Consider the following 57,671-nt stretch of genomic DNA (forward strand, 5'->3'; position numbering starts at 1 on the left):
AGAAAGTGTTATCCGGTATTAGCTCCGGTTTCCCGGAGTTATCCCAGTCTTACAGGTAGGTTGCCCACGTGTTACTCACCCGTCCGCCGCTCATTCCACAAGTTCACACCCCGAAGGGTGATCACTTACTTCCTGCGCTCGACTTGCATGTATTAGGCACGCCGCCAGCGTTCGTCCTGAGCCAAGATCAAACTCTCCATAAAGTTTATGAGCTTGATTGCTCGTTCAAAAAACTAGCTTAATTTCTTACTTAACATACTGGTTGTTTCGTTCAGTTTTCAAGGATCAAAATGTTGATGTCTTTTTCGACAGCTTAATTATTATATCAAGTTGTTTTGATAAAGTCAACAACTTTTTAAAAATGTTTTTGTGTTGCCAACAAATCAAAACGGCAACTTAATTAATATACCATGTTGTTCAAATTAAATCAACAACTTTTTTCAAAAAGTGATAATTAACTTTTTCCTGCGCCTCGTTTAGGCAACGATTAATAATTTAACAGATTTTCTCCTTAAAGCAACAGGTTTATACTTTGAAATATATGGTAAATCAATAACCTTGCATAATATTTTTATATAAAGATTGCCCCTCTGCTTTTGTAAGCCGAGGGGCAACTTGAAGTTATCGATTACGCATTTGCGGAAATAATAATACATCTCTAATAGATGGGGCATTAGTTAGTAACATAACAAGTCGATCAATTCCTATACCTAAGCCACCTGTGGGCGGCATGCCGTATTCTAATGCTTCAAGAAAATCTTCATCCATTTCGTGAGCTTCGTCGTTTCCTTGTTCTTTTTCTTTTACCTGCGCTTCAAAACGTTCGCGTTGATCTATCGGGTCGTTTAATTCTGAAAATGCATTAGCGTGTTCACGTCCAACAATGAATAATTCAAAGCGATCCGTAAATCTTCCATCTTCTTTGTTCTTTTTAGCTAGTGGGGATATTTCAACAGGATGACCATAGACAAATGTCGGTTGAATCAATTTATCTTCAACTCTTTGTTCAAAGAACTCATTTACTATGTGACCAAACGTCATCGTATCTTTAATGCCAATCCCGTGTTTTTTCGCTAATGCTTTTGCTTCTTCATCACTCATCTCTTTCCAGAAATCCACATCAGTGTGCTCTTTAATCGCATCAACCATATGGATTCTCTTCCATTCAGGTTCAAGATTCACTTGATGATCTCCATAAGGAACTGTTGTAGATCCAATTACTTTTTTAGCAATATGAGCTACCATGTTCTCAACTAATGACATGATATCATGGAAGTCAGCATAAGCTTCATAGAGCTCCAGCATAGTAAATTCCGGATTGTGTCGGGTAGAAACACCTTCATTACGGAAAACACGTCCTATTTCATATACTTGTTCCATTCCACCGACAACCAATCTTTTTAAATGTAGCTCAATTGCAATTCTCATATAAAGAGGTATATCCAGCGCATTGTGATGTGTGGTAAAAGGTCTAGCAGATGCACCGCCAGCAATTCCATGCATCATCGGTGTCTCCACTTCAAGAAATCCATTATCGTCTAGGTAACGACGCATTGCTTGTATGATTTTACTACGAGTTAAAAATGTTTCTTTACTCTCCTGGTTTGTAATTAAATCCAAATAACGTTGACGATACCGTTGTTCTACATCCTTCAAACCATGAAACTTTTCTGGCAATGGACGAAGTGATTTAGTTAGCATCCGGAAGTTAGTTGCCTTTACCGATAGCTCTCCTACTTTTGTTTTAAAGACAACACCAGTTACACCTACAATATCACCCATATCAGTAGTGTTAAATAACTCATAGTCTTCTTCCCCAACTTTATCAAGTCGAATATATAGTTGGATTTGTCCACTTAAGTCTTGTACATGGGCAAAGCCAGCTTTCCCCTTACCTCGTTTTGTCATGACCCGTCCTGCAATAGTTGTTTCTATATTTTTCTCTTCCAACTCTTCCTTAGTAAAATGATCAAATTCCTGCTTCAATTGCTCAGCTAAATGCGTACGCACATATTTATCACCAAATGGATCGATTCCTTGGTCTTTATAAGCTTGTAATTTTTCTCTGCGAACGCGCATGAGGTCATTTAACTCTTCAGTCATAATTTTTCACTCCATTTATTTATTTATTTATCTTATGTACATTAACATTTTATAACATAATTAATAGTATTAAAAAGCTGCCAGTTAACCACTGGCAGCAACACACTTATGGCTTTAGTATAGAAAATGAACTGCGAAGTGTCAATGTATTACCTTTAATTACGAAACTCCTACTTTTGCCTAAGCTTCTATTTAATCAACAAAACTATAGAGAATATCCCTAGTGATTCACACGCTTCTATAATGTTGAAAGGTTTCTAACTTTCCCATTACCGTTCAGGCCATTTAGGTTCCAAGCGGCATGCTTTCTCATTTATCTTATTTTCAGACGCATTAAACGATCTGCATGTAGCATACACACATCGATTTTCCCTTTGGATTAGGGTCATTGATTAATTCGCCTGTTTCCGCCCATCAAGCACCACTCTATTTTTAATGGTGATACACCTGTATTCTTCTTGTTATGAATAAATCAACTGGCATTAATTATCCGGAGTTAATTCCTCTAACGATATATTTAAAAGATCGGTAATTTGAAGTAATAGACTTGAGGATGGTATTCGATTACCTCTTTCAACCTCACCAATTACTGAAACCGATATACCCAACTTACGTGCAAACTGCACTTGCGTATATCCTTTTAATTTACGATAAGCCTTTATTCTTCTTCCCCAGTCGTTGGTACCCATTTGATGACTCCCTTTTTGTCTTCTACTGTCGCCTCATCAAGAATAACTGAAACATTTTTATTCACGGTCGGAATAATAATCATTGGGTCAATATCTTTTAATGGGATGAGAACAAAAGCCCGCTCATGCATTCTAGGATGAGGAACAATTAGTTGTTCCGTTTTAATATTCTCTTGATTATAGAGCAAAATGTCAAGGTCTATCGTTCTGGGACCCCACCTTATTTCCCTCTTTCTTCCAAGTTCTTTCTCAATTCCCTGGCAGTAACCAAGTAACTGCAATGGTTTTAGACTTGTACTAACCTCCACCACCATGTTTAAAAAATTTTCTTGTTCTTTTAAACCAACCGGTTCCGTTTCATAGATTTGTGACTTGGAGGTAACTTTAATTTCATCATGATTATCTATTTGGCTAATTGCATTTAATAAAAAAGAATGCCTTGGTTGTATATTGGATCCTAACGCTATATATGCAGTAATCATTTGTGACTCTCCCTATAAATTTCAACCGCTACAGATCGGTAGTGACCAGCTATCGGTGGATCAGGCTTATAAAGCTTAACTGTACAAGCTACTAACTTATCAAATGTAGTCAACAAACATGTCGACAAATCTTCAGCCACTGCTTCCACAAGATTCCTTGCACGGCCTTCTACTATTTCTTTAGTTAATTGAAATACGGTTCCATAATTAATTGAATCAACCATATCATCTGATTTACCAGCTTCTTTCAAATCCAGTTCTAGAACTAAATCAACATAAAAACGTTGCCCTAGCTTATTTTCCTCAGGAAAAAGACCATGATAGCCATAGAACTCCATCTCATTTAAATATATTTTATCCATATTAATTTTCACCTCTTCCAATCATAGCATCCATCATCTTAGTCATTCGAACAGTGAACTCAACGTTATGGACTCTTACAATATCAACACCCTTAGTAATTCCGTAACAAACTGTAGCACCTGTTCCTTCATCTCTCTCTGTTACGGGCAAGTCCAATACTTTACCAATGACTGATTTACGCGACGTACCTAAAAGGATTGGATAACCTAAATCTAGAAATTGGTCCATATTTCTCATCGCCATCAAATTATCTTCTATCGTTTTAGCAAATCCAATGCCCGGATCTAAAAATATATGATTTTCATTCACACCAGCATCGAGTGCAATTTCAATACTTTCATTTAAATCGTCCTTCATATCATCAATAATAGAAGTGTAATCCATGTTATCTCTGTTATGCATCAAGATAATTGGAACGTTGTAGTTTGAAGCTACCTTGGCAATTTCCGGATCCTTCTTAGCACCCCAAACATCATTTATTATTGATGCACCTGCTTCAATCGCTTGTTTAGCTGTCTCTGCCTTATAAGTATCAATTGAAATTGGTATATTAACCCGCTTACTCACTGCCTCTATTATTGGTAATACTCGATTTAATTCATCAGTTACATCGACAGATTGATGACTTGGCCTAGTTGACTCACCACCAATATCAATGATGTCCGCTCCTTGTTTTTCCATAGCAATTGCCTGTTCAACCGCTTTATCCACCTCATTATATTTTCCGCCATCCGAGAAAGAATCTGGAGTTGCATTCAAAATGCCCATCACTAATGTTTTTTCATTTAAATTATAGGTTTTCACTCTAGTGGATAACTGTCTATTCATCTTTAGTCCGCCCTTACAAAATAATTTCTCTGTTCATTTTACATGATATTTAAAATTTATTCATTATTATGGCTTATTATTTTAGACATTATATCTATAGATACTAACAATCAATCACACCAAAAAACCCCTGCATTTCTGCAAGGGTTAAGGGAACGCTATTCTTCGTCTTCAAATTGATAAAGAGGAGTAGATAGATATCTTTCGCCGTTACTAGGAATTACAGCTAAAACCTTTTTACCTTTTCCTAGCTGCTTTGCCACCTTTTTTGCCGCAAAAATTGCTGCACCAGATGAAACTCCACCTAATAGACCATCTTTTCGCGCAGCTTCTCTTGCAGTAGCGTAAGCATCATCGTTACTTACAGTGATTACTTCATCGTAAACTTCAGTATCTAAAACAGCTGGTACGAATCCTGCACCGATTCCTTGAATTTTATGGGGACCAGGTTTCCCGCCCGATAAGATTGCAGAATCTTCAGGTTCAACAGCGTATATTTTAATATCCTTATATTTCTCTTTTAGAACTTTTCCAGCACCGGTAATAGTACCTCCTGTACCAATTCCAGAAACAAAACCATCTAACTGATCACCCATTTGCTCAACAATTTCTTTACCCGTTGAACGGGCATGGACTGCTGGGTTTGCTTCGTTATTAAACTGCTGCGGCATGAAGTAACCATGCTCGGCTTGAAGTTCCTCAGCCTTTTTAATAGCGCCTTTCATTCCCTCAGCGCCAGGAGTAAGGACTAAATCAGCGCCGTATGCTCGTAGCAAATTACGTCTTTCCATGCTCATTGTGTCAGGCATAACTAGAACCGCTTTATACCCTTTTACCGCCGCTACAAGAGCTAGACCAATACCAGTGTTTCCACTAGTAGGTTCAACGATTGTATCGCCTTCTTTTAACTTGCCATTCTTTTCACCTGCTTCAATCATCGACAAAGCAATACGGTCTTTCACTGAGCTACCTGGATTCATAAATTCTAATTTCAAATAAATTTCAGCGTCAGCAGCATCAGCTGTCCGGTTCAACTTTACAATTGGAGTATTACCAATTAAATCTGCAATAGATTGAGCTATTTTCATTTTACCACTCCTAATTCCTAGTATTTTTGTTGGATTTAACTTTAGATTACGCTAAAAGCCATAAAGATGTCAACTAAATTAACTGGAATTTTCTACTAATTTTACTCGTAGATCCATTCAATATCCGCTTCAATCCAAAGAGGATTGGCTGATATAATTGTTTCTACTTGCTCTAACGCAACTTCTCTTCTTATATGATTTTTTAATTCACCATAAGTAAACGACACTTCAGGTAATAATCTGTGTAAATAGATAATTGCAACACCTTTAGCCGTTAAAAACGGTTGGCTATACGTATGTTCCTCCATATCCATAGCCTTATTATAATAATCCGAGGGCAAAAAGTTACTGCCTTCAGTATAATAACCTAAGTATCCACCATCACTTTTTGTTTCTTCATCTATTGAATATTCCCTAGCCAATAAATTAAAAGATGCCCCTGATTCAAGCTCGCTAATAATTTTTTCAGCTGTTTTTTGATCATCAACCAAAATATGCGATAATTGAATCGACTCGCTAAATTCATACTGATTTTTATAACTATCATAGTATGCGGCGATTTCATTCTCAGATACATCAACATTCTTAGTTAGTAATTCTTCCATGAAATATCGATACCGAATATCTTCGATCCATTCTTCTCTTTTCTTTTCAATTTGTTCTTTCGTTAATATTCCATCCATTGTGTACAAAAGCGAAAGCTCACGTTCAATTAACTTGTCATTTAGGTTTAAATTCTGCTCCTCTGCCAGTTGGAATACTAGCTTTTTGTCTATCATATCTTTTAACACTTGCTCGCCGAATTTATCTTCTAATTGATTTGCCCACTCTTTATAAGAAATATCTTCACCCGCAATTGTTGCAACAGGCTCTTTTTTATTTACGCTAACGCTAAAATCTTCCGCTGGGTCACCGCTACTGTTAATCCAAACTACAAGTGTTGTCAAATTTGTTACGAAAAGAAGAATAATAATTCCCCACAAAAGCCTCCGCGTCATTTCTATTCCCTCTCCTTATTCCGATTTTAATGCATCTAATTCATCAGCATTAAATCTATACTGCTCATTACAAAAATGACATGTTGCCTCTGCACCATTATCTTCTGTTATCATTGAATTAATTTCATCATTTCCAAGACTTTTTATTGCCTGCTCAATTCTTTCTCTAGAACAAGGACATGAAAATTGAATCGGTAGCTTTTCATGTATCTTGATATTGTCAGCTCCTAATAATTGATTTAATATATCTTCTGGAGTATTACCTGACTGGATTAAACTAGAGATAGCAGGTATTTCACTAATGCGCTTTTCAATTTCTCCAATAGTATCATCGTCTGCTCCAGGCATCACCTGGATAATAAAACCGCCCGCAGCCAGGATAGAGTGATCCGGATTTACTAATACGCCCGCACCAACCGCAGACGGAACTTGTTCTGAATTGGCAAAATAATAGGTGAAATCTTCACTCACTTCACCAGAAACTATTGGAACTTGTCCCGTAAAGTTTTCTTTTAGTCCTAAATCCTTAACAACACTTACAGTTCCCTCTGTACCAACAGCTCTGGCAACATCTAGTTTTCCTTGGTCGTTTAATTCAAAATCAACATGCGGATTAGAAATATACCCCCGCACCTCACCTTTTGCATTTCCATCTGCGACAATTGGCCCAACCGGTCCATCTCCTTCTATCTTGACCGTTAGTTTATCCTTGCCTTTCATCATCGCACTCATCATTGCTGTGATGGTAATAGTTCTTCCTAATGCAGCAGAGGCTGTTGCCCATGTATCCTGTCTTTTTCTAGTTTCTTCAATTGTATCTGTAGTTTGGACTGCATAAGCTCTAACAGTTCCGTTAAATGCTGTAGCTTTTATTAAATAATCACTCATGTTGTATCAAACTCCTTCGTTGATTGTCTATTTTCATTATTTTTATATATTAAATAAAGCCCTTTTAGTGTTAAAGCAGGATCTACGATATCGATTACTCTGGAATCACTAGAAATTAAAGGGGCCAGTCCTCCAGTTGCTATTACTTTTGTTTGTTCGACTGCTTGGTCTTGTATCCTTCTTACCACTTCATCTACTTGTCCAATATATCCAAAGTACACACCTGACTGCATTGCTTCTACAGTCGAAGATCCAATCACATTACCGGGATTTTTAATTTCAATCTTTGGTAATTTAGCTGCCTTCGAATAAAGAGCTTCCAATGAAATATTTATTCCAGGAGCAATAACTCCACCGACATACTCCTCTTTTTCATTAACATAACAAAAAGTAGTAGCGGTACCGAAATCAATTATCACAAGTGGTCCCCCGTACTCCTCAATTGCCCCGACAGCATTCACAATGCGGTCAGCACCTATTTCTTTTGGATTAGGGTATTTCATTTTAAGAAATGGATCAATTGCCTTTTCTCCTATGATCATCGGTTTTTTATGAAAGTATTTTCTTGACATATTTTCAAGCGAGTACATTATAGGTGGGACCACAGAAGATATAATAATGCCGTCAATATCGGAAAAAGCCAAATTCTCATGAGCCAACAATGATTTGATAAGCATTGCATATTCATCTTCAGTCTTATGACGATCCGTCTTTATTCGCCATTGGTATTCTAATCGGTCACTTTTAAATACTCCTAATACTGTGTTCGTATTACCTACATCCAGAACAAAAATCATTTCTTCTCCACCATTTCTATATAGAGTGATGATCATCCCTATCAATAGGGGGTATTACCTCAGATGGTTAGTTAAATAAATTGGTAAATGCTTCTTCATTTTATAGTGGAAACCACCTGACAAACTTCGCTACTAATTAACCCTGTCCATCATATCATAACCTTAATTTATAGTCATAACAGCCGGTTAATACATAAAAACTATCCTCTTCCAAGTTTCTTCAGGCAATGCATCCTTATACTATCTTTTATTTTAATTATAAATTTTACTATATGCTATCTGAAATTACATCATTTATGCTTTTGGCGCAATAGTTAGGAACTAACTTTTTATACTCATAAAAAACAGCCCATAATAACATGATTATGGGCTGTTTTTGAAATTATTGTTTATTATCTTTGTCTTCTTCACTCTTAGTTTCACTATCTTCACTAGCAGTTTCATCTTCTGCCTTAGACTGAATATTCACTTTAACATCTGAACTATCAGTAGCATCCTCTTTAGGTTCAGCTTGTATTTTTTCATCGTTTTTCTCAAAAACAACCGGTTCTGGTAATTCACCAGTATCAAACAATGACTTAATCTGTTTAGCATCCAGCGTCTCCACTTTAAGAAGAGATTGTGCAACTAATTCTAATTTATCTTTGTTCTCAGTTAAGATTTCTTTAGCGCGAACATAACACTGGTTGATAAAGTTCTGCATTTCTTGGTCAATCTCATAAGCAATTGCATCACTATAATTAGATTCGTTCTGCATATCTCTACCTAAGAACACTTGACCACCAGAACTAGCAAATTGTAATGGACCAATTTTATCACTCATACCATATTCAGTAATCATTTTTCTAACGATACTAGTAGCTCGTTGAAAATCGTTATGCGCCCCAGTGCTTGCTTCACCGAAGATTATTTCTTCAGCGACACGTCCACCAAGTAAACCTGTGATTTTATCAAGTAGTTCTGGTTTGGTCATGAAGTAACGGTCTTCTTTTGGAAGCATTACAGCATATCCACCAGCTTGACCCCTTGGTACAATTGTTACCTTATGTACCATATCAGCATCATCTAGTACCATTCCAATTATTGTGTGTCCACTTTCATGGTAAGCAACAATATTTCTTTCCTTCTTGGAAATCACCCTGCTTTTCTTAGCTGGACCTGCAATAACACGGTCAATTGCTTCATCTACATCTACCATTTCAATTTTCGTCTTGTCAGTTCTTGCTGCCACAAGTGCGGCTTCATTTAATAAGTTCTCAAGGTCCGCTCCAGAGAATCCCGGAGTTCTAGAAGCAATTGTTTTAAGTTCTACATCGTCCGCTAATGGCTTATCTCTTGCGTGTACTTTTAGTACATCTTCACGTCCTCTTAAGTCAGGACGATCTACAGTGATCTGACGGTCGAAACGTCCAGGACGTAACAATGCTGGGTCTAGGATATCTGGACGGTTAGTTGCAGCGATAATAATAATACCTTCATTCTCACCAAAACCATCCATCTCAACTAGCAATTGGTTTAACGTCTGCTCACGTTCGTCATGTCCACCACCAACACCAGCTCCACGTTGTCTACCAACAGCATCGATCTCATCGATAAAGATAATACACGGTGCATTCTTTTTCGCATTTTCAAATAAATCACGTACACGAGAAGCACCAACACCAACGAACATCTCTACGAAGTCAGAACCACTAATAGAGAAGAATGGTGTACCAGCTTCCCCAGCCACAGCACGAGCAAGTAATGTTTTACCTGTTCCCGGAGGACCTACTAATAGGACACCTTTAGGAATTTTCGCACCAATAGCAGTGAATTTACGAGGATCTTTTAGGAAGTCTACTACCTCCACAAGCTCTTGCTTCTCCTCATCTGCTCCTGCAACATCTTTAAATCGTACTTTCTTCTTTTCTTCACTGTACATCTTAGCCTTACTCTTACCAAAGTTCATTACTTTACTACCGCCGCCTTGGGCTTGGTTAAGTAGGAAAAAGAATAAGATGAATATGATAACAAACGGTATCATGGTAGTCAAAAACGTTACCCATCCGCTTGGTTGTTCTTCTGGTTCAACAGTTACAATATCTTGTTCTCTTGCAGTTTCTGTAATACTCGCAATAATCTCAGTGTTATCTGGGACGTGCGTCACAAATGTACTTCCATCACTAGAAAGAGTTCCGGAAATACGATATACCTGATTTGATGGTTCCATAGTCATTTCTTCAATTTCACCATTACTAAGTGCCTGGTTAAATTGATTTACATTAAATTGTTGTTCTTGATCGTTTTGTCCGTTAAATACTCCGACTACCCCTATTACTACTAGGAATATTAGAAAATAAAATAGTACGTTTCTAAATACACGATTCATTTGCCTACCTCCTCCCAAGCGAGAAAACTATAGTAAATATTATCACACAAAAAAGACCAAATACAACTAATTGCAATTACCATTTTATGATATGTCAATTTACTGTCACTAATTCCTGCAACTTGTAAATGCATTATTCGTCTCCACCATATATTCTAGGTTTTAATACACCTATATATGGAAGGTTCCGATATCGCTCTTGATAATCCAAACCATATCCAACAACGAACTCATTCGGAACTTCAAATCCAACAACATCCGCTTTAATATCGACCGTTCTACCCACTGGCTTGTCTAGTAAGGTTACGATTTTAATCGAGTTAGCCTTTCTATACTTAAACAAGTCTACTAAATAGTTGAGTGTCAAACCACTATCAATGATGTCTTCAATGATTAGCAAATCTCTTCCTTCAACCTTTGTGTTTAAGTCCTTTACAATTTTCACTTCTCCAGATGACTGCATCTCTCCACCATAACTAGAGACATCCATGAAATCCATTTCCAGATAAGTTTCGGTATAGCGTAGAACGTCGGACATAAAAGGCATTGCTCCTTTTAAAACGCCAATTGCTAACGGGAACTTACCATCATATTCCTCTGTTAATTGTCTGCCTATTTCTTTACACTTCTCTTCAATTTCCTGTCTGGAAATCAATACTTTCTCTATATCGTTATGCATCCTGATCCTCCTAGATGTTACCCTTCTTATAATGTACTCGAAGAAATTTTCTTGAATTTTTATCTTGGTCCATATTCCCTTTCCTAAGCCCTATCAACCAGATTACCTTTTCTTTATCATCAACCAACAAGGGCCAATTATCCCTAAGATAAAGAGGTACTTTTTCATCAATGAAGATATCTTTCACCTTTTTGCTGCCATTTAATCCTCTAACTACCATTTTATCTCCTGGCTTCCTTGTCCGAACTGTAAGTGGTAAGGTGACATCGCTGAGATTGCACACTAAATCATTTGCTGTACCTTCAGCTGGGTCGCTAGAAAAAGAAGTAATAATAGTCGAACCGTCCGGCAACGTTACAACCCCTGGCACTTTCAAAGATTGAACGTAAGGATTGCCTTGTAATTCATGAAAGTGAAATTCAATAAGATGATAGCTTTTAGTCAATTTTAAGCCTTTTGGGAATTCAACCGTTACATTCGCCTTTTTGCTATGTATTAAATCAAAAAATTGATCTTCATGAACATAATGCAGTCCTTTTGGAACTGTACTGTATAGATAGTTTAATATTAGATGAAAGGACCGTCTTTGTAAAGCAAATGAATATTGTTTAAATCCACTTATATTAAACGTAGCACTATGTCTATCTTCTGCAAAAGTAACTTCTTTATTGATAAGTTTTTTTGTTTCCTGAGTTAAGTATTCCTCATCATAACTTATCGTTTCGCTGAGCCTTTGCAGGTTTTTATGCAAATTTGGGTTTTGACTCTTAAGTAACGGAAGGATATTAATTCTAAAAAAGTTTCGAGTGTAAACATCCTGATTATTGGAAGGGTCTCTTCTTGGTACTATGCCATTCTCTTCACAATAAGTCTCAATCTTTTCCTTATTGATAGAAAGAAAAGGTCGAACAATTAATCCATTTCCAAAATTACGTCTTACTGGAATACCTTTTAGTAAGGAAGGATTAGTAATCCTGGCAAATCGCATCATCATTGTTTCTGCTTGGTCATCACCATGGTGACCAAGTGCTAAATAATCTGCTTGGTACTTTTTCATTTGCTCTTCGAAAAAACGGTATCTAAGTTCGCGTGCTGCTAACTGCGTTCCTATACTTTCATTTACTTTATACGATTGAACATCTAAAAGGGTTTCAACAAATTCTATTTTCCATAACTCACACATGTTTTTGACATAGTTAACATCCCGACTCGATTGTTCACCCCTTAAACCGTGATCTGCGGATAATGCAATTAATCGAAAACCCCAATTATTTTTTAGTTCATTTAAATAATGAAGCAAAGCCATTGAATCGGGTCCTCCCGAAACACCTACTAATACTGTTGCGTTTTGATGAAATAACTGATGCTTTTGGATGAAATCATTCACTTCTTTAATCATGACAACCTCGCTCTTAGGAAACCGAATCTTTTATACCTATAAATACATTATTCAATCGGTAAATAGCTGCCGACTCCTATTATTATCTGACGACCAATAAATTCCACGCGTTCATTAATGTTACTATTTACATCCTATCATTAATGACCATCTAACCCTATGATTTTGCATAATAGTAGATAAAGCACCCTATAACAGCTTATCAAATTCAAATAAGGATAAGGTAAAAGAAGTAAAACAAGACAACTACAAAACAAATACCAAGGCTTTCAAAGATAGGGTTAATCTTCTCTTTCTTTTTATTCTGTAATTGATGATTTTTTCGTTTTATTGGTACCTGCTTTGTATTATCCTGATAGCTTTGGTGGCTTCTCGTTTGATTGTAGTCTTTCATCATGATGGATGATAGGTCAGACCTCATTTGTTCGCTTGTCATGTACTGACCTAGTAACGCTTTTTTAATGCATGGTTGATATATTTTTAGTTGAGGTATTTGATCTAATTTTGTCAATAGTGTTTTTTTAGGTACTTTTCCTCGTTCAAACTGAACCGGATGATAGAAATGTATCATAATCATTGCTATTGCAAATAAATCATATGAGGGCTCCGCTCGTCTCGAACCCATACCCCAATAACCCCGATCAAAAAACTCCGTGTACTCTTTAATAGAACGGCCTATTTGTGTTGTTCCGCCAACATCTATCCATCTAAGCCTTGCTGGTGGATGTGTGACAATTAGGTTATCTGTCTTAAGATCACCAAATACCCAACCTTCCTTATGCAACTTAATCAGATCCTGCAATAGTTGTACGATTAAAATACCTAGCCACTCTTCTCCGTGTTGTTTAATAAATGTCGACATCTGTTTACCTTTTAAATAATCCATTACATAAAAAGAATAACGGTTACCGAAACTATCAATCCAATCATCAACGTCTAATAAAGAAGGCCCAAGGCGTTTTCCTTGGACCTTTTGGAAGGTTTTAAGTACATTTACTTCCATTGTAACAGAGGAACCCTTATCACTAATCTTTAGTGCTGCTTTTTTTCCGTTACATTCACATAGATAAACTGATCCTATCGCTCCACGACCAAGTTGTTTTTTTATATAATAGCGATTATGATGCCACTTACCGACAACGATGCTTCCCGGCCTAAGGTCAATGCCCTGTTTCTTCGATGTTTGATTCATTTTCTCTCATGAAGCTCCTTCGTAAGCTTTTCTTTCCAAACTGATACATTGCTTGTTTTAACGCAGGACCTGTAGGTGTAATACCCCCACTTGTTAATTTAGGGAAAATGGAGGACATAGATTCAAGTTTTGGTGACCAATCTAATACTTTATTAATATCTTTTCTTTTACCAGGAAAAGAAAAAATCGCAAAACGGTTGCGACCAATTCTTGCATTCATACTTACCGACAAATCAACCAACGCTTCTTGAACAGTCGGAAGCTTATTATGCATACTTGCACTTGTATCAACTAAAACCAGTACCTCTAAATCACATGTTTCTCCTAAGTCTTCGACAACTTCCATTACTTCCCCACGCTGTTCTGGTGGAAGTTCCTCTAAACTCTGATTTGGACCTAATATTTGTTTCAATTCCTGATTAACGACACCCTGTAAAGTTAGGGTCATTGCTTGTTTTGTAACGGTTTGAACGGTCTGTGACAATGCTTTTTGGTAAACAAGTTGACTAACACCTCCACCTGACATGGCCACCTCTTCCACTTCCTTTAAACCTGTTGGGTCTTCGCTTTGGTCATCCTCTAAAATGCCAATAACATTTACTGTAATTCCCTGTTGGGCAGCCAAGGCAGCAACAGCAGATGGATCTTCACCTTTATTTGAACATCCATCCGTAATTAATAGAATTTGCTTTAATGTTCCTGTTCTCATCAGCTATAACTCCTCCTGTTTATCCGTTCGTGTCACGTAATCTAAAGTAAATCTACTAGAACGTTACACTTTTCATCATCAGCATGGTCAATGAAGGAGAAGATTATACCTGATTTAATAAGGTTATAGATATCCTTATTTTGCCTCCTTGTAATCAGTCGGTATTGCTGCCCATTTCGGGTTATTCTTTTCTACCTTCGCCACAAGAACCGTCATATCATCTTCTATTTCACCTGACCTTGTTCTCACTACTTCTTCTAGGATGAGGTCAGCCATATCTTGTGGATCTGTAGTTTCCATATCTTTTATTTTTCTTTTTAACCATATATCTACGTTCTCAATATTTTTTGGTCCTTCAAAAATTCCATCACTCATCATAATTAACATATCACCAGCTTTAAGTTGGTCACTTACTACCTCTACATCAAATTCTTGAATAATTCCAATTGGTAAGTTACTAGCCTCTATCTTAAAAATTTGATTTCCTCGTTTAATAAAACTCGGTGTTGATCCAATTTTGAGGAACCTCACGGCTGCATTGTGCAAATCTATCATCGCCAAATCTAATGTGGAAAATATTTCATCGCTAGTTCTCAAAGATAAAATAGAGTTTATCGATTTAATCGCCACTTGCTCTTGAATACCAGATTGCAATATTTGTTGTAATAGACGTAACGTCTCTGTACTTTCTTCATGCGCTCGTTGCCCGTTACCCATTCCATCACTAATTGCCATTGCATATTTACCCGCACCTAGTTCAATCGTAGAATAACTATCGCCTGATATTAGTCCACCACCCTTAGCAGCATGGGATACGCCTGCTTCAATTACATATTTCTTTGCGGATCCAAAAGAAAAATAACAATATCCGTTAGGAAGTGGGGATATTTCCTCCTCCTTTACGATGACAGATTCTTTTAAGATATCAGACAGCATCGGAGCTATCAGCTTTTGTCCTTCCCCATGGTAATTGTAGAACGACAAATTCATTTCGATATCGATTTTCCCTTTTTCTAAGCTATAAATATCAAGCTTTTCAATTTCAATACCCATATGCTTTAGTGCAGCAACTATTTCAATTTCTTGGTATTCGTGATTTTCTCTTTCCTTGAGAATCTCAATAGCAAAATCACCCATCACCTCGGAAACTCCTAGCAACTGGTCAGCCACAAAACGCCTGCTTTCAGTTACTTGTTTCTTTAACTTACGATTCGCTTCAAAGAAAGAAAGCTCTTGATTCATCGTATCGATTACCTTCTTAGATTTAACACAATGATTCTCAAAGTTACGTAGTAAAATTTTATTCGGCTGATCTTCCTCTGACAAGTCACTCTTTAATTCAGTCATTAAATCATAAGTTTTATCAAATTGTTGGGCCCAGCACCAATCTTTTTTAAAACAAGTTTGACACGTTTTCTCTGTCACGTTACTTAAAAAGTAATCATTTTCACGGTCGTCCTCTTCCTCCAAAGTAACTTTTGGATCAAGTGTAAAGCTCTTAGATAAAGCTTGGAATACATTAGAAAACTGTTCTACACGGTTTGCAGTTACATCGCGAACTTTTTGTAAATATTGCTCCTGCTCTTTTGAGTGCTCAACAGTTCCCGGTATATATCTAGACAACTTCTTTATCCAACTTTCTGGTGTAAATAAAAATAAAAGAACTGCAATAGAAGATTCGAGTAGTGATGGAAGAAGTTCCGCGACCCCTCTTCCATATATACCTATAAGCGCTGTCCCGACAAATAACCCTAAGCTAACCCCTATTTTTTTTCCGTCCTTTAGCAGCCCACCTAGTAAACCAGAGAAAGCAAGCAAACTCATTTGATACAAATTAGCTACATTAGCCAAACTTAGTATCAAACCAGCTACTACCCCTACCGTTGACCCAATAGCTGCTCCCCCTATGTACGAAAGCAGTAGTACTAAATAGCGTGAGGATATCTGTTCAAATGATGCTCCTTGAATTTCCCAGCCAATTGTTCCGGTCAGAACAGATGCAAGTAGAATAATTAAACAAACAATCTCCTCATTCTTTAATGTCGGTTTAAATCTTTTTGGTGATAACAATGGAATGCTTTGCATAAAGATAAGTACTAAGACAGCACTAAGTACTCCTTCAACAGCTGCTAACATCCATTCATATGCAGTAACTTGTTCAAACATAAAATAATTAAATACTCGCGGCATTAAACTAGCAAAAAATACAACAATAGGAATAATCCTTTGTTGATGATTCATATACTTAAATAAAGATGCTAAAACGATAAAAAATACCATAGCAATCAAAACGTAAACTCCGTGTTGCCAATGATAAGTCAGAGCACCTGCTAGCGTCGCAAGCATAACTCTAAATGATTTATCCTTACGCATAAACCAGACAGAAGCGAGAAAAGAAAGGGCAAAAGGCGATAATGCGGATAGCACAATAGCCCTACCAAGTAAGAAGCCAACAATTATTAATAGCCAGCCCTTCTCAAGAAAGAACAATTTCGCCTTCTCCCCCAACCTCCGCTTCCAGGTCTCCATGTTTTTAGTTATAAAAATTGATTTGGATTCACTACCCGTTGCAGAATCTATCATTCTACATCACTCCCTCCTGATGAATATTAAAACACAGCTAATCTCATTTTTTTGTCAAACCATCAGGAGTGCTAATCAAAAATGTTCGACTAGTTTCTAGGATAGTAAACCCAATTCAACATAATAAATCACTTGCTAACTATCTCGTCGACAATCTTGAATCTATGTTTTTAAGTTTTAATAGTTTATTAAACCATAGCTAAGTCAATTTCATATTTATAATATCAAGCCATATACCAACAACATATAGTTCGAAAAGGTTTCATACAACTATATGTCGTACCCTGATGGCGGTAAATAGCTATTATAAAATTGATTAACCTAAAGGAAATAAGTAGAGATTCACTGACGCAAATAGATTCATATAATTTGGCGAATCATACCAAAAATTAATTAGTAATGAAATTAATAGCACAAATACTTAAATAAAAGACAAAACAAGCGCCCCGCGAATCTCACAGGGCGCTTGTTTTGTCTTTTATTTTATCAGCACAACGGAATACCGTTAAATAGTAGTCAAGCTGGTGAGGAACAAAATCATCTCTAGTCACTTTATTATAAATAGTAGTTCTTTCTCCGGCTTCTTGTTTGAATCCATCTACTGCTACCTCATCAAGATTTCCTAGAAATAAGTTGAAAATATCTGTTAACTCTATTTTAACTAACCCTGCGAGCTCCTCTTCTTGTATGTTAAATTCGTTCACTTCTAATTTTGTCTTATACAAAAATACGTTACAAAACTCAAAATCAGAAAAATTATCCCCCTCTAGTTTTTCGTTAATAATCCCGACAAAATTCAATTCATTATAATCAACTACTATACCCATTTCTTCTTCTAACTCCCTGCAACCATCCACTACAGATTCACCAGCTAGAAGGTGTCCAGCAGCCGAAATATCTAATAGATTCGGAAATAAGTCCTTATCTTTTTGTCTAATTTGAAATAAAAGATATTTCTTTTCCGCTTCTTGACTCACTATCCAACAGTGGAATGTTTGATGCCATAAACCTTCCTTGTGTACTTCTTTTCTAGAAGCTACCCCCGTATAGTTTCCGGTTTCATCATAAACATCTAAAAATTCCATCCAGCCATCCCCCATACTCCAAGTACTTTTTATTTAAATTAGTCCATTTTATCATGCTGTTCTTTTGAAAGTTGTCATCCAAGATGACAATTAATGCATATGGTAATTATGAAATAGATTAAGATAGATGATCAATTTGGTTATAATTATGAATTTTCCATTGTTGGTCCACGTACTGGATATTACTAATACACGCATTCATTAATTTTGTTTTACCTGAACCAACCTTTCCACTAGAGATTGTTGACAGTATAGTCCCAATTACAGCTCCATGAGCTACAAGTAATACCTTTTTGTCTGGATAACGTTTATTTATTATTTCAATACCATTCATAACACGATTTTTCAAATCTTCTCTTTCTTCCTGACCTGGATAATCACCATCCGGATATCGAGCAACTCTTTCTTCGATGGTAAGACCTTCAGCTTCACCAAAGGACCTTTCTTTAAATTCTTCCATTTCTATAATTGGTAATTTCAAATCCTTATTTAGAATTTCGGCCGTTTGCTTCGCCCTTAGCAACGGGCTAGAAATAAAGAAATCCCAATCAAGACTATTCACATATTCCCTACATTCCTCTGCTTGTCGTTTTCCTGTGGCGTTAAGCGGTATATCTGTCTTCCCTTGAATTTTACCCAAGTAGTTCCAGTCCGTCTCCCCGTGTCTTACTAAACAAATCATTAAATTCTCCCCCTTTTTAAATTAAAACTATCTATCATTTTTCAACAACGATTATATTTGTTTTATTGAATCAATTTCATAATTACCTTATGCAGCAAGTTGTCATCCTCGATGCCAACTTGGTAGTAATCAGTATTATGAAATTGACTAATATTCAGATATTAAACTATACTATTGACACTAAGTAATTGCTATTGTATTATATCATTTGTGACTCTAGGCCAACAGTACGCATTGGTAACTATAGTTAAACGATACTTGGCGGTGTAGCTCAGCTGGCTAGAGCGTACGGTTCATACCCGTGAGGTCGGGGGTTCGATCCCCTCCGCCGCTATATAATTTTAAAAGAACGATTCAAAAAACGATTCCTCTTCATGAGAAATCGTTTTTTTAGTGTCCAATCCCGCCTTCTGTTCTTAGCCAGATTAATAAAGTAGTTAATAAAATCATAATAAATAACGATAGAGTATCTCGTCTTCTCCAGTATAACTGACGAAAGATTGATCTTTTTTCACCAGATTGATAGCCCCGCACTTCCATTGCATTTGCCATATCTTCTGCGCGGTTTAGCGAACTTACAAATAACGGAAGAAAAATTGGCACTAGCGTCTTCATTTGTCTGAACAGTGAACCTTCCCCAAATTCTGTCCCTCTTGCACGTTGTGCATCCATTACTTTTTGAGTTTCATCCAGTAAATTAGGTATAAAGCGCAAAGAAATCGATAGCATCAGCGATAATTCATCTACTGGAATCCTTAGCTTCTGTAATGGTCGCAACAAAATATTAATCGCATCTGTTAAATCAATTGGTTTTGTCGTTAATGTTATTACTGTTGAAATGAAAATAATCATGACAAAACGACAAAAAATATAGACACCATTAATTAAACCAAATTCAGATATTGTTATTGGTCCCCAGTCTAGATAAATTTCCCCGCCAGCTGTAAACAAGATTTGCAGAAAAACAGTAAACAAAATTAGCCAAATTAGTGGACGAACTCCTCGCAGGTAGATACCAAACTTTACATCTGACAAACGCATAACTGCAAAAGTAAATAATCCAAGTACTAGATAGGTTTCCCAATTATTTGCTAAAAAAAGCACAAAAATAAAATAAACACCAGCTAGTAGTTTCGCCCTCGGATCTAACCGATGAAGCCAGGAATCACCCGGAAAGTAACGCCCTAAGATTAATTTATTCATGCCAGATTCACCTCGATTAATGCTTCGGCTAATTCTTCTACCGTTAAGCAGACTTGAGGCAGGATTACTCCTGTTTCTTGTTCGATCCTCAACTGAAATCGCCTGGCATCTGGAACATCTACATGCCATTTTTTTAACTCTTTCTCCTCTGAAAATATAGACCTTTTATCACCATGCATGACTATTTGTCCCTCATTCATAATAATAACGTCATCTGCATAAGTAGCAACATCATCCATATCATGGGTAACAAGCACTGTTGTCAACTTCTTCTCGTGGTGCCAAGATGCAATTAATGATAAAATTTCTTTTTTTCCAGCTGGATCAAGTCCAGCTCCAGGTTCATCGAGTACAAGTACTTCTGGTTGCATGGCAAGAATACCAGCAATTGCAACACGGCGTTTTTGCCCTCCAGATAAGGAGAACGGAGACTTCGTTAGTATAATTGGATCTAAACCGACTTGTATTAATACATCTCGAGCCATCTTCTTTGCCTTTATTAGTGGAACGCCAAAATTTAGTGGTCCAAAACAAATATCCTGCTCTACCGTTTCAGCAAACAGTTGCGATTCTGGAAACTGAAAGACCATGCCAACTTGTTTTCTTATCTTTTTTAAAGAACGCTTGTTTTTGCCAGCCTTAATTACTGTATCACCAATCTTTATTTGACCATCTGTCGGAATTAATAGACCATTCATCGCTTTTAGTAAACTAGATTTCCCTGAACCTGTATGTCCAATCACAGCTGTAAAAGAACCGGATTTTAAATTCATATCAATAGACCGCAGAACTCTTGGACTACGAATTGGACCAAGTTGATAATCTGCTGTTACACTATCAAACAATAGTTGCATAACCTTCTCACCATTTCTTCTTCCGTCATATAATTCTCTGGAAATTCCCCGCCCCTTGTTATCAGCTCTCGTTTCAATCTTTCAGCAAAGGGAGGCTGTAAATCCAGCTGCTCTTCGAAAATTAGGCTTGGAGAGCCACTTTTTACTATTCTTCCTTTTTCTAGGATCATGATTCGATCTGCTGATGCCGCTTCGTTCATATCATGGGTGATCGAAATAACTGTTATATTTTCTGTTTTTATCAAGTGTTGAAGTGTAGAAAGTAACTCACGCCTGCTTTTTGGATCTAACATTACCAAAGCTTCATCCAAAATGATCAGTGAAGGTTTTAAAGCAAGCATTCCTGCTATTGCTACCCTTTGTTTTTGCCCTCCAGATAACCTGGATGGATCATGCGAACGAAATTCATACATATCAACTAGTTTAAGTGCCTTACCTATTCTTTTTACCATCTCTTCGTAGGGCATATTTATATTCTCCAAACCAAAAGCTACATCATCTTCAACAGTTGTACCGATAAATTGGTTTTCTGGATTTTGAAATACTAAACCAATATGACTCCTACCATTCCGGTTCATCGTGTCATTGACATTTAACCCTGCAATACAGATAGAACCCTCTTCTGGTTCAAGTAATCCAACTAATAGTTTTGCGAGTGTTGATTTACCCGATCCATTGTGACCAATTACCGCCAGCCACTCCCCTTGATTGACCGTAAACGAAAGATCCGACAAAGTCTCTTCTTCTATTCGCTTATCATACTTAAAAGTAAGGTTTTTCACTTTTACAATAGGCTTCATCGTTTCACTCACCCTTCATAAAAAAGCTTTTATAATGTAATTAATAAAGAAATGATAAACGTAGCAACTAAAGAGCCATTGACAAGTACTAAATTTTTAATAGCTACTTGAAATGTTTCCGATTTTTCTTGTATTCTATTAAACTGACGAACATGCTTATAAACTGGAACAATAACAATCAATGATACTAATAAAAACACTGGTATTAAGTTAAATAATACGGAAATAATTATCGCTATAAATGATGCGACGTATAACAAATCGAATAGCCAAATTGCATAACGTTTTCCTAAATAATAAGGTAGCGTGTATCGCTTATTTGTAATATCATCTTCTAAGTCACATATGTTATTGGCTAACATTAAATTTGCAATTGTAAAGACACAAGGTAACGAAATCAACAAAATCTCAAGTAACAGGATAATATCTGCTGTAAGACTTATATTTCTTCCCTCCCAAATTAACTGAGCAATCCCTTGATCAAAAGCATTAACGTAGACAATTAAGAAAATAATTCCAAATCCCATTGCACCTCCCGAAAAAACTTCTCCTAGTGGCATGCGCGATAAAGGAATTGGACCAAAGGTATAAAAAATACCGATTGCAAAACAAACCATCCCGATTAAGAGCACTAATAAATCTGTTCGGAATACTAACCAAACACCTAAACCGGTTGCTATTATTAACATCGCCATGATCGTCGTAATAACCACACGTTCCGGGACCTTTTTTTGACCAATAATATTTTGCTCCCGTCGATAATCCTGGTTCAATGCCTTACGGTAATCCATATAATTATTAATTGCTGTAGTTGTTAAATCAAAAATAATCATCGAACCGAAAAAAATCATCGTATTCAATGGATTAAATGTATCATATCGATAAATGACAAATAATATCCCAATTAAAAACGGAAACACACTTGCAATTTTTGTCTGTATCTCAACAAGTTTTAAAAATGTTCCAATCGACATTAGTTACTCCCCCTAAAAATTCCCTAGTTCAAAGTCTTCATTCGTCAACTCAAAAACTCCCTTTAATCCGGATGATATATATATTTTTTTATCTGTACTGATAAAGATAGCTTCTACTTCATCAAAACCCTCAATGTATTGCATCCCGTCTTTGATCCCTTTTGCAAATACTGACGTAGATAGTGCATCACCATCGATCGACTTATTACTAATAATGGAAACTCCCGCGATATCATTCATAAAAGGGTAACCATCTTTTGGATTCAACAGATGGTGGTATTTTGTATCGTCAATTTCTAAGAACCGCTCATATATACCCGATGTTACGATTGATTTATTAGCTTCTGAAACCTTACCAATCGTTTCTCCTCTTGGAGCAAACGGATTTTGGATTCCAACTGTCCATTTATCTCCTGATGGATTATCTCCCATTACATAAATATTTCCACCCAGATCGATAATCGCCGTTGTGATATCGTGTTCTTTTAAAATCGTGACAACCTCATCTGCAATAAAACCTTTAGCAATTGCACCCAAATCAAGCTGCATCCCTTTTTTCTTTAAAAAAACCGTTTGTTCTTCAGCATTTAACTCTACATCGCTGTAATTAATTAAGGGTAAAACAGCATCTATTTCATCTTGTTTTGGCTTCTTAGCATCGTCAAAGCCGATACGCCATAGTCCAGTCAACGGCCCGATCGATAAATCAAATGAGCCACTAGATTTTTCACTATATATCTTGCCAGCATCTATCAATCGATAGATATCTTCTGTCACTTCAACCGGTTGAAGCCCAGCGTTGATATTAATCTTCTCAACTTCAGATTCACTTTCTTCTAATGATATTTGATTAGATAGGGTATGAATCGAATCGAAAACAGGTTTTAAAACATCTTCTTTTCCTTCATCATAAACTTTAACCGTTACGATAGTACCCATTAAAAAATTAGTTTCTTTATATGGATCGCTCGTTAGTTTCTTTTCTGTTGCCTGACCACATCCAACAAGGATAGTAAATACAACGAACAATACGAACAAAGCATTCTTTTTCATTACAATCACAACCTTTCCCACTAAAAAATGCTTAAACAGCACCCAAAATCTTATTAAACTATTATTGCTTAAAAGGTTTACTTGTGAAATATTTCACATTTATACTATAATTTTATCATTGGCTTTTTTGTCTGTCTATATGTTTTAAGTCTAGGTATTTGCTGCCTTTAACCAAAATATTAACCAAAACTACTGTCAATAGCGGTTTTATAACTTTCATTTGTAATGTGAATAGTTTATGAACTTCATAGTTTAAGATGTATTGTTACTATTTAGTGAACATATTCACAAAATATACATCCGTATTATCTAAAAACCATTTACATCAAACGTTAATGGCCTTACAATAAAATTAATTGTTCATAACTTCACAATATTAGAAGTTTATAAAGTATTTAAAAGGAGTGAAAAAAATGAAAGAGAAGAACATTGTTATTATTGGGGCTGGTTATGCTGGGGTTCATGCAGCGAAAAAACTTGCCAAAAAGTATAAAAAAGATCCTTCTGTTTCTATTACATTAATTGATCGTCACTCGTATCACACGATGATGACGGAATTACACGAGGTTGCTGCTCATCGTGTTGAACCAGATGCGATTCAATTCGATCTACGCCGTCTTTTTAACCGAACAAAGGTGAATTTGGTAACAGATAATGTAACACATGTTGATCATGATAAAAAAATTGTAACTACTGAATTAGGTTCTTTCCCGTATGATTACTTAATCCTAGGTATGGGCGGAGAACCAAACGATTTTGGTACACCTGGTGTTGCTGAACATGCATTTACACTATGGTCCTTTGAAGATGCAATCAAATTACGGGAACAAATTGAAAAAACAGTTCAACGTGCCGCTAGAGTTCATGACGAAAAAACCCGTCGAGCAATGCTTACCTTTACTGTCTGTGGTTCTGGTTTTACAGGAATCGAAATGGTTGGTGAATTAATAGAATGGAAAAATCGTCTAGCAAAGGATCACAAACTAGATGAAGAAGACATCACACTCTATGTTGTAGAAGCAGCACCAACAATCCTAAATATGTTAGAACGAAGAGATGCAGATAAAGCTGAAGCATATTTAGTGAAAAAGGGAGTAAAAATTCTTAAAAACGCTCCAATTGTTGAAGTAAAACAAGATGCAATTATTCTAAAGTCAGGTGAAGAAATTCCAACACACACCCTTATCTGGACAGCAGGAGTTAAGGCGAATTCTGATACAAAAGATTACGGAATGTCCTCTGGACGTGCGGGTCGCTTAAAAGTTAATGAGTATATGGAATCTGAGGATTTTGAAGATGTTTATGTAATTGGTGACTTGGCTTATTACGAAGAAGAACCCGGAAAACCAACACCACAAATCGTTGAAGCAGCTGAACAAACAGGTATGACAGCAGCAAAAAGCATTATTACAGAAATTAGCGGTGGAGAAAAAGAAGCGTATCAAGGTAAATATCATGGTGTTATGGTATCGATTGGTGCAAGATATGGAGTTGCAGATTTAAGTGGTCTTCATTTAAGTGGTTGGTTTGCTAACTTCATGAAACACATTGTTAATTTATACTATTTCTTTGGGATCAGAAGCGGCTATTATATGTTCCAATATGTGATGCATGAATTTTTCCACACCACAGATAAACGTAATATTTTCAGGAACTTTACTACAAGGTATGGCAATGTGCTATGGAGCATTCCTCTTAGGATTTTTGTTGCTGGCTTTTGGCTTGTAGAAGCTGGAGCAAAAATTTGGGGAGAATCGACCTGGAAGGAAGCAACATCTAGCTTTAGTAATGTGCCTAAGTTATTTAATGGCCTCGGAGAAGATTCTTGGCTAGTTGGTTCTACAGTTAGAATGCCGTTTGAATGGTTGCAAACTGCAACTAGTGGTGCGAGTGAAGCTGCTGAAGCAACAGAGTGGGCAACGCCAATCTTAAGCAGAATGCCTGGAATTTTTCAATGGTTTATGGAAATTGTGCTTCCAACTCCTGAAATGGCAGTATTCATGCAAAAAATGATGGTCTTCATTGAATTAGGAATTGGTTTAGCAATCCTCGGTGGTTTATTCACTTGGTTAGCTAGTGCAGCAAGTGCCGGTTTCCTAGTAATGTTTACACTATCCGCGATGCTTGGATGGGATAAGGTTTGGGCAATACCAGCATCAATTGCTTTGATGAATGGGTCTGGTAGAACATTAGGACTTGATTACTGGGTTGTTCCATTCCTTCAACAAAAAGCTGGAGATTTGTGGTACGGAAAACCAAGATCGATCTATACAGATTATCAAAAAGCATCTAGTAAAAAAGGCGATCGTAAAAAAGTATCCTAACTTGTGAAAAAAGTCGCATATTAAGAACGAAAGCGCAGGTGCCGAAGCTGGACGTGGCATAATCTATAATTAGTTTATCCACATGGGCCACCATTTTATATGTTTCTGGACAAATAAACCATTAAAGCGAACGGTTAAACCCTTTGCTTTAATGGTTACATCTAAAAGTGAAAAAGCAAAGGGGAGAAAAGATATGAAATCTTATTATCAGATGGTAAAACGTTGGGATGTAATTATTACTCTCACGCTCGTTCTTTTTTCTTTTTTGCCCTTTGCTATTTTCAGTTATCAGCAAGCCAGTAAAACAGGAGAAAATCTACAACAGGTTGCAGTCATCTCTGTAGATAATCAAGAGGTACGACGGGTAATGCTTACTGGAAATAAAGGCGAAGAAGTATTCGATATAACACAACATGAGTCAGATACAAATACTATAGAAGTTATAGACGACCGAATACGAATAAAGGCAGCCACTTGTAACGATCAGGTCTGCGTTTTAACCGGATTCATCTCAAAGCCAGGGCAAACCATTGTTTGTTTACCTCATAAATTAGTAATTGAAATACAAACAATCAATGGCGAAACGGATACTGATGATTTGATTATTAGTTCCTAACATATCACGAAGATTCATAGCCTAATTAATGCTATCAGCCGATCTAACATAATAACTCTGATAGTGTAACCCTAGTTTCCTCCCTAGAAACTAATAGATTGGAAGTTGATGAATATGACCAAAAATCAACGCCTTGTTTACATTGCACTACTCGCTTCTCAAGCCGTGATTATTAGTTTACTAGAACGAGCTATTCCATTCCCATTTGCTATTGCACCGGGAGCAAAACTAGGGCTTGCAAACATTATCACGCTGATGGCATTATATACCCTCTCAACTAGAGACGCAGGTAAGGTTGTTACCATTCGCATTATTCTATCCACTTTATTAGGTGGGACAATTGCGTCGTTCATGTATAGTGCTTCTGGTGCAATTTTAAGTTTTCTAGGAATGTGGGCAGTAAAGAAGCTAGGCCCCTCGCGTATTAGCCTGATTGGAGTAAGTACAACTGGTGCAATTCTCCATAACGTCGGTCAATTAGTTGTTGCTAGCTGGATTGCACAGACCTGGACAGTTCTCCTGTACTTGCCAGTATTATCGTTTGTCGGCATATTATCAGGCATTGCAATTGGCATCATTGCTAATTACTTGTTAATACATGTTGAGAAATTAAATTATTATAAGGATTTAAGAGATTTGGACTAATTTACAATTAGGAAGGGGACACAAATCATGCATGTACACAATATGTGGAATGATTACCCAGACTTAAAAAATGATCTGACAATGGTACTTAATTTAATAGAATCACATATCCGTGTTAGAAATAAAACAGTTAATACAACAATAAAAGAGTTGGTTCATTCCGGCGGAAAATTGCTTCGTCCTGCTTTTTCTCTTCTATGTGCGCAAATTGGATCAGATAATGATAATGAAAAAGCTATTGCAGTTGCTGCAGCACTTGAAACATTGCATATGGCAACACTGATACATGATGATGTAATTGATGAAGCAGATACGCGTCACGGAATAAATACCATCCATTCAAAAAATGGTAATAAATTCGCTATTTATTCCGGAGATTATCTATTTTGTGTTTGTTTTACAATCCTTTCTAAACATGCTACTTCTTTAGCTCATTTAGAATTTAATTCACGAAGTATGGAAAAGATACTAAGTGGTGAATTAGAGCAACTGGATTCCAGATATCATTCTGCTGTAACTATTAAAGATTACTTGTCACGCGTTTCTGGAAAAACTGCACAATTATTTGCAGTAAGTTGCTATTCAGGGGCCATTGAAAGCCAAGCATCTCGTAGGCACTCTATGATTGCTTGGAATATGGGACATCATATCGGGATGGCATTTCAAATTATGGATGATATATTGGACTACCAGGGTGATAGCCAAACAATGGGTAAGCCAGTCATGGCTGATATTAAGCAAGGAATCTACACACTGCCTCTAATCTATGCTATAAATGCAAATCCACATGCTTTTAAAGGATTGTTGCAGAAAAAACAAGCACTAACAGACGATGATATGCTGGCACTAACAGAATTAATCAGCCGTTATCAAGGTGTTGAAAAAGCGCAGCAAGTAGCAGGGAAATACACCGAAAAAGCAATTAAACAACTGAATAAATTGCCAGATGGTCCATATAAAGAAACACTCTATCAATTAACAACCGCTTTACTGAAACGTACCGTTTAAATGTGAATATTTCAAAATAAAAAGCTGATGCAACAAGCATCAGCTTTTTACTTTACATTATTAGTAACTAAGGCATTTTGATTATGCATAGTCCGCTAATAGACAGCAAGTTTTATCCTTTCTTAGCACCCCGTCCTCCACGTTTAGATTCAGTTTGTTTCTTTAAAGATGCTAGACGATCTTCAGAGTCTTTGAGGAAACGGTTCATTTTTGCTTCAAAATTTTCTGGTCGGTCACCACCACGAGTATTACTTTTCGGGTTGCTTTTACGACGTCCAGCGTTAGGATTTGGATTATCTTTCGCTTTTTTAATAGATAATCCAATTTTTCCATCTTTCTCAACATTAATGACTTTAACTGTTACTTGATCGCCAACGCTAAAGTGTTCATTAATATCCTTAACGTAGTTATCCGCAACTTCACTAATATGAACTAATCCTGTTGAACCACCCGGTAGCTCAACAAATGCTCCAAAATTAGTAATACCTGTTACCTTACCCTGCAACTTGCTGCCTACTTCGATTGACATAAAAACAATGCTCCTCCTTGTTATTTTACAAAACTTGGCTAATCGCCAAGGATCTTATATGGCATGGTGAAAGGATAAATTTTTATACCATCCTCGTCTTATACGAGCGATAATAGGATAATAAAAATATGTCCTTTCTATATATTATATATAAGCAGTCAAAAGCGTGTCAATAAGACGGATCTTCTTCGGGAAGTTTAAAAATTAATTCTCCTTCTTTAGAAAAGAAATAATTAGTCCGTGCGATTTCGAGTACGTAATCCTCATCATTCAACAACTGAATTTCTTGTTCTAAATTTTTTTCTTCCTTTTCAAGGGAAGTCATTTTTTCTTCAAGTTGGTCGTATTTTTCTTGTTTCTCAGTATATAATGCTCGTTGATTTAAATTATAAGCAATAATGCTACCTAACGTAATCATTAACAGTAAAACAAATAGCACTAGACGTCGATATAGACGTTTCTTTTTCTTCATTTGTCTTTCCTGATAAGCATCATATTGTTTTACATAATTTGATTCTATTTTTGCTATTTTTCTTTCCTTTCTAGACACCGACAGTCTACCTCCTTTTGCTTTTGATCCCACTCCACCATTTTCTTAATATATTCTTTATTTTACTATAAAATCCTGCTAATTGTTTAAAATATTTTTTGATAGGTTTAGGTGTGAGAAACCAAATAAGAACAAAGGTTAATTTAACTGGGTACCATAATATCTTTAGGATTAGCCACATCAACCATAGCAAAACACCCCAAATCCAAATGAGCAAAAAAATAATGAACTGAACTAATTTTTTTACCGGTCTAACGATTAGAACTTGTACTAAACGGTAGAAAAAATAATAGATCCAAATAATTGTGGAAATTAATCCTTCTAATAGCCGCCTATACAGACTCTCAAATAAACTCTTATAGGCAGCATAGCCACACAACAAGGCTAGAAGAATATAGAAGCGTAAATTCCCTTGGTTTACTAAATATAATAGATAGAACAAAATCAGTGTTTGTAGTAACCAAAAACAAATTTCTATAACATAGGGGAAAATCTTGCGCCTTTTCCAATAAAATTCAAATCTACGAAATGTATCTACTGATGCACCTAAATATATACCTCCAATTATCATGGCGATAATAGTTAGAAATTGAGTTGAAAGTGTCATTTAAACAGCTTGCTAAATAATCCTTTAGCCTTCTCCCCATGGTTTTCATCCAAGTAAGAAAGCTCATAAATTTTACCTTTAATTGATACATTTCCTTCTCCAACATCCAGATTTTTCATTTGTAGATTTTCACCACGAACAATTAGATAGCCTAAAACGGTTTGCAAAAGAAATTCTTCACTATCAAAACTATCAACTTCCTTTACACCACTAATTTCTAGGTTCCTCCTATTATTCATTTTTATATAATGTTCCATCTGTGGTTTAGTAGTAGGATTATTCTCATAATAATTCATTTATACAGCCCTCCCTTTTATCGTTATAACTTATGAAAGGGGGGACAAGTTTAGAACAATATAATAGGTGATTTTTAATATTTGATAGAACTTCACTCTACTTTACAGGTTCTTCCTTTTTCACTATATATAAAGTTGTTGCTTCATCTTTTTTAATTACTTCCCTTATTGAATTAACTTCAATCGTTAACAGTTTTTGACCAAACTGAATCGTTAACTCATCACCTACGGCAACTATTGAAGAAGCTTTTGCCTTATTACCATTAATAAGTATTCTTCCCTGATCGGCAACTTCTTTGGCAAGTGTACGTCTTTTGATTAGTCTAGAAACTTTTAAAAACTTGTCGAGTCTCATTTTAAAACTCCACCCTTCTTTTGTAGATTAGTCTACTTTTTCCTTTTTAGCTTTATTCCACAAGTCATCTAATTGCTCTAAGGACATCTCTTCCATTGTTACATTTAAATCTTTTACCTTTTCTTCCATATATTGAAACCTTGCTTTGAATTTAGTATTCGTACGATGAAGTGCCAGTTCCGGATTCATTTTATAATATCTTGCAAGATTTACAATAGCAAATAGGACATCTCCTAGTTCTTTCTCTAATTCTTGTGACTCTTCTTTAGCTATTGCCTCTTTTACTTCCTCTAGCTCTTCATGAATTTTGTCCCATATTGGATTTGGACTATCCCAATCAAATCCCACTTTAGCTGCCTTTTTTTGAATTTCTTCTGCTATTAATAATTCTGGTAGTTCATCCGCAATATTATCTAATAGTGACTTTGACTGAACACCTTTTTCTTGTATTTTTATCTCTTCCCAGTTTACTACAACCTCCTCAGCCGAGTTAGCGCTTTTATCACCAAAAACATGTGGATGTCTACGAATCATTTTATTTGTTAATGTTACTATTACGTCATCGATAGTAAAAAATCCTTCATCTTCACCAATTTGACTATGTAACATGACCTGTAATAAAACATCGCCTATTTCCTCTGTCATACCTTCATCATCAGACTTATTAACTGCCTCAATAAATTCATAGGCTTCTTCAATCAAATATTTTCTAAGTGATTCATGTGTTTGTTTTTTATCCCACGGGCACCCATTTGGGCCTCTTAATTGTTCGATGACTTCTTTCAGTCGGTAAAATTGATGATTTAATTGCTGGTCCGTTACAGGCGGTACATATACACTAGTTAAATTGCTTAACTGTACTGAATGGTCTAGGTCAACTAAAGGAATAGTTATCATTTTTTCTTGGTCACTGCCTACCGCTTCGATAACAGTTATTGGGTGCTCTGGAGACAAATCCTCTAATAAAGTTAATTTCACTTCCGATGCAACAAAGGTATCATATACTTGGCAAAATACGATATGCTGACGGTATTCCAACTGGTTTCTCTTGAAATCAGTTGCATCTAAAAACTGAAAACCATCGATTGGATCAATTCGTAATGCTGTAAATAGATCATCTAAGTAACTCTGTCCCCCAATTAAATTAACCGAAACTTCTTTTTGCTCTAAGAGCAATTGAACAGTTTTTTCTGCAAGCATTGGATGTCCCGGAACCGCATAGATAATAGATTTAGCTTTACTCTCAGTAACTAATTGCTCGACAATTTTTGCATAAACAGTCTCAAATTGTTCTTGTTGTTCATAGATCGAGTCATAAGAAATAAATGTGACCCCTTCTTTTTGAAGTGATCTAACAACCGGGTGATCTATTGTCCGAACATAGATAGGTTGTCTTTGATTTATTAATTTCCGGTATATTCCAAGTGGCAATTGATTAATATCACCTGCACCAAGTCCGATAATTTCAATTGTATTATCCATATCATCATCTCCTTCGATTTTTGAATGCAACTATTGTCTCACCATAGGGAAAAGCTCTTAACTCCTCCTCATTAAACCCATCCCATTTAACTAATAAACCTAGATAAATTATTGCACCTAGGATACTAACGAGTAAAACGAATCCTAAATAATCAAAACGAGTCGTTATCCCAGCTAACTTGAATACAAATTGGTTCATTGCAACTAAAAATAAAATTAATATTGATGTAGCCATTAGAAAAGGTTTACTCTTTATTACAAATAGCTTTGTATCTGGCAAAACTTTTTTTAATCGATGTACATTTAGGATTAGTACAATGAACACACTAAAGACGGTTGCAAATGCACTGCCTGTAATGCTGTATAATGGAACTAACCAAGCGTTTAACAACCACTTGACCAATAATCCAACCATTACAAAAAAAGCTGTATGGTACACATAGCCTAGCCCTTGTAAAATTGAGGCCGTTGTTATAATAAGAGAACTAAATAAAATCGCAAGTGACAAAACCTGAAGACTAGTACTACCTTGGTCACTTTGAAATAATAATATGTTTGCATGTGGAAAGATTCCGATCAAGCCTACAGTCGCTCCAACTGAGATATATAAACTAAACTTAAACGCACTTTGAATATGTGATTTAAATTCACTCGGAAACTGCGCTAATCTATTTTTGGTAATTGTCGGGATAATGGCCAATGCCAATGATGATCCAAGTACAGTTCCCAGTTGTATTAACGGTTGGCCTCTGTCAAAAATACCTTTCCATATCTTTGCTTCGTCTATTTTTAAACCATAATTTACCAGATTAGGAATTAAAGTGAATGCATCTGAAAATTGAAGTAATAGTAAAAGCATGTGATTAATACTAATTAAAAAACCATAGACCACAATTGTCTTTAAATAATAGATCCAATTAAAAGAATAGCGCTTATTTCCAAAGGGTTTTTGTTTGTACCAAATATAGAGAAGAACTAGACCAGCAATTGATGCACCTACAATTGTACCAAGCGCTGCACCTGTTCCAATTAAATACAGGTCGTTTCCCTGTTTCACTAAAATCACTGCAGAAAATAATATAATTGTTACTCGTACCACTTGTTCAATGATTTGTGATACTGCTGTTGGCTTCATATTATTTAGACCCTGAAATACACCTCGAATTATTGAGGTGAACGGTATAAACAAGTAAGCCATTGCAGCAACTTGCAAAGGACCTTCTAATTTAGAATCGCCCATTAATGATGCTATTAATCCTGCATTGATATAAATACTAAAAAAGAGTATTACATTGATTAAACATAGAATGCTAAAAATTGGCAAGTAAAACGAAGATACAGCTATGTTATAACCCTTATCTCTTTGTTGTGCAACAAGTTTGGAAACTGCTGTTGGAAATCCATATAAAGATAGCATTAGTGCAATGCCTAAAAACGGATAAATTTGTTGATAAATATAAAAACCCAGATCCCCTGTTATATTTTGCAGTGGAATCCGGTATCCTGCACTAAGTACTTTACTTAACAATCCAGTAAATGTAAGTAGTAATGCACCCTTTAACACATGTTTTGTTGTCTGTTCATTCTGCATTATGTACGCCTTTCTTTTCGTGTAACAGCTTGTTTCTTTTTCTACAATTAATGATATTATATCACATTAAAAATAGATGTAGAAAAGCATAGGCGCCTTGCTCACCCCCGACAAGCTTAAGTCAAGCCTCTCTCCCTTTAGTTCTTTGCGGGCAGAGAGGACTTGGATGAACACCTCAGGCGGGATAGGAACGGGGGATTAACATGGCACAATCCTGTTATTAGTTATCTACATTTATCTACATGGTAACCATTTTATAGTTTTCTTAACAATTTAAAAGCCTCCTTTACACCATGGTGTAAAGGAGGCTTTCTTTTTATTTAATCTCTATAATATTGGAATCATTTTGATTCACTTTGTCTGCGGCTTTAACTTGTACAGTCTGCCCCTCTTGTAAATTTGTAAAAATCACTGGAGTAATTGTCGAAGTCGCGTGCTCTGAAATATAATCAAGATCAATTTCCATTAATACCTGACCTTGTTTAATCTCATCGCCTTCTTCAACTTTGGCTGTAAATCCTTCACCTTTTAAGTTAACTGTGTCTATACCAATATGAATTAGAATCTCCATACCATTTTCTGCTTCAATTCCAATTGCATGTTTAGTAGGAAATACATTTAGTATTTTACCATTAACAGGCGCGACAATTTCGCCGACCTCTGGTTCAATGGCGAAACCATCACCCATCATCTTCTGTGAAAATACTTGATCTGGAACTTCACTAATAGGCAAAATCTTACCTGTTGCAGGACTAACAAAATTAAGATCACCTTCAAGCTTTGGTGCTTCGGTATTCTTTTCTTTAGGGTCCTGTTTCTTAGTACGAGGTGTTTTCCCGCTAATAATATCTTGAATTTGACCCTTAATTGAATCTGAGGCTGGACCGAATATAGCCTGAATATTGTTGCCTACTTCCATAACCCCTGATGCACCTAGTTGTTTGAGGCGCTTCTTATCTACATTACTTTTATCGTCTACTGAGACCCTTAACCTTGTGATACAAGCATCAAGATGAGTTATATTTTCCTTTCCTCCCAAGCTTTCTAAAATGTCATATGGAAGGTCGCCTGCTTCTTTACCATTTTCACTTTCAGAATCCGAATCCTCATCATCTTCTCGACCTGGTGTTCCTAAGTTCCATTTTCTAATTGCAAAACGGAATCCAAAGTAGTAAAGGAATGCAAATGCGATACCTACCGGAATAACCATCCATGCGTTTGTTGATAATCCCCAGTAAAGAACGTAATCAATAAAACCACCTGAGAATGTAAACCCTGCTTTTACATTTAGTAAATCCATTACAACAAATGAAAATCCTGCAAAAACAGCGTGAATTAAGAATAACACTGGTGCTACAAATAGAAATGCAAATTCAATTGGTTCTGTAATACCAGTTAAGAAAGATGTTAGTGCAGCAGAAGCCATGATTCCGCCAACCTTTGCTTTGTTTTCTGGTTTGGCTTCATGGTAAATTGCTAGTGCTGCAGCTGGTAAACCAAATAACATGAACGGGAATAATCCAGCCATAAATGTTCCTGCTGTTGGATCGCCAGCAAAATAACGAGTCATATCTCCTTTAACTGTCTCTCCTGCATCATTAACAAACGTACCAAATTCATACCAGAATGGTTGATAGAAAATATGATGCAAACCAAATGGAATTAACGCACGTTGACCAAAACCAAAAATAAATGCTGCTACAGTTGATCCTGTTTCTGTAGCAAGTACAGAAAACCAGTCAATCACATCTTGAATTGGTGGCCAAACAAAAACGAATATCATTCCTAATACAACACCTGTTGCAGCTGTTATGATTGGAACAAAACGCTTACCTGCAAAGAAACCTAAAAACTGTGGTAATTTTATGTCATAGAACCGTTTGTAGAGGATTGATGCGGTAATACCCATAATAATACCGCCAAAAACACCCATTTGTAAGGTGGTCATCCCTAGCATTTCAACAGTTTCGACACCTCTTGCTTCGGCCATAATACCGAGTGTTACATTCATAGTTAAAAATCCAATAACTGATGCCAAACCGGCTACTCCATCGCCATCAGATAGTCCGATAGCTACACCAATAGCAAACAGTAAAGGTAAATTATCAAATATAATTCCACCAGCTTGAGCCATTATTGCAATATCAAAGACATTTTCATGACCCAAACCAAGTAACAACCCAGCAGCTGGTAAGACTGATACTGGTAGCATTAATGCACGACCAACACGCTGTAATAAACCAAAGGCTTTTTTAAACATAGTAGTTCCCTCCTGAATAAGTGAATTTGTAGAAGTTGTATAGCGTTAGCTTTAGAATCTTGTCCAATAAAAAAAGACATGAGTAGTAAAGATTTTTATAGTTACCATTAGGATATACTTGTCCCTTATGATAACCAGAAAATCTCTAAATACTCATGCCTGATCGAGTCAGTAACACGTACTAGAATTTATTGGTTAACCGCTGTAGATGAATGGTTAAATACAACGCCTCTGTTTCATCTACCGGTCTATTTAATTGCTTCTGCATGACCTTAATTAACTTCCAAGCAAGATTATAACACACAGGATAAGTTATTTTCAACATTTCTGCTAAACTTTTTTGATCACCTAGTTGTTCCCCGTGATGTGCTCGATCAATTGCCCGATGAAGATGTTGTACTAACCTATTATAGTCTACTTGACCTTTTTGTAAATGAATCCCTAGATTTTCCTCAATTACTTCAATCATCATTGAAATAATTTTATGATGTTGATTTATATCGTTAATCGACTTATCAGTAACTGCACTGTGAATGTGAAGTGCGATAAAGCCGACCTCACCAACTGGAAATGGTAACCCCAGCCTTTTTTCAATTTTAGCCACTACTTGCTCTGATACCTGAAACTCTTTCGGATATAATGACTCTATTTCAAGCAGAAATGGATTGGAAAATTGCATGCTTTTTTTTAATCGATTTATTGCAAATGCAATGTGGTCTGTTAATGCAACGTGAATATGTTCGTTAAGTTCAGTTCCCATGCTATCCTCAATGAAAACCATAATATCATTCATAAAATCAATAAGATCTTTATCTATATAAGACAGCAAATTTACATATTGCTCTTTTTCTTTTTCATCTTTTAACAAAAATGTCTTATCAGCCTTGTCAAAGGGAACACAGTCACCATTTTTTTTATCAAAACCTATACCTTTACCAATGATAACAACTTCTTTATGTATTGGATGTTCTGCAATTATGACATTATTATTCAATACCTTGTTTACAGTTAATTTTTGTTCCATACTGAGCCTCTCTCACAACTATCATAAATTATCTATGTTAGTCAATTTCATAATACTGTCTATATACGGATGACGTTGCTGCATTAGGTAATTTTGAAATTGATTCATGTAATATCCTATATTCATAATTGCTTTTTTACAAGTTATACCACTCTGACAGGAAAATTTCAGTTTATTGTTATCAATCAAAAGGGCTGACATACAGCGGATAAGTTTCCTGCTTACGTCAACCCAAAACCCCTTTTATATTTAGTTACTCCATTTGCCTAGCCAAGAAACTTGCAGCTGTTTCAACGGCTTTTTCTTCAACGGCTCCTAGCTTATTTTCCTTAGACATGATCATAACACACCCAATTGGATCGCCATTTGCAATGATAGGACTGAGTACATAAGATGCTAACTTTTCTTCATTGCCATCAACAATTTCAACTGTGATTTCCTCTGTCTCTGAGAGAGCAGAGCGTTCATCCATTGCCTTTTCCATTTGTTTCCCAATATTTTTTCCTAAATAATCTTTCTTGGATTCTCCTGAGATAGCGATAAATTCATCTCGATCACAGATGAGCACCGGTGATCCTAAGGAATCAAATAATGCATCGGCATATTCTTTCGCAAAATCACCCAATTCACTAATAGGAGAATATTTCTTTAAAATTACTTCACCATCTCGGTCAACAAATATTTCTAAGGGATCCCCTTCACGAATGCGTAATGTTCTTCTAATCTCTTTTGGAATAACTACCCTACCCAAATCATCAATTCGACGTACTATTCCTGTTGCCTTCATTCTGCATAGCCTACCTTTCTTTGATGATCTTCCTGATTCTGTTTCCACAATTGATATGTAAAAGCAGATATAACCAGTTGTGGGTATTAGTATAAATCACACAGTTAGAAGCTATACATTGATTTAATTATTTTCTAATTAAGTCAAATTAATAATTGCAATAGTAGATTGGCTGAATAGGTAATTATTTCCTTTTCATGTTCTTTAATCCTTGTATAAATTCTTCAACAATGTCATACCTCTTACTTTGCGATTGTTTATCCCAGGTAAATACTACCTTTAACTTTCTATCCTCTGTTCCAAGTTGTACCATTCTTCCATATTGATTGGCAAACTCAAATATTTTTGCGCCATCTAATTGTTGACTCGCTTCTTCTTCCACCAAAAGTTCTATCTTTTGTTTCTTCTCACTGATTGATTCTACGCGGTATTGTTTAGCATAAACCTTAATCGATGAAACATGAAATAAATTAGCCACTTCTTCAGGATAGTCGCCAAAACGATCAATTAATTCATCTCTTAAATCATGAACATCTTCTTCTGTTGAAATTGCCTGAAAGCGTTTATACATTTCAATCTTCTGCTTTTCATCTCCAATATAATTATCTGGGATATAAGCGTCCATATTCAGGTCTAATTCTACTTCGAATGGTTTAATCTCTTCAGGGCTTTTTCCTTGTTTACGCGCATCTATTGCCTCCGTCAACATTTGAGAGTACATGTCAAAACCTACAGAATCAATAAATCCATGCTGTTGTGCCCCAAGTAAGTTACCGGCCCCTCGAATGGTTAAATCACGCATTGCAATTTTAAATCCGGAGCCAAGTTCTGTGAATTCCTTAATGGCTTGTAGCCTCTTTTCTGCTATTTCCGTTAAAACTTTATCTTTTTGGTAGGTAAAATACGCATATGCAACACGGTTAGATCTACCTACCCGTCCTCTCAGCTGGTACAGTTGACTAAGTCCCATCCGGTCTGCATCATTTACAATTAAGGTATTAACGTTTGGTATATCTACACCTGTTTCAATAATCGTTGTACTTACCAATACATCAAATTCTCCAGCTAGAAAAGAAAACATCACATTTTCTAATTCAGATTCATTCATTTGCCCGTGTGCAAAGGCTACACGAGCATCGTCAACTAATTCTGAGATCTCTTGGGCCTTTCTCTCTATATTATCTACCCGGTTATAGAGGAAGAAAACTTGACCCCCACGCGCCATCTCTCTCTCAATCGCTTCTCTTAAAAAGATAGGATTATACTCTAATACATAAGTTTGTATCGGAAATCTATTTTCCGGAGGTGTTTCGATGACTGATAAATCCCTAACACCTAGCATAGACATGTGTAATGTTCTTGGAATTGGTGTTGCTGTTAATGTCAACACATCAACGTTTGTCTTTAATTGCTTTATTTTTTCTTTGTGTTTTACTCCAAATCGTTGTTCTTCATCAACAATAAGTAATCCTATACTTTTATACTCTACATCCTTTGATAACAACCTATGCGTCCCTATAACAATATCAACAAGTCCCTTTTTCAATCCATCTAACGTTTCACTTTGCTGTTTTCTCGTTCTAAAACGACTTAACAAACCTACATTTACTGCATGGTCTTGGAAACGTTCAATAATCGTCTCATAGTGTTGTTGAGCCAGAATAGTAGTAGGTACCAATATAGCGACTTGCTTACCATCAGCAACTGCTTTAAATGCCGCCCTAATTGCTACCTCTGTCTTTCCATAGCCAACATCTCCACATAGCAGGCGATCCATCGGCCTAATTCTTTCCATATCTTTCTTTATTTCCTCTATACACCTTATTTGATCTTCTGTTTCTTGATATGCGAAGGCATCCTCAAATTCACGCTGCATAAATGTATCTTCAGAAAAGGCATAGCCCTTAGTAGCTTCTCTTTCAGCGTACAATTTAATTAAGTCATCAGCAATATCCTCAACCGTTGCTTGAACTTTTCGTTTCACCTTAGTCCATTCACTACCACCAAGTTTGTAAAGCTTTGGCTCCTTACTTTCTGATCCCACAAATTTTTGAACTAGATCAATTTGATCAATTGGGACAAATAACTTATCGTCACCAGAATATTTAACTAACATGAAATCCTTATGTAATCCGTTAAATTCTAGTGTTTCAATACCTAAATACCGACCAATACCATGGTTAGCATGAACAACGTAATCGCCCACCTTTAACTCTTGATAACTTTTAATTCTCTCGGCATTTGAGATTTTCTGTTTTCTTTTTGGTCGAACCGTTTTCTTCTTAAATAATTCTCCCTCAGTTAGGATTGCTAGTTTATGCATCGGAAGTTCAAATCCACTGCTTATATTTTCGATAATAATAGTTGGTTTTGAAGTAGGTAATTTAATATTATTTTTAGCAGTAACGGCTTCCATATCATAGTCTGCAAGCACCGCTTGTATTTTTTCAGCCCTTTTTTGGTTAGGCGCAAAAATAAGAACAGAATAATCATTCTTGTTCCATCGTGTAAATTCATTTTGTAACAAATTCATTTGTCCATGAAACTGCTGCATTGCACGACAAGAAATGTTAACGATGTTTTGTGGATTTGTATTTGCAATGTGGCGCAAGAATACTGATAAATAAAGCCTTGGTTGCTTCATCTTGGATAACACGTCATGCCAATCATAAGAAATCGCTAAGTTTCTAACCATCTGATTTGCTTCTAAGGTGCTTTGGTGCCACTCTGCCTCTTCTTCATCCAGCCTTAAAGCGGTTTCTTGAATTCTACTCATTTCATCTAAGATAATTAAGCCATCCTTGGGGAGATAGTCTAACAAACTAGCAGGATTTTCATAGAAGTAAGAAGAATACTTATACATTTCCTGAAATCGATCCGTTTGTTTCAATCGCTCAATGTCATAATTAATTAATTCAGATAGCTTTTCCTTGTCATCAGGGTTATCTAATTTCTTTAAGGAATTAGATAATTCTTTTTCCAGCCTTTGTGATCCTCTTAACAAATCATTTGATGTTAACAGAAGTTCCGTTGCAGGACCAATCGTTATCTGCTTGACTTTTTCTAATGATCGTTGGCTTTCTGAATCAAAATACCTAATAGAATCTACTTCGGTATCGAATAACTCAATCCGAATCGGATTTGTTTCTGTAACAGGATAAATATCAATAATGCCACCCCGCAAACTAAACTCACCTGGCGTTGAAACCATCTCTACTCTTTCATATCCCATATCTATTAAAAAATTTAAGTATTTATCTATATCAATTTCTTGCTCAACCTTAAAATTGAGTTGATATTTTTCCCAATACGAAGAAGGTGGTAATATTCTTTTAAGTGCAGCTACAGGAGCTACTAATATACCTTTATTACTTTGTGACCAGTTTGTTAATGCCTCAATTCGCTGGCTTTTAAGTTCAGGACTAGCAATTGAAATTTCAGCATTAACTAACTCATTAACTGGATATAGATATACGTTACTTTTATCAGATAGTTCAATTAAATCTTCGTATAATTGCTGTGCTTGCATTAATTGATGAGTTACGAGTAAGATCGGCTTGTTCATTGATTCACTAATCAATGAAGTAAGTACCCCTCGCGCTGAACCTGAAAGACCCGCGACAAGTTGCTCTGTTAATCCCGATGATACACCGCTTATTATTGAGTAAATATCATCCTGTGATTTTAAATAGTCTTTAATCCCTTCCATAATGGCTCCCCCTAAAAACTTCCCTATATAGTACAAAAATGCCTTGGTTAATTACCAAAGCTTTTGCACTCATGATTTTATTGGATAAAGTTATCTAATTCATGGTAATGTGGATTGTTTTCTAATGATTCTTGACAGTCTTCACAAATTGTTTTAATTTTTATATCACCATTCACTTGATACTCAATCATTTCTTTTCTATCTTGATTTGACAATTCATTAAAACCTAGCGTACTTGTATCAATAACCTGTTGGTCTAACTGACCGATTACATTTCCACAATGGTTACATTGATAAACGACAGCCATACAAAAACCTCCTCGGCAAACAAAATTCATCAATAGTTTGTCCGAAAAGCTTTCGTTTATACACTAATGAGCTAATTGTATGACTTACTGATTAAATTCATTCATAACCTCTTGGAAAGGTTTTCTTAACCATAATTCGCACGCATCAGCAGCTTTCTTGATGCTAGCTAAGGCATCCTCATCTTCTTCTTTATTAAACTTTCCTAATACGTAATCCGGAACTGGTATTGGTGTCGTTGGTCGACCAATTCCTACACGAACACGTTTAAATTCCTTCGTTCCTAACTGATCGATAATGGAGCGAATACCATTGTGCCCACCATGACCACCTTTTTGCCTTAAACGTATTTTCCCAGTCGGTAAGTCTAAGTCATCATATATAATTATTATGTCATTAATAGTCATATCATAAAATTCCATTAATGGACGTAACGATTCTCCTGATAGATTCATGAATGTTTGTGGTTCTAACAGAATAACCTTCTCTCCATCTACTTTGTCTAATGAAAATTTTCCATTAAATTTTTTCTTGTTCAACTTCCAATCATTTCGCTTTGCTAATTCTTCTATAACCATAAACCCAATGTTATGTCGCGTTTGCTCATATTTTTTTCCTGGATTTCCTAAGCCTACAATACATTTCATAGCATTCACGTCTTCCTCTTTACTATTGTTTAACATTCCCTATTGTACTTCGTTTAGTAGTAAAAATAAAGAATGAGTACATTTCTTCTTACAATTTACTCACCGTCGAAATTCTTTAAACCGATAAAACCAGAACAAAAGCACAGGCACAGGAGCTGGACGGAGTAATTTAGGAATTAATTATCCACAGAAGTCCGTTTTATAATCTCCTAAATCATTAAAAAGGCGCAACCAAATGGGTTACGCCTTCAAATTTATTTTATTATTTTCAAGTACACTCAGGTTAACTTATACATACCGAGTATTTATAGATTATTCTTCTTCAGATTTCTTTTCATTAATTACTTCAGGCTCTTGTTGTTCTTCTTCAGACTCTTCGTCGTCCTCATCAGTCCCTTTATCAGGTGCAAGAATGGTAACAATCGTAGCGTCTTCGGCCTCTAGTATTTCATAGTTACGACCCTCTTTTAAGTCGCCAACCATAATACTATCACCTATTTCGAGCTTCGACACATCCAATTTAATCTCTTCAGGAATATCTCTAGGCTTCGCTCTTACTGCTAAGTTATATAGAGGCTGTTGTAAAACGCCACCCTCTTTAGATCCTTTTGCTTCTCCGTCAAGATGGATTGGAACTTCAACATCCATTTCCTGAGACATATTGACGATATAGAAATCAGCATGTATCAACTCGTCCCTTAACGGCTCAATTTGATAATCATGAAGCATAACATCTACTGATTCTCCATCTATGCTTAGAGAAATAATAGCATTTATACCTTCGTCTCTCACTGTCTTAAGTAATTCAATACTATTTACAGCAACTGTCATCGGTTCTTTTTTATTGCCATAAACAATTGCTGGTACTAAACCAGCTTTTCTTAATTGTTTTGTATATGATGTGTTCAAACTCTCTCGTTGATCTGCTTTAAGTTTTACAGCCAAAGTTAATCATCCTCCTATGAAATTAAAACAATCTACTTGTTATATTTCCCACTAACCGGCTCAACTAAACCTAGATAACTTTTAATCGAACAATATACTGACAGACTGTAGCTCATGAACTCGAATGATAGCCTCACTAATTAGTGGAGCAACAGATAGCTGAGTTATTTTTTCGATTTGTTTTTCTTTCTTTAATGGAATTGTGTCTGTTATGACCAATTCCTTAATCTTAGAACTATTGATTCGGTCAATAGCTGGTCCAGAAAGGACGGGGTGTGTACAACAAGCATACACTTCTTTTGCTCCGTTTTCAATTAATGCGTTTGCACCCAGTGTAATAGTACCTGCCGTATCGATCATATCATCAATTAAAATAGCTGTTTTGCCCTCTATTTTCCCAACAATATTCATGACTTCAGAAACATTTGGACGTGGTCTACGCTTATCGATAAAGGCAATTGGTGCTTTCAAGCGGTCCGCCATTTGACGTGCTCTTGTTACACCACCATGGTCGGGTGAGACGATAACAATGTCTTCTAAACCTTTTTTACTGAAGTGGTCAGATAGTATTGGTACACCAATTAATTGATCAACTGGGATATTAAAGAATCCTTGTATTTGCGGTGCATGTAAGTCCATCGATATCACTCGTGAAGCACCAGCAGTTTGTAATAAGTCTGCAATTAGCTTCGCAGTAATTGGTTCTCTTGCCCTAGCTTTACGGTCTTGTCTTGCGTATCCATAATATGGCATGACAATATTAATTGATTTGGCAGATGCCCGTTTTAATGCATCAATCATAATTAACAGTTCCATAATGTGTTGGTTACCTGGCTCTGATGTTGATTGAACAACGTAAACATCAGAACCCCTTATACTTTCTTCAATATTTATTTGTAATTCGCCATCACTAAAGGCAGTTACGGAGCACTTACCTAATTCAACTCCTATATTATCTGCTATCGCTTTAGCAAGTGTTGGATTTGAACTAAGTGTAAAAACTTTTAAAGATGAATCTTTATATCCCGTTGACATCTGGTTGACCCTCCATTAATCTTTCTTTGTTTTTTTAATTTTTTTCGCGTAATCTTCTTTGTTTGTTTGTTTGACTCGTGCAATGGAAAGAGCATCACTTGGCACATTTTTATTAATTGTCGAGCCTGCGGCCACGTATGACCCTTTACCAATGGTAACAGGAGCTATTAGATTAGAATTACATCCAATAAAGGCATCATCTTCTATTTTAGTAAGATGCTTGTTCTCGCCATCATAGTTTACGGTGATTGTTCCACAACCAATATTTACATCTTTACCTACTTCGGCATCCCCAATATAACTTAAGTGAGATACCTTACTATTTTTATCCAACGAGGATTTTTTAATTTCTACAAAGTTACCTATTTTAACCTCATCACCCAAATCCGCTTGCGGACGGATATGCGCAAAAGGTCCTATTTGCACACTTTTCCCAATTTTACTATCGGTTGCAACGCTTTGTCGTATGGTTGTATTTTCCCCAATATGACAATTTCTAATTTCAGTATTAGGTCCGATAACAGCATCTGATTTTATAATAGTTTTTCCGTTTATAACACAACCAGGGTGTATAACAACATCTTGTTCGATTACAACCTCAGGCCCGATATAACTATTATCAGGATCGATAATTGTAACACCATTTTTCATATGTGTTTCATTAATTCTTTTTTTCATCAGCTTTTCAGCTTGTGACAATGCTATCCGATCATTAACCCCTAGAGTCTCATCAAAATTTGACGTTTGAAAAGCACTTACTTTTTCATTAGCTTGCTTTAAAAGTTGAATAACATCAGGTAGATAATACTCTCCTTGAGAGTTATTATTAGAAACCTGCTTTAAAACTTTGAATAATGTTTTATTATCAAAACAATAAGTACCTGTATTTATCTCACCAATATTTTTTTCAACATCACTAGCATCTTTATGTTCAACAATTCGTTCAACATCGTCTGCCTGATTACGTATTACACGACCATATCCAGATGGATCGTCCGTTTTTGCAGTTAATACAGTTGCTTTCGCGCCTTCTTGGTCATGGTAGTTTAACAAATCCTCTAACGTCTGACTTGTTAATAGTGGTGTATCTCCGCAAACAACAATTGTCGTCCCTTCTTTATCTTTGAGAAAATCCTCGGCTTGTATTACTGCATGTCCTGTGCCAAGTTGTTCCTCTTGGATCACGAAGCTTGATTGATCACCTAATTGTTCTTTCACTTTTTCAGCACCAAACCCAACTACTGTAGTGATACTTTCTAACTGTAAAAGGTTTAGTTGATTAACTACATGCTCCACCATTGGCGTGCCCATTACTGGATGAAGTACTTTGTAAAGTTTTGATTTCATTCGTGTGCCTTGCCCCGCTGCGAGCACAATAGCATATCTTTTTGTCATGAAGCATCCTCCGTTTCAATTCACCAAATCAACAGGTTCTATAAAAATTCGGTTCTAATTTTCATTTATGTAAATCTTCGTTTAATAGTAAACATTATTCTTACTTTAACACAGATAAAACTTTATTCATTTTTTAAATTATTCAATTACGAATATATCTTAAAAATAGGGGTATTTCAACAAAGAATGCCTTAAATAAAGATGAATGATATTGTAAAGGTATTCATATACTGTGATAAAATCCTTTTATTATTTATTGCAAAATGTGAAATGGCTAATAGGTATGCTCTAAAGCTGAGAACAAGATCGACAATAAAGCAGACCTCACCGTTTGTTCTTCACCCGCGACAAGGCTTGTCTTAATGTCTCAGGAGGGAATGGTATGCCTACTATTTCTCACCCAAAAGCTTCGAAGTAACATTCGCTGCAGACTTTAAGAATTAATTATCCAAAACAGCCTTTTATAACATGCTTGACTACAAAAAAGAAGCCTAATCATTTAGATTAGACCCCCGCTGTATTTTTCCTTAAGAAGCTCCTGCTTCTTCGTATTCAACTTCCATTTCGCCAGCACGATGATACTCTTCCAATACAGCATCTTGAATCTTTGCTCGTGTATTAGAATTAATCGGGTGTGCAATATCCCTGAATTCCCCATCGGGAGTCCGCTTTGAAGGCATTGCTACAAATAAACCATTGTTTCCGTCAATAACACGAATATCGTGGACGACAAACTCCTGATCCAACGTAATAGAAGCAATTGCTCGCATTCTTCCCTCGGTATTAACGCGGCGTAATCTAACGTCTGTAACTTCCATTATGTCTCACCACCTTTTCCCTATTAGAACTTATTTCCTACTTATAACTTAAGAACTTATAATCATAGATTCAACAAAATAGAGAGAATTCCTGCTTATTTTGAAAACTTTTTTTAAATTATCAGCGAATTAGTTGAAATTTAACACTATTTACAAAATTTAAATGAAAGGGGATACAAAAAAGCCTGATTTTTTCTAGAGGAAGGCCTACAATTAATGAACAGAGTTAACATTTTTTTGTTAACTCTGTTCATTAAGGATATTACCTTGATTAACTTGGATCTGACTATTTTTAATATCGACGTTTGATATTTGTACTAATGAAATATATTGATCCACAACCCGGTCCTCTTCTTCATCCTCCGCTTCAGCCATAACTCCAATTGCTTTTACTTCAGCGTTAAACTCTTTAAGTAAATCCTTTATACCGTTAATTGTACCTCCAGCTTTCATAAAGTCATCAATAATACAAACCTTGGCACCTTCTTGTAAACTTCTTTTTGGTAAAACCATTGTTTGTATTTTTCTTGAGGACCCAGAGACATAATTTATACTTACTGTTGAACCCTCCGTAACTTTTGGATCTCGCCTTACAATCACAACCGGAACATTGAGAAAGGACGCTACCGCATACGCTAGCGGAATTCCCTTTGTCGCTACAGTTACTACAACATCAATTTCTAATTCAGAAAACTTCGATGCAAAAAGCCTACCAATATCTCTTACTATTGCAGGTTCACCAAGTAAGTCACTCATAAACAAATAGCCACCAGGAAGTAATCGGCTAGGATCTTCCATTTTTTCACAGAGTCCACCAATAAATTCTTCACTATTTTCTATCGAGTATTCTGGGATATATTTGACTCCACCTGCAGCACCAGAAATAGATTTTAAGTAACCAATACCTTGTTGTTGAAAAGTTTTATTTACAATTGCTAAATCTTCACTGATGGATGATTTCGCTGCATCATATTCACTTGAAAAATATGGCAATGAAGCCAGTTTCATTGGATTTTCAATCAAATAATTAGTCATTGCGACTAATCGCTCACTTCTTTTCATGTTTACACCTCTAAAAACCGAATATTTTCAATTAAACATAACATTTTATACGGTTTCAATCAAGTGTCTCTTGATATCCTAGCATTCGAACAACATAAACTTCCTCACAAAATCCTCTAAGGCTATTGTAAATTCTTCTAGCCCTACTTTCCTGGCGGACAAGAGCGAAAACGGTAGGACCACTACCACTCATTAAAACTGCATCTGCACCAGAGTTTTCCATTTGTCTTTTTATCTGTTCTACTTCTTGATGTAGTGACACTGTTACAGGTTCTAATACATTTCCCAACAAATTACACATCGTTGAATAATCATTATTTTTAATTGCTTCAATCATGCCGTTGGTATTCGGGTGTTTTGATTCATTTAGGCTTAGCTGTTGGTATATGGATTGTGTTGATACTCCTTGTGTTGGTTTCGCTAAAACAACCCAACAAGCCGGAGGTGCAGGTATTTCTGTTATGATTTCACCTCTACCTTGCGCTAACGCTGTCGTGTTGTATACACAAAATGATACGTCAGAGCCAATCTTTGCACCTAAGTCAGCCAATTGTTTAGTTGTTAACCCTAATGACCAAAGTCGATTTAATCCTCTTAATGTAGCCGCTGCATCACTACTTCCACCCGCTAAACCTGCAGCAACTGGAATGTTTTTTTCGATAATTATTTTTACACCCTTGGTAATTCCATAGGTATCTTTTAATAATTTTGCAGCTCGATAAGCTAAATTACGTTCATCACTCGGCACAAATCGATTTTCCGATTCAATTTTTATACAATCTTTATTTTGAGATATTAATTCAATTCGGTCTGCCAAATCAATAGTAGTCATAACCATTTCTATTTCATGGTAGTCGTCAGGCCGTTTAAATAAGACATCTAAAGAAAGATTTATTTTAGCTGGTGCTTTTTCTAGTACATACATGCCTTTCACCTTCTTTATTCATATACCTATAAATTTACCATACCATACACAAAAACAAAAAGGGCAACCCTAAAAATTCAGGATTTGCCCTTTTGCATCTGCTGCTCTGCCAGTTCTAATGCTCGTTTAACTATATTTCCAGCATCACGTGATCTGATTGCTCCCCAACCTTCTTGTTGGACCGTGTCGTAAAATCCTAACTCTTTAGCGATTTCTTCTTTCAATTGGTTGGACATTATACCTCTTTTTCTACCCATGAAAGCAGCCCCTTTCTAAGATAGTTCTACGACATACTTTATATTTTGCATTAGAATTCTAATTATTCGATCCAGATGATTCATTAATAGGATAATTTCACCTTACTATTGAATCATTTCTTCGTATAATTAAATATTATGAAATTGATTCAGAACATATAAAAAAGCAGCAAACGATGTTCACTGCTTCCCAAAAAATTATTACATTACTTTGCTCATATCATCAATGAAGTTTAATTCAACTGTTTCTGTCAAAACATCTGCATAACTGTAAGAAACACGTTCGAATGCATTTTCTTGCTGATCTAATTCTACCGTAAAGACTGAAGGATATGTTTCAGACAGAGTACCATAACGTTCAATTGTCTTCCTTCTTCCGCCATTAGCTTTTAGCTTCAAGCGTTTTCCAATTTGCCCATCAAGACCATGTTTGATTTCTACTAATGTTTTAGCCAATACACTCCACCTCACTATATTCACTATACCATAGCTTGTTTACTTAGTCAAGTAAAATAATATATTATAACAGTATAGTAAAATTAATGTCAACAATTATTACTATTTTAATATAATTTATTTTCTCGCAAAAGTTGAAAATTATGTGCTTTTATTAAATTTATTAATAAAACACTATTTTCCAAAGTAAGTTATATGGAGATATTTCACTCAGATAACTAATAAAATGAAACTAGGTTTTATACTTTTCTATAGAAGTAAATTAAAATATAAAATACTTATCACATAGCTTTACCTAACGTCATTCTACCTCTGTTTTGTCTTCTTCAATATAAGGCATTCCAGTCCGTAATAATCCCTTAGTTTCAACTCCGCCTAAACCCTTCTCTCCTGTCATCGTATTTCGAAGTGCATCATAAACCTTTACTTTTTCCATAAAAGGAGTAAATGCAATCTTTGCTGCAATATAAACGGGGTCCAACGCATGAATATTAATCCTCGCAGGAGAGCTTGCGAAGTTCGCCCCCGCTCTAATTAGTGATTCAAAATGTGATTGACATGCACCAGAAAAAATAACTAATTGATCTAAATTAGGTACAACCTTCCTAGCTTCTCTAACTGTTTCAGCAAAGTATTTAGAATGGCGATAGGCTCGAATATCTTTTTTTGATCCTTTATTTCTTAAAAACGCATCGTGACCAGTAATTACTATAATATCAGGTTGAATCTTTTCAACCAGTGAACCGATCTCGGTTGGCATCTCCTTCTCATCAAGGTGAACCCCATGAACCTGTAAACCGATCCGTTGATATAAATCAATACATTTTTTCAGGTAAAGACGATCCCCATCTAAATGAAGTACTCGAGCAGGGATTTGAAAGTAATTAGCTGTATGATTATAGCCAGAGGTTGATTCATATTCACGCTTTTCTTTCATCAATTGGTAGTCCTGACGGAAAAGTCGAAATGAATAATCTTCTTTTTCTTTTATTTTCTTTTTTCTTTTTTCTAATTCTCTATCTTCTACCTTAACTAAATCATCTACCTTTGCATCAGCTTCCAAACGGATATCCTCACCATGCAAAAGTACGATATCATTATCAATCGTAATAACGCGAAATAAAACATCGTGATTATACGATGAACGCGTTACTAATTCACCAGTAGTAAAATTCATTTTTCCACCTCTCACTAGGCCAGGTTCATTTTATTCGGTATGAAATAGCCTATGATGCGTTGAAAAAAATTGTTACTGATTTAAGCTATTGCTTTCTTAATCCAGAGTAAAAAACATTCGCTAAGCTCGCAAACTCCTCCATAGTTAAAGACTCGCCTCTTCTAGTGCCATCAATTTCTACATCATTCAAAAAGGATTCTATCTGTTCTTTATTTAATATTGATGCAAAATGTCGCACCAAATTATTTCTTAATGTTTTTCTTCGTTGACCAAAACAAGCTTGTACTAGTTTGAAGAAGAAGTCTTCATCCAAAACATTGACTGGCGGATTTTGTCTGACTTCTAAATGTAGTACAGAGGAGTCTACATTAGGCTGAGGCATAAATACAGTTTTAGGAACGTTCATTACTACACTTGCGTGTGTATAATACTGTATCGCTATCGATAAAGAACCATAACTCTTTGTGTTAGGCACTGCCGCCATTCGTTCAGCAACTTCTTTTTGGATCATCACAGTAAAACTTGATACAGGTAGTCGATCCATTAGCAATTTCATTAATATAGGTGTTGTTATGTAATACGGTAAGTTAGCTACTACTTTTATCTTTTGACCTGAGTCAAAATGTGATTCAATTACTTCTTTGATATTAGCCTTTAATATGTCGTTGTTTACTATTTCAATATTTGAATATACCTGTAAGGTTTCGTTTAAAATAGGAATAAGACGTTGATCTATTTCAAAGGCAACCACTTTATCGGAGTGTATTGCTAGTTGTTCCGTTAACGCCCCCATCCCCGGGCCTATCTCCAACGTGCCTGTTTGTTTATTAATACCAGCATAATGAATAATTTTTTCTAATATATTTACATCTATCAAGAAATTTTGACCTAGGCTTTTCTTAAATGAAAAACCATATTTATTTAAGATTTCTTTCGTTTTGTTAGGTGTTGCGATTGCCTTTTGTTTACTCATCTTTTTCCTCCTGCACAATTTTGTTAACTGTTTCGGTAAATGTTTCCTTGGTAATCTTAAACATATTCAATCGTTTAAGCAATTGTTTCCCATTGGTGTAACCAATCCTTAGTTCACGTCCTAACTTTTCTCTTCTTGCTCTTGCTTTTTCCCCACCTAATAATCCATAGTTTAGTAAGTCTTCCCTAGTCAATTCACTCTTATATTCCTCTGTAAGCTCATACACATTAGATAGCGCTTTTTTTATCGTCTCTTTGGTAGCATGCTCAATACCTATCCCTTTATCATGTTTTGCCTTGGCTTCATCCTTTGACAGAAATGCATGTTTACAACCTGGAACTGCGTTTGAAACGATGTGTCTAATTCGTTGACCAGGATAATCCGGGTCTGTAAATATTATAATCCCTCTTATATCATTTGCATGTTTGATTTGATCAATAATAGTTGTATTTACAGCAGAGCCATTCGTTTCAATTGTATCTGCATCGACTGCCTGTTTAATCTTAGCTGTGTCATCTTTTCCTTCTACTACAATAATTTCTTTAATCTTCAAACTTCACTAATCCCCCATCTATTAAAACAGTACATTAACCTGTACCTTCCTGATTTATCTTTTTTATTTTAGTACAAACACCAAATACAACTATAACAATACTATACTTTTAGTGATATCGAGAATTTTTGTACTATAAATATCGCCCTTACCATATGGCAAGGGCGATATTTAAAAAGATATTCTATTCCAATATTCTAACCTGGACCGTTTTCCGACCATAACTTTGTGCGGCCGATAAGGTTGGTAAATGAACATCGATACGGTTGCCTTTTATATTGCCACCAGTATCATTAGCAGTCGCATACCCATAACCTTCTACCCATAATTTGGTTCCTAAAGGAATTACACTTGGATCTACTGCGACAACTTTTATATTAGGATTTGCTTTTAGGTTAATTCCAGTTCTCGTTTTACCAACACCATCACATGAAGCGCAATTCCAGTTATATGCTGTTGCATGCATCGTAAGTGTTCTTGCAACATTATCATCTCCACGTGATACTGTGCGGGTTCCTGTATTCTTGTTAACTTTTGTACCGACTGATACTACACGTTGTTTACTTTCTTTTTTAACTTCTTCTTTAACTAATTCACGGCTTACTTCTTCACCATTCTCTAATACAACTTCAAAGTGCTTAGCAATTACTCCTTCTTGACCTGAAGACACAACTTTTTCTGTGCCTTTAGCAAGAGAATTATCATTCTTTTTAACTACTGAGTACTTTTTTGTTTCTTCAACAATATCTGTTACCTTTTCTACTCTTGTAACATTAATAGTTGTTTCTTTGGAAACTTCGTCTGATTTGTTTGGCTTTAATCGGTCTAATTCTCCTAAACTAACATCTTCACTTTCTAATACATCTTCAACCGTTCCTCCAGTAACCCAGACTTGCTTTTCTTTGCCACCGTCATTAAGCGTTACTTGGTATGCCTTCGTTACCCCGATTGATAGTCCTGCTTCAATTTGTTGATCACTACTTACTGAAAGCTCATCATGATCACTAAGTTTGATTTCCTGTTCAGCAAGAAATTCTCCAACGGTATCTTCTGTAGTGTAGTATTCTTTGTCTTCACCATCTATTGAAACGATAACTGCATTGGCTTTTGTATAATTAATTTCCATTCCGGATGTAATAAGTTCGTCTTTTGGGTGTGAAAGTTCATCATGATCTTCCATTTTAATTCCTAGTTCATTAAGTACATCGCCTACTGTTTCAGCATGCGTTCTAACAGCATCAACTTCACCATCTTGGGTTACAGTGACCTGCGCTTTTGTTACTTGATAAGTTGTAAAACTTATAAAAGCAACAAGTGCAATAATACTTAAGATAGGAATAACCAGCTTTGTTTTTAACGCCGGCAATAGCTTTGAAATGAATCTCATGCTCGTTTGCCTCCTTTATCCTGCCGTTGTATTATATAAACAACGAATTTGCCTGTCAAATGCTCCTTTAACTATTAAAAACTCCAAAACACCTGTCAATACTGAGTCTAGTCGCATACCGCCGCTAATGTTTCAAGTTTATTAAAATTGTATTACAAACAACGATTTAGGCTTAAATACTCATTCGTTGGTTACTAAACTAGACTCCGAAATAAGAAAAGCGCGAGCGCATTGTTAGCCTAGGGCAATAAGAGACAAGCCTGAGGCGGGGTCGGCGCTGGAGGGGTACACTGCCTAACCTTGTCAAAAAATTATTCACACGAAACCAATTTTATAATTTCCTAAGCACCAATAGAAAAAGGAGCCGGGTTGACCCGACTCCTCCCATTATGCACATAATAGATTGCTAATATAACTCAAAAATTCCGACAAAGTTCTTAGTAGTTAAACAGCTTTAAATTGCATTTTTTGACCTATGATGTTTATTTATTTAATTTGAAAAAAACGCAATGCATTCTCGGTTGTGGTCTGACTAATTTGCTCGAATGTAGTATCCCTTAACTCAGCAATCTTTTCAGCGACCAGTTTTACATATGCAGGTTCATTTCTTTTGCCTCGATTCGGGTGTGGTGCTAGAAAAGGACAATCTGTTTCAATTAGTAATCTATCAAGAGGAACAATTTTCGCAACCTCTTTGGGCAGTGTCGCATTCTTAAATGTAACAGGACCTCCTAATGATATGTAAAAATTCATATCTAGACACTCCTGTACGTATTCCGGAGAATCGCTATAACAGTGCATGATACCACCAACTTCTTCAGCCTTTTCCTCTTTTAAAAGTTGTATGATGTCTTCAGTTGCTTCTCGATTATGAATAATAATTGGCAAATCAACTTTTTTGGCGAGTTGGATTTGTTTACGAAAAACCTCTTTCTGTACATCCTTAGGTGATTTATCCCAATGGTAATCCAGACCCATTTCTCCAATAGCGACTACTTTTGGATGCTTTGATAATTCTTCTAGCCACGTTAGTTCTTTTTCAGTCATATCTATTGCATCTACTGGATGCCATCCTACCGCAGCGTAGATGTTTGAATGTGCTTCAGCCAGTTCGATGGCCTTAGGGATTGTCTCATGGTCAAATCCAACTACCACCATATATTCAACACCAGCACTTTTTGCTCGAACCATTACTTCTTCCCGGTCCTCATCGAATTGATGAACATTTAAATGGACATGTGTATCAAATAACATACAAAAACCTCCAATTTGTTTAGTTTGTCACCTTGGTACTATTAAGGAACAAAGTAAAACGCTTATCACATATTTAGATAAGCGTTCCTATACTTCTTTTTACTTTACTATTGACCCATTCGGTAACGATTGTTCAACTGTTGCTAACGCTAGCTTACCAGATGAATCCTCTCCTGAAAGGATCATCCCTTGTGAAAGTTCACCGCGAAGTTTTACTGGTTTTAAGTTTGTCACACAAATTACTTTTTTCCCTACCAAATCTTCCGGTTGATAATGTTCAGCAATCCCTGATATTACTTGCCTTTTCTCATTTCCTAAATCCAATTGAATTTTTAGGAGTTTATCCGCTTTTTTGACCTTTTCTGCGTGAATGACTTCAGCTACTCTTAAATCTAACTTCATAAATTCATCAAAAGTAATCTCTTCTTTTAATTGTTCTGACTCATTACTTTTTTCTTTTTGCTTGGATTCAGGGCCCTTCATCATATCTTTTATCACTTGAACCTCTTGTTCCGCGTCAAGTCTTGGGAAAATTGGATCCTTCTTTTTCACTTTTGTCCCTTGATCAATAATACCCATTTCATTCAGACTTTCCCATGATTTATGTTCATCTTTTTCAACACCAAGCTGTTCAAATATGCTTGCTGGAGTCTTAGTTAAGAATGGACGTAATAAAACACCAATTCGACGTAATGAGTCAGCAAGATGTGCCATTACATTACCTAATCTTTCTTTATTACTCTCCTCTTTTGCTAGTACCCAAGGTTGTGTTTCGTCAATATATTTATTTGTACGACTAATATATTGCCAAATTGTTGTTAAAGCTACCGAGAACTGCATCTCATCTAGCGCTGCTTCAACTTTATCTATCGTTTCTCTTCCGAGTTGTTCAAGCTGTTGATCATATTGATCCTCAGACTCTTGAAACGCTGGAACCTCACCATCAAAATATTTCACAACCATAGCAATCGTACGATTTAATAAGTTGCCTAAATCGTTTGCTAAATCGTAATTTGTTCTCTCTACGAAGCCTTCTGGTGTAAATACTCCATCAGAACCAAATGGCACTTCCCGTAGTAAATAATAACGAAGTGCATCCAAACCATAACGTTCTGTTAAGTCGGTAGGGCTTACTACGTTACCTTTTGATTTCGACATTTTGCCATCTTTCATCAAAATCCACCCATGAGCAAACACCTTTTTAGGTAATGGTAAATCAAGTGCCATTAACATGATTGGCCAATAAATAGTATGGAATCGGACGATTTCTTTGCTCATTAAATGGACATCAGCCGGCCAAAACTTCTGGTATTTCTCATCATTATCCGTTCCATAACCTAATGCTGTAATATAATTAGATAAAGCATCAATCCACACATAAATAACATGCTTTGGGTTTCCAGGTACTTTAATCCCCCAATCAAAGGTAGTTCTAGAGACTGCAAGATCACCTAACCCTGGCTTTATGAAATTATTTATCATTTCATTTTTTCTGCTTTCTGGTTGAATAAACTCTGGATTTTCATCATAATACTTAACTAAGCGATCAACATACTTACTCATTTTAAAGAAATAAGATTCTTCTTTGACATTTTCTACCGGACCACCACAGTCTGGACATTTTCCACTTTCTAATTGCCGCTCAGTGAAAAACGATTCACATGATGTACAGTAGCTTCCTTCGTACTCATCTAAATATATATCGCCTTGTTCTAATAGCTGTGCGAAGATTTTTTCGACGACTTTCTTATGTCGGTCCTCAGTTGTTCGAATAAAATCATCATAGGAAATATCAAGCTTTTCCCAAAGGTCCTTTATACCACTAACAATTTCATCAACATACTTTTGTGGTGTAACACCACTTTCGTCTGCTTTTTTTTGTATCTTTTGCCCATGTTCATCAGTTCCAGTTAAATACAAAACATCATAACCTCGTAACCGTTTATATCTTGCCATTACATCACCAGCTACCGTGCTGTAAGCATGACCGATGTGTAAATTACCACTTGGATAATAAATTGGCGTTGTTAAATAAAACGTCTTTTTTTCCTTTGTCATATTGGTGCCTCCTCTTATGTACATTCAAAACTGATATAACTTAGAACAATTTTTAAAACAGTCTGTTATTATTGTATCGATTTTAATCTAATATTTCCATTTTAAATGAATTTTTTACATTAACTTTCATTTTTAGTTAAAACTATAACTAATTTTGCTCCATCTGGTCAACGATAAAGATAAATTCTATGTCGTATTATGTCGAACTTTGAAGCTATATTATTTCCTCATTTCCTATATAAGGAAAGTAGTTCATCACAAGTGCTGATTAGTGAACTAATTTGCATTCAACTTTCCTAATAACATGAAATACCAATAAATTGCAATTGACACCTATGTAAATTACTGGTAAGATAATTTTAGAAACTGTCGAATATTGACGAATTATTGAATGAGGGGAGTTTACTAAATGAAATCTACTGGGATTGTACGTAAGGTTGATGAATTAGGCCGAGTAGTAATACCTATTGAGCTCCGTCGTACACTGGGTATTAATGAAAAAGATGCTCTAGAAATATATGTAGACGATGAGCGTATCATCCTTAAGAAATATAAACCAAACATGACTTGCCAAGTTACAGGTGAAATTTCTGACGATAACTTTACATTAGCTAACGGTAAACTAGTTTTAAGCCCAGAGGGCGCTAAAGCTTTAATTGATGAAATTCAATCAAAGATTAAATAATAAATTAAATATCTAAATTTCGCCTTCGCAATCATATGCGAAGGTATTTTATTATCGAGAACAAAACCTAAACCGCTAGATACAAGCTTTCATTTTGGCTAAAAAAAGACACCTGCTGTCGGAAGAATCACTTTTATT

55 protein-coding genes, 1 tRNA gene and 1 rRNA gene (1 of these 57 running past the window's edge) are annotated in these 57,671 nt (G+C 35.9%); 6 read left to right on the plus strand and 51 right to left on the minus strand.

Translation table 11 applies throughout. The features are described 5' to 3' along the window. The 18 genes from LD272_RS19805 to LD272_RS19895 form a co-directional block, all read right to left on the minus strand. Positions 1-203 (minus strand): 16S ribosomal RNA (locus LD272_RS19805); the annotation flags it as partial. Between the two features lie 418 nt (positions 204-621). Next, positions 622-2,103 (minus strand): lysine--tRNA ligase, encoded by a 1,482-nt coding sequence (gene lysS / locus LD272_RS19810; RefSeq protein ID WP_226038335.1) that lies wholly within the window; start codon positions 2,101-2,103, stop codon positions 622-624. Positions 2,104-2,585: 482 nt separating this feature from the next. Beyond that, a complete protein-coding gene (locus tag LD272_RS19820; protein WP_226038336.1) occupies positions 2,586-2,792 on the minus strand; it encodes a helix-turn-helix domain-containing protein in 207 nt (68 codons plus the stop codon). Continuing rightward, complete coding sequence (folK, locus tag LD272_RS19825; protein ID WP_226038337.1) at positions 2,762-3,274, minus strand: 2-amino-4-hydroxy-6-hydroxymethyldihydropteridine diphosphokinase; 513 nt, start codon at positions 3,272-3,274, stop codon at positions 2,762-2,764. The genes LD272_RS19820 and folK overlap by 31 nt, the downstream gene beginning before the upstream one ends. Further along, entirely contained in the window at positions 3,271-3,636 is a 366-nt protein-coding gene (gene folB, locus LD272_RS19830; RefSeq protein ID WP_226038338.1) for a dihydroneopterin aldolase, read from the minus strand. The genes folK and folB overlap by 4 nt, the downstream gene beginning before the upstream one ends. Before the next feature lies 1 nt (position 3,637). After that, on the minus strand, positions 3,638-4,465 hold the full coding sequence (folP, locus tag LD272_RS19835; protein ID WP_226038339.1) for a dihydropteroate synthase: 828 nt from the start codon (positions 4,463-4,465) through the stop codon (positions 3,638-3,640). Between the two features lie 158 nt (positions 4,466-4,623). Next, on the minus strand, positions 4,624-5,553 hold the full coding sequence (cysK, locus tag LD272_RS19840) for a cysteine synthase A (protein WP_226038340.1): 930 nt from the start codon (positions 5,551-5,553) through the stop codon (positions 4,624-4,626). A 101-nt stretch (positions 5,554-5,654) separates the two neighbouring features. Then, a complete protein-coding gene (locus tag LD272_RS19845; protein WP_226038341.1) occupies positions 5,655-6,551 on the minus strand; it encodes a peptidylprolyl isomerase in 897 nt (298 codons plus the stop codon). A 15-nt stretch (positions 6,552-6,566) separates the two neighbouring features. Then, complete coding sequence (gene hslO, locus LD272_RS19850) at positions 6,567-7,439, minus strand: Hsp33 family molecular chaperone HslO (protein WP_226038342.1); 873 nt, start codon at positions 7,437-7,439, stop codon at positions 6,567-6,569. Then, entirely contained in the window at positions 7,436-8,236 is an 801-nt protein-coding gene (locus tag LD272_RS19855; RefSeq protein WP_226038343.1) for a type III pantothenate kinase, read from the minus strand. The genes hslO and LD272_RS19855 overlap by 4 nt, the downstream gene beginning before the upstream one ends. 382 nt (positions 8,237-8,618) lie before the next feature. Further along, positions 8,619-10,604 carry an ATP-dependent zinc metalloprotease FtsH gene (gene ftsH / locus LD272_RS19860; protein ID WP_226038344.1) on the minus strand — a complete coding sequence of 662 codons (1,986 nt, stop codon included), beginning with the start codon at positions 10,602-10,604 and terminating at the stop codon, positions 8,619-8,621. Between the two features lie 133 nt (positions 10,605-10,737). Continuing rightward, positions 10,738-11,283, minus strand: a complete 546-nt coding sequence (gene hpt / locus LD272_RS19865; RefSeq protein WP_226038345.1) for a hypoxanthine phosphoribosyltransferase — start codon at positions 11,281-11,283, stop codon at positions 10,738-10,740. A 10-nt stretch (positions 11,284-11,293) separates the two neighbouring features. After that, positions 11,294-12,682: a tRNA lysidine(34) synthetase TilS gene (gene tilS, locus LD272_RS19870; protein ID WP_226038346.1), complete on the minus strand. Its 1,389-nt coding sequence runs from the start codon at positions 12,680-12,682 to the stop codon at positions 11,294-11,296. A 208-nt stretch (positions 12,683-12,890) separates the two neighbouring features. Beyond that, positions 12,891-13,874 carry a serine/threonine protein kinase PrkT gene (gene prkT / locus LD272_RS19875; protein ID WP_226038347.1) on the minus strand — a complete coding sequence of 328 codons (984 nt, stop codon included), beginning with the start codon at positions 13,872-13,874 and terminating at the stop codon, positions 12,891-12,893. Continuing rightward, the gene (locus tag LD272_RS19880; protein WP_226038348.1) at positions 13,843-14,583 is read right to left on the minus strand and encodes a vWA domain-containing protein; all 741 of its coding nucleotides are present in this window, start codon (positions 14,581-14,583) and stop codon (positions 13,843-13,845) included. Before LD272_RS19880 ends, prkT begins: the two co-directional genes overlap by 32 nt. A gap of 135 nt (positions 14,584-14,718) precedes the next feature. Further along, a complete protein-coding gene (gene spoIIE / locus LD272_RS19885; protein ID WP_226038349.1) occupies positions 14,719-17,166 on the minus strand; it encodes a stage II sporulation protein E in 2,448 nt (815 codons plus the stop codon). Positions 17,167-17,621: 455 nt separating this feature from the next. Beyond that, complete coding sequence (locus LD272_RS19890; protein WP_226038350.1) at positions 17,622-18,251, minus strand: NUDIX hydrolase; 630 nt, start codon at positions 18,249-18,251, stop codon at positions 17,622-17,624. Between the two features lie 118 nt (positions 18,252-18,369). Continuing rightward, positions 18,370-18,933, minus strand: a complete 564-nt coding sequence (locus tag LD272_RS19895; protein WP_226038351.1) for a histidine phosphatase family protein — start codon at positions 18,931-18,933, stop codon at positions 18,370-18,372. A 260-nt stretch (positions 18,934-19,193) separates the two neighbouring features. On the opposite strand from LD272_RS19895, the gene LD272_RS19900 reads away from it, so the two are divergent. Next, positions 19,194-19,267 (plus strand) — tRNA-Met (locus LD272_RS19900). Between the two features lie 56 nt (positions 19,268-19,323). Here LD272_RS19900 and LD272_RS19905 read toward each other — a convergent pair. Genes LD272_RS19905 through LD272_RS19925 form a run of 5 tightly spaced genes read right to left on the minus strand, consistent with a single transcriptional unit; the run spans position 19,324 to position 23,817 of the window. Then, positions 19,324-20,136, minus strand: coding sequence for an energy-coupling factor transporter transmembrane component T family protein (locus LD272_RS19905; RefSeq protein WP_226038352.1), 813 nt, complete (start codon positions 20,134-20,136; stop codon positions 19,324-19,326). Continuing rightward, positions 20,133-20,990, minus strand: a complete 858-nt coding sequence (locus tag LD272_RS19910; protein WP_226038353.1) for an energy-coupling factor transporter ATPase — start codon at positions 20,988-20,990, stop codon at positions 20,133-20,135. The genes LD272_RS19905 and LD272_RS19910 overlap by 4 nt, the downstream gene beginning before the upstream one ends. Then, a complete protein-coding gene (locus LD272_RS19915) occupies positions 20,966-21,790 on the minus strand; it encodes an energy-coupling factor transporter ATPase (protein ID WP_226038354.1) in 825 nt (274 codons plus the stop codon). The genes LD272_RS19910 and LD272_RS19915 overlap by 25 nt, the downstream gene beginning before the upstream one ends. Before the next feature lie 29 nt (positions 21,791-21,819). Then, positions 21,820-22,764 (minus strand): 1,4-dihydroxy-2-naphthoate polyprenyltransferase, encoded by a 945-nt coding sequence (gene menA / locus LD272_RS19920; protein ID WP_226038355.1) that lies wholly within the window; start codon positions 22,762-22,764, stop codon positions 21,820-21,822. A 12-nt stretch (positions 22,765-22,776) separates the two neighbouring features. After that, positions 22,777-23,817 (minus strand): FAD:protein FMN transferase, encoded by a 1,041-nt coding sequence (locus tag LD272_RS19925; RefSeq protein WP_304511990.1) that lies wholly within the window; start codon positions 23,815-23,817, stop codon positions 22,777-22,779. Positions 23,818-24,230: 413 nt separating this feature from the next. Here LD272_RS19925 and LD272_RS19930 point away from each other — a divergent pair, with 413 nt between their 5' ends. The 4 genes from LD272_RS19930 to LD272_RS19945 all read left to right on the plus strand — a co-directional run bounded on the left by LD272_RS19930 (position 24,231) and on the right by LD272_RS19945 (position 28,410). After that, complete coding sequence (locus LD272_RS19930; RefSeq protein ID WP_226038356.1) at positions 24,231-26,141, plus strand: FAD-dependent oxidoreductase; 1,911 nt, start codon at positions 24,231-24,233, stop codon at positions 26,139-26,141. A 193-nt stretch (positions 26,142-26,334) separates the two neighbouring features. Continuing rightward, complete coding sequence (locus LD272_RS19935) at positions 26,335-26,757, plus strand: NusG domain II-containing protein (RefSeq protein ID WP_226038357.1); 423 nt, start codon at positions 26,335-26,337, stop codon at positions 26,755-26,757. 114 nt (positions 26,758-26,871) lie between these two features. After that, a complete protein-coding gene (locus tag LD272_RS19940; protein WP_226038358.1) occupies positions 26,872-27,402 on the plus strand; it encodes a Gx transporter family protein in 531 nt (176 codons plus the stop codon). A gap of 27 nt (positions 27,403-27,429) precedes the next feature. Next, entirely contained in the window at positions 27,430-28,410 is a 981-nt protein-coding gene (locus LD272_RS19945; RefSeq protein ID WP_226038359.1) for a polyprenyl synthetase family protein, read from the plus strand. Between the two features lie 112 nt (positions 28,411-28,522). Here the strand turns inward: LD272_RS19945 and LD272_RS19950 are convergent, their stop codons facing one another. The 27 genes from LD272_RS19950 to metG form a co-directional block, all read right to left on the minus strand. Further along, positions 28,523-28,939, minus strand: coding sequence for a S1 domain-containing RNA-binding protein (locus tag LD272_RS19950; protein ID WP_226038360.1), 417 nt, complete (start codon positions 28,937-28,939; stop codon positions 28,523-28,525). A gap of 169 nt (positions 28,940-29,108) precedes the next feature. Then, the gene (locus LD272_RS19955) at positions 29,109-29,489 is read right to left on the minus strand and encodes an FtsB family cell division protein (RefSeq protein WP_226038361.1); all 381 of its coding nucleotides are present in this window, start codon (positions 29,487-29,489) and stop codon (positions 29,109-29,111) included. Between the two features lie 7 nt (positions 29,490-29,496). Beyond that, positions 29,497-30,096 (minus strand): spore cortex biosynthesis protein YabQ, encoded by a 600-nt coding sequence (gene yabQ, locus LD272_RS21700; RefSeq protein WP_226038362.1) that lies wholly within the window; start codon positions 30,094-30,096, stop codon positions 29,497-29,499. After that, on the minus strand, positions 30,093-30,392 hold the full coding sequence (yabP, locus tag LD272_RS19965) for a sporulation protein YabP (protein ID WP_226038363.1): 300 nt from the start codon (positions 30,390-30,392) through the stop codon (positions 30,093-30,095). The genes yabQ and yabP overlap by 4 nt, the downstream gene beginning before the upstream one ends. Before the next feature lie 97 nt (positions 30,393-30,489). After that, positions 30,490-30,747 carry an RNA-binding S4 domain-containing protein gene (locus LD272_RS19970; protein WP_226038364.1) on the minus strand — a complete coding sequence of 86 codons (258 nt, stop codon included), beginning with the start codon at positions 30,745-30,747 and terminating at the stop codon, positions 30,490-30,492. Positions 30,748-30,774: 27 nt separating this feature from the next. Then, on the minus strand, positions 30,775-32,229 hold the full coding sequence (yabN, locus tag LD272_RS19975; RefSeq protein WP_226038365.1) for a bifunctional methyltransferase/pyrophosphohydrolase YabN: 1,455 nt from the start codon (positions 32,227-32,229) through the stop codon (positions 30,775-30,777). A 4-nt stretch (positions 32,230-32,233) separates the two neighbouring features. Further along, positions 32,234-33,820: a putative polysaccharide biosynthesis protein gene (locus LD272_RS19980; RefSeq protein WP_226038366.1), complete on the minus strand. Its 1,587-nt coding sequence runs from the start codon at positions 33,818-33,820 to the stop codon at positions 32,234-32,236. A 316-nt stretch (positions 33,821-34,136) separates the two neighbouring features. Next, positions 34,137-36,080, minus strand: a complete 1,944-nt coding sequence (gene ptsG, locus LD272_RS19985; protein WP_226038367.1) for a glucose-specific PTS transporter subunit IIBC — start codon at positions 36,078-36,080, stop codon at positions 34,137-34,139. 181 nt (positions 36,081-36,261) lie between these two features. Continuing rightward, positions 36,262-37,104, minus strand: a complete 843-nt coding sequence (glcT, locus tag LD272_RS19990) for a glucose PTS transporter transcription antiterminator GlcT (protein WP_226038368.1) — start codon at positions 37,102-37,104, stop codon at positions 36,262-36,264. Between the two features lie 253 nt (positions 37,105-37,357). Then, complete coding sequence (gene spoVT, locus LD272_RS19995; protein ID WP_226038369.1) at positions 37,358-37,891, minus strand: stage V sporulation protein T; 534 nt, start codon at positions 37,889-37,891, stop codon at positions 37,358-37,360. Positions 37,892-38,075: 184 nt separating this feature from the next. Continuing rightward, entirely contained in the window at positions 38,076-41,600 is a 3,525-nt protein-coding gene (mfd, locus tag LD272_RS20000; protein WP_226038370.1) for a transcription-repair coupling factor, read from the minus strand. A 77-nt stretch (positions 41,601-41,677) separates the two neighbouring features. Next, positions 41,678-41,908, minus strand: coding sequence for an anti-sigma-F factor Fin (gene fin, locus LD272_RS20005; protein WP_226038371.1), 231 nt, complete (start codon positions 41,906-41,908; stop codon positions 41,678-41,680). Positions 41,909-41,992: 84 nt separating this feature from the next. Then, entirely contained in the window at positions 41,993-42,553 is a 561-nt protein-coding gene (pth, locus tag LD272_RS20010) for an aminoacyl-tRNA hydrolase (RefSeq protein WP_226038397.1), read from the minus strand. A gap of 312 nt (positions 42,554-42,865) precedes the next feature. Beyond that, complete coding sequence (locus LD272_RS20015) at positions 42,866-43,498, minus strand: 50S ribosomal protein L25/general stress protein Ctc (protein ID WP_226038372.1); 633 nt, start codon at positions 43,496-43,498, stop codon at positions 42,866-42,868. 81 nt (positions 43,499-43,579) lie between these two features. Continuing rightward, positions 43,580-44,533: a ribose-phosphate diphosphokinase gene (locus LD272_RS20020; protein ID WP_226038373.1), complete on the minus strand. Its 954-nt coding sequence runs from the start codon at positions 44,531-44,533 to the stop codon at positions 43,580-43,582. 15 nt (positions 44,534-44,548) lie between these two features. Further along, the gene (glmU, locus tag LD272_RS20025) at positions 44,549-45,928 is read right to left on the minus strand and encodes a bifunctional UDP-N-acetylglucosamine diphosphorylase/glucosamine-1-phosphate N-acetyltransferase GlmU (protein ID WP_226038374.1); all 1,380 of its coding nucleotides are present in this window, start codon (positions 45,926-45,928) and stop codon (positions 44,549-44,551) included. Between the two features lie 527 nt (positions 45,929-46,455). After that, on the minus strand, positions 46,456-46,746 hold the full coding sequence (spoVG, locus tag LD272_RS20030; RefSeq protein WP_186575705.1) for a septation regulator SpoVG: 291 nt from the start codon (positions 46,744-46,746) through the stop codon (positions 46,456-46,458). A gap of 240 nt (positions 46,747-46,986) precedes the next feature. Beyond that, a complete protein-coding gene (gene purR / locus LD272_RS20035; protein ID WP_226038375.1) occupies positions 46,987-47,808 on the minus strand; it encodes a pur operon repressor in 822 nt (273 codons plus the stop codon). A gap of 55 nt (positions 47,809-47,863) precedes the next feature. After that, positions 47,864-48,733, minus strand: a complete 870-nt coding sequence (gene ispE / locus LD272_RS20040) for a 4-(cytidine 5'-diphospho)-2-C-methyl-D-erythritol kinase (RefSeq protein WP_226038376.1) — start codon at positions 48,731-48,733, stop codon at positions 47,864-47,866. Between the two features lie 77 nt (positions 48,734-48,810). Continuing rightward, positions 48,811-48,990 carry a small, acid-soluble spore protein, alpha/beta type gene (locus LD272_RS20045; RefSeq protein ID WP_226038377.1) on the minus strand — a complete coding sequence of 60 codons (180 nt, stop codon included), beginning with the start codon at positions 48,988-48,990 and terminating at the stop codon, positions 48,811-48,813. Positions 48,991-49,191: 201 nt separating this feature from the next. Next, positions 49,192-49,446 carry a biofilm formation stimulator Veg gene (gene veg / locus LD272_RS20050; RefSeq protein ID WP_226038378.1) on the minus strand — a complete coding sequence of 85 codons (255 nt, stop codon included), beginning with the start codon at positions 49,444-49,446 and terminating at the stop codon, positions 49,192-49,194. 301 nt (positions 49,447-49,747) lie between these two features. Then, positions 49,748-50,623, minus strand: coding sequence for a sporulation peptidase YabG (gene yabG, locus LD272_RS20055; protein ID WP_226038379.1), 876 nt, complete (start codon positions 50,621-50,623; stop codon positions 49,748-49,750). Positions 50,624-50,708: 85 nt separating this feature from the next. Beyond that, positions 50,709-51,596, minus strand: coding sequence for a 16S rRNA (adenine(1518)-N(6)/adenine(1519)-N(6))-dimethyltransferase RsmA (rsmA, locus tag LD272_RS20060; RefSeq protein WP_226038380.1), 888 nt, complete (start codon positions 51,594-51,596; stop codon positions 50,709-50,711). Continuing rightward, positions 51,589-52,149: a ribonuclease M5 gene (gene rnmV / locus LD272_RS20065; protein ID WP_226038381.1), complete on the minus strand. Its 561-nt coding sequence runs from the start codon at positions 52,147-52,149 to the stop codon at positions 51,589-51,591. Before rnmV ends, rsmA begins: the two co-directional genes overlap by 8 nt. A 184-nt stretch (positions 52,150-52,333) precedes the next feature. Then, the gene (locus tag LD272_RS20070; protein ID WP_226038382.1) at positions 52,334-53,536 is read right to left on the minus strand and encodes a G5 and 3D domain-containing protein; all 1,203 of its coding nucleotides are present in this window, start codon (positions 53,534-53,536) and stop codon (positions 52,334-52,336) included. A 486-nt stretch (positions 53,537-54,022) separates the two neighbouring features. Then, positions 54,023-54,790, minus strand: coding sequence for a TatD family hydrolase (locus LD272_RS20075; protein WP_226038383.1), 768 nt, complete (start codon positions 54,788-54,790; stop codon positions 54,023-54,025). Positions 54,791-54,889: 99 nt separating this feature from the next. Beyond that, entirely contained in the window at positions 54,890-56,848 is a 1,959-nt protein-coding gene (gene metG / locus LD272_RS20080) for a methionine--tRNA ligase (protein WP_226038384.1), read from the minus strand. Positions 56,849-57,257: 409 nt separating this feature from the next. Between metG and abrB the strand changes: the two genes are divergently transcribed. After that, positions 57,258-57,533 (plus strand): transition state genes transcriptional regulator AbrB, encoded by a 276-nt coding sequence (gene abrB, locus LD272_RS20085; RefSeq protein ID WP_226038385.1) that lies wholly within the window; start codon positions 57,258-57,260, stop codon positions 57,531-57,533. Positions 57,534-57,666: 133 nt separating this feature from the next. Here abrB and rsmI read toward each other — a convergent pair whose 3' ends face one another. Beyond that, positions 57,667-57,671 carry the end of a 16S rRNA (cytidine(1402)-2'-O)-methyltransferase gene (rsmI, locus tag LD272_RS20090; protein WP_226038398.1) on the minus strand. The gene runs 868 nt beyond the window's last position, so 5 of the gene's 873 nt are visible here — the last part of the coding sequence; the start codon falls outside the window, past its right edge; its stop codon occupies positions 57,667-57,669.

It is taken from the genome of Aquibacillus saliphilus (assembly GCF_020404745.1).
Taxonomy (GTDB): Bacteria; Bacillota; Bacilli; order Bacillales; family Amphibacillaceae; genus Aquibacillus; species Aquibacillus saliphilus.

Bases quoted from the DNA above. Each gene is read 5' to 3' on its own strand.
- lysS (WP_226038335.1), bottom strand. From the start codon at position 2,103: ATGACTGAAGAGTTAAATGACCTCATGCGCGTTCGCAGAGAAAAATTA.
- LD272_RS19820 (WP_226038336.1), bottom strand. From the start codon at position 2,792: ATGGGTACCAACGACTGGGGAAGAAGAATAAAGGCTTATCGTAAATTA.
- folK (WP_226038337.1), bottom strand. From the start codon at position 3,274: ATGATTACTGCATATATAGCGTTAGGATCCAATATACAACCAAGGCAT.
- folB (WP_226038338.1), bottom strand. From the start codon at position 3,636: ATGGATAAAATATATTTAAATGAGATGGAGTTCTATGGCTATCATGGT.
- folP (WP_226038339.1), bottom strand. From the start codon at position 4,465: ATGAATAGACAGTTATCCACTAGAGTGAAAACCTATAATTTAAATGAA.
- cysK (WP_226038340.1), bottom strand. From the start codon at position 5,553: ATGAAAATAGCTCAATCTATTGCAGATTTAATTGGTAATACTCCAATT.
- LD272_RS19845 (WP_226038341.1), bottom strand. From the start codon at position 6,551: ATGACGCGGAGGCTTTTGTGGGGAATTATTATTCTTCTTTTCGTAACA.
- hslO (WP_226038342.1), bottom strand. From the start codon at position 7,439: ATGAGTGATTATTTAATAAAAGCTACAGCATTTAACGGAACTGTTAGA.
- LD272_RS19855 (WP_226038343.1), bottom strand. From the start codon at position 8,236: ATGATTTTTGTTCTGGATGTAGGTAATACGAACACAGTATTAGGAGTA.
- ftsH (WP_226038344.1), bottom strand. From the start codon at position 10,604: ATGAATCGTGTATTTAGAAACGTACTATTTTATTTTCTAATATTCCTA.
- hpt (WP_226038345.1), bottom strand. From the start codon at position 11,283: ATGCATAACGATATAGAGAAAGTATTGATTTCCAGACAGGAAATTGAA.
- tilS (WP_226038346.1), bottom strand. From the start codon at position 12,682: ATGATTAAAGAAGTGAATGATTTCATCCAAAAGCATCAGTTATTTCAT.
- prkT (WP_226038347.1), bottom strand. From the start codon at position 13,874: ATGAATCAAACATCGAAGAAACAGGGCATTGACCTTAGGCCGGGAAGC.
- LD272_RS19880 (WP_226038348.1), bottom strand. From the start codon at position 14,583: ATGAGAACAGGAACATTAAAGCAAATTCTATTAATTACGGATGGATGT.
- spoIIE (WP_226038349.1), bottom strand. From the start codon at position 17,166: ATGATAGATTCTGCAACGGGTAGTGAATCCAAATCAATTTTTATAACT.
- LD272_RS19890 (WP_226038350.1), bottom strand. From the start codon at position 18,251: ATGGAATTTTTAGATGTTTATGATGAAACCGGAAACTATACGGGGGTA.
- LD272_RS19895 (WP_226038351.1), bottom strand. From the start codon at position 18,933: ATGATTTGTTTAGTAAGACACGGGGAGACGGACTGGAACTACTTGGGT.
- LD272_RS19905 (WP_226038352.1), bottom strand. From the start codon at position 20,136: ATGAATAAATTAATCTTAGGGCGTTACTTTCCGGGTGATTCCTGGCTT.
- LD272_RS19910 (WP_226038353.1), bottom strand. From the start codon at position 20,990: ATGCAACTATTGTTTGATAGTGTAACAGCAGATTATCAACTTGGTCCA.
- LD272_RS19915 (WP_226038354.1), bottom strand. From the start codon at position 21,790: ATGAAGCCTATTGTAAAAGTGAAAAACCTTACTTTTAAGTATGATAAG.
- menA (WP_226038355.1), bottom strand. From the start codon at position 22,764: ATGTCGATTGGAACATTTTTAAAACTTGTTGAGATACAGACAAAAATT.
- LD272_RS19925 (WP_304511990.1), bottom strand. From the start codon at position 23,817: ATGAAAAAGAATGCTTTGTTCGTATTGTTCGTTGTATTTACTATCCTT.
- LD272_RS19930 (WP_226038356.1), top strand. From the start codon at position 24,231: ATGAAAGAGAAGAACATTGTTATTATTGGGGCTGGTTATGCTGGGGTT.
- LD272_RS19935 (WP_226038357.1), top strand. From the start codon at position 26,335: ATGAAATCTTATTATCAGATGGTAAAACGTTGGGATGTAATTATTACT.
- LD272_RS19940 (WP_226038358.1), top strand. From the start codon at position 26,872: ATGACCAAAAATCAACGCCTTGTTTACATTGCACTACTCGCTTCTCAA.
- LD272_RS19945 (WP_226038359.1), top strand. From the start codon at position 27,430: ATGCATGTACACAATATGTGGAATGATTACCCAGACTTAAAAAATGAT.
- LD272_RS19950 (WP_226038360.1), bottom strand. From the start codon at position 28,939: ATGTCAATCGAAGTAGGCAGCAAGTTGCAGGGTAAGGTAACAGGTATT.
- yabQ (WP_226038362.1), bottom strand. From the start codon at position 30,096: ATGACACTTTCAACTCAATTTCTAACTATTATCGCCATGATAATTGGA.
- yabP (WP_226038363.1), bottom strand. From the start codon at position 30,392: ATGAATTATTATGAGAATAATCCTACTACTAAACCACAGATGGAACAT.
- LD272_RS19970 (WP_226038364.1), bottom strand. From the start codon at position 30,747: ATGAGACTCGACAAGTTTTTAAAAGTTTCTAGACTAATCAAAAGACGT.
- yabN (WP_226038365.1), bottom strand. From the start codon at position 32,229: ATGGATAATACAATTGAAATTATCGGACTTGGTGCAGGTGATATTAAT.
- LD272_RS19980 (WP_226038366.1), bottom strand. From the start codon at position 33,820: ATGCAGAATGAACAGACAACAAAACATGTGTTAAAGGGTGCATTACTA.
- ptsG (WP_226038367.1), bottom strand. From the start codon at position 36,080: ATGTTTAAAAAAGCCTTTGGTTTATTACAGCGTGTTGGTCGTGCATTA.
- glcT (WP_226038368.1), bottom strand. From the start codon at position 37,104: ATGGAACAAAAATTAACTGTAAACAAGGTATTGAATAATAATGTCATA.
- spoVT (WP_226038369.1), bottom strand. From the start codon at position 37,891: ATGAAGGCAACAGGAATAGTACGTCGAATTGATGATTTGGGTAGGGTA.
- mfd (WP_226038370.1), bottom strand. From the start codon at position 41,600: ATGGAAGGGATTAAAGACTATTTAAAATCACAGGATGATATTTACTCA.
- fin (WP_226038371.1), bottom strand. From the start codon at position 41,908: ATGGCTGTCGTTTATCAATGTAACCATTGTGGAAATGTAATCGGTCAG.
- pth (WP_226038397.1), bottom strand. From the start codon at position 42,553: ATGAAATGTATTGTAGGCTTAGGAAATCCAGGAAAAAAATATGAGCAA.
- LD272_RS20020 (WP_226038373.1), bottom strand. From the start codon at position 44,533: ATGTCAACGGGATATAAAGATTCATCTTTAAAAGTTTTTACACTTAGT.
- glmU (WP_226038374.1), bottom strand. From the start codon at position 45,928: ATGACAAAAAGATATGCTATTGTGCTCGCAGCGGGGCAAGGCACACGA.
- spoVG (WP_186575705.1), bottom strand. From the start codon at position 46,746: ATGGAAGTTACAGACGTTAGATTACGCCGCGTTAATACCGAGGGAAGA.
- purR (WP_226038375.1), bottom strand. From the start codon at position 47,808: ATGAAAAGAAGTGAGCGATTAGTCGCAATGACTAATTATTTGATTGAA.
- ispE (WP_226038376.1), bottom strand. From the start codon at position 48,733: ATGTATGTACTAGAAAAAGCACCAGCTAAAATAAATCTTTCTTTAGAT.
- LD272_RS20045 (WP_226038377.1), bottom strand. From the start codon at position 48,990: ATGGGTAGAAAAAGAGGTATAATGTCCAACCAATTGAAAGAAGAAATC.
- yabG (WP_226038379.1), bottom strand. From the start codon at position 50,623: ATGAATTTTACTACTGGTGAATTAGTAACGCGTTCATCGTATAATCAC.
- rsmA (WP_226038380.1), bottom strand. From the start codon at position 51,596: ATGAGTAAACAAAAGGCAATCGCAACACCTAACAAAACGAAAGAAATC.
- LD272_RS20070 (WP_226038382.1), bottom strand. From the start codon at position 53,536: ATGAGATTCATTTCAAAGCTATTGCCGGCGTTAAAAACAAAGCTGGTT.
- LD272_RS20075 (WP_226038383.1), bottom strand. From the start codon at position 54,790: ATGTTATTTGATACACATGTCCATTTAAATGTTCATCAATTCGATGAG.
- metG (WP_226038384.1), bottom strand. From the start codon at position 56,848: ATGACAAAGGAAAAAAAGACGTTTTATTTAACAACGCCAATTTATTAT.
- abrB (WP_226038385.1), top strand. From the start codon at position 57,258: ATGAAATCTACTGGGATTGTACGTAAGGTTGATGAATTAGGCCGAGTA.